Below are 57,671 nucleotides of genomic sequence, written 5' to 3'. Positions count from 1 at the left end.
CCACATTGTCTGTTGAAACCATCCAGTTCAAACTCACACTGGATGAAGTTTTATCTATCACCTGTAAGTTTTTGGGGGCACTTGGTGCAGTTAAATCACTCGGTATCTTTGTTGCTACTGTCACCTCATTACTTGGATTCGATAGATTTCCACCTGTATCTCTTGCTTTCACACTGAACGTATAAGCTGTGCTATGTTTAAGTCCATCAATTGTGGTGGATGTACCCGATACATTCACTGTTTTTTCACCATATGAAAGAATATAATCTACTACACCTACATCGTCTGTTGAAGCATCCCAAGCTAGTGAAATGCTGTTTTCTGTCATACCCGTTGAATGTAAGTTACCCGGTACTGTTGGCGGGATTGTATCTTCCAAATCACTTGCCAATTTATTTAGCAATACTTTATTACGATCTCCACTAAACTCCCAGAACATCGCACCGCCTAAACCTTTAGACTTGATGAATGCTGTTTTGTAACCAAAAGATTCCTCATCGTCATAACTGATGAAGTTTCCGTTTGATGGATTAAATAAGAATGGAACTTTGGATATATCATTCCAATAACGTATGTAGCCATTTTTGTCGATGTAGTTATTTTGAAGATCCGTAAAATCCCAAACACCATTCTCCCATGTTCCATCGTTAGCAGGCGAACAATTTTGATATTGTCCGTTATTGTTTGTTTCGCAACCGCTCCAACCACGACCATAAAATGGTGTACCTAAAACTAGTTTTTTTGAGGGTACACCTGCATCAAGATGTCCTTGAACTGCTGTTTCAATATAAAATGATTCCGCATCAGGAACACCTGCTTCAACTGCGGCAGGATCTTGGTACAACGGTGAGTTGTGAGCACTGATCGTTTGCCATCCACCATTAAAATCATAGGTCATGATGTTAATCCAATCCACAATTTCAGCTATTTTATCTAACTCTGTATTTTGAGCAAAAACAGGGTTTGCCCCTGAAGCAATGGTAAGTAGATAATCTTTTCCATCCTGTGCTCCAGCTTCATCCAGCTTTTCACGAACTTTTTGCAGCAATAATGTATAGTTTTCTTTATCCTCTGGACGTCTACTGTTTCCTTCCAAACCTCCGCTAACAGGATACTCCCAATCAAGATCAACACCGTCAAATTGATATTTCCTCAAAAAATCGACTGCAGAATTCGCAAAATTCTCTCTAGTTTCTACACTGGCAGCCGCATCAGAGAAACGGTTGGACCAAGTCCAACCACCTACAGAGATAAGTGTTTTTAAGTGTGGATTTGCTTCTTTCAGTAATATCAACTGTTTAAAGTTTCCTTTGATTTGTTCATCAAATGTATCTCCAGGATTGCTTTTTTGTAAATCAATCCAAGGATCTCCAACTACAATAGATCCGTTAGGAACATCAATAACTCCATTTTCATCCTGACAAGTCCATGTTTGTGTATTGGGACCCGTTGGATCTGGATTTCCATGGATGCCATCCCAACAAATATCGGCAAATGCAAAGTTAATATGTGTTACTTTAGAAACGTCCATATCCCAAACTTGATAGTTTCTTCCATACGCACCCCAAGAAGGGTAGTAACCTACAATTTTGTAACCTTCAGGTGCAGCAGCTTCAGTTTCTTCAAAACCAAATGTTGAAAATTGAAAATATGATAATAACATAGACAAGATTAATAGAATAATGAGAGTTTTTTTATATGATTGCGCTTTCAAAATCATTACTAATGTCCTCCTTAGTTTTATTAAAACTAATAGATTTTTAAGATCACCACCTCCAAAGAGAAATGTTTATCCTTGTATCTCGTAGCTACACAAACACTCACTCATTTTCACCACATTTTTTGAATGAGAAATGATAAACCACTTGATAGAGTACACAATATGATCAATTTTCAAATTTAATAAGGCTATATTTGTTAGAGAAAAGTAAGAATATTAGGAAGGTTGAATAGTTGCAGTAAAAGATTAAATTTTGCAGAAAGCAATGTGAATGATTAAAAATTTTTAGAGAAAACAAGAGGGGATAGAATTTCATTTTTGAATTTAAGGGAATACAAGGATATATATATATTTTCTTTAATAATTCAAAATTTTGTAAGGGGGAATATTTGACTATTGGGGATAAGTTTATATACTAACATAAACAGCCCGTTGATTTCGACATTTAAAAAAGCCCCTTTTATTTAAAGGAGCCTCCTCATTTTATAATTAAACTCAAAGTACATGATTTTCAAAAAACCTACCCATTCTCTCAACCGCTTCTATCAACACTTTTTCATCATGCACTAAAGCTAATCTAACATAACCTTCCCCTTGATTTCCGAAAGCATCTCCTGGGATAACTACCAATCCTTGCGAAAACAACATTTCCCTAGAAAATTGCCGAGAAGTCCAACCATGGGGGATCTTAGCCCATATAAACATAGATGCTCTTGGCTTTTTGATATGCCACCCGATGTCGGAAAGGCCTTCAATCATTCGATTTCTACGTTTTTCATATACAAGGGAAACGGATTGATTATGATTCATATCTTCTTCTAATGCTGTAATTGCAGCTTTTTGAATAGGTATAAACACACCGTAATCAATATTAGATTTTATCATCTTTAATGCACTTACCACGTCAGCATGACCTACTAAATAACCAATTCGACAGCCAGCCATATTAAATGCTTTAGACATGGAATGAAATTCGACAGCAATTTCTTTAGCACCTTTGACTTCAAGTACACTTGGTGGTTTAAATCCATCAAATGCCATTTCTGAATAAGCTAAATCATGGACTGCGAGTATTTCATGCTTTTTTGACCAATTCACCCATTTTTCAAAAAACACTAGATCCGTTACTGCAGCTAAAGGATTACTAGGATAGTTTAATATCATAAACTTAGCTTGTTTTAAAATAGAATCTGGTATTTTTTCTAACTGAGGTAAAAAGTCATTTTCCTCTCGGAGAGGAACCAAATATGGTTTGACCCCTGCAAGTTCTAAACTAGCACTGTATATTGGATATCCCGGATCGGGGACTAATACGATATCACCAGGATTACAAATTGCCATTGCTAAATGAGCTAAACCATCCTGAGATCCCATTAATGTAAGTATTTCTGATTTAGCATCTAACACCACATTAAATCGATAGTGATACCACTTCGCTACTGCTTCACGAAATTCTAAACTTCCTTCAGACATGGGGTACCCGTAATCATTTGGATTGTCTATTGCTTCATGGAGTTTCCGAATCACTTTGGCAGACGGGGGAAGATCAGGACTTCCTATTCCTAAATCGATTACATCTATCCCAGATTTTATAACTTGTTCTTTCCATTCTGCGAGCTCAGTAAAAATAGCTGAACCCAAATTGTTTAATCGATTGGATCCCGATATTTTCATTCTATTAAACCTCACTTTTTGGAGTGTCTTATATATGTCCACCCTGTAATGATGTCATATACAACATGTAACCTAAAAATATAGCTAATGCTCCATAAACTAAACCAAATCTCCATCTAGTTTCAAAAGGAACATTATAATAATCGTCAGGTTCGTATTGTTCAAATTCAATCAAACAATGGATGCTTAAAACCCTCCCTGATTCCTTTTGTACATTTTCAATTTGACTCACTTCTACATTATTAATGATCCCTTGAGACGGAAGATCTATAGACTGATTTAAACCGATCTCACTCCATACTATCGAAACTTTTTGTTGCCCATCTAATGTAGAGAATGTACGAAAGGCAATCTCTTGTTGGAGGATGGATAATAAATGATCTAACCGTTCAGTACCAGCTGGAATAATAAAGCCTTTATCTAATAGAAGTTCTACCGGAACATCAATTTTAGCACCAACCTCTGCACTTCTGCCTTTCCCTTTTCTTTTCACGTACTTTTGAAATAACTCCCAAGCAAATAAAGCCCATATGATAAAAAATAAAGGACTTTGTAAAAAGAAGATAATAACAACTAAACCACCGATTAATCCAACCAACCATAACCATCTAGTTACCGCTGTAGCAATCCTTCCACCATCCAAAGGATGAATTGGCAATAAGTTCACTAAGTTTAATAAAAATCCAACGTAAGCAATGACTAAAAGTAGTTGTCCCCATTCCCCATTCATATTAGATCCTAATAAAAACACTGCAAAAGCTCCTGCTGTCCCTAAAATAGGTCCACCCATTGCAATATAAGCTTCTGTTACTGCATCTCTTGGATTTCTTTTCATTGCAATTAATGCCCCTAGAAAAGGTATAAATAAAGGTGCGGAAACAGGCAATCCCTTTTGTTTAGCTGCTGCTACATGACCTAACTCATGAATCAATAACATGATGACAAGTCCAATTGCAAATTCAAGTGGAAATATAAGTGCATAAGCACCTATAGAAATAAACATTGAGATTAAAGGTCCTGCAAATTTTACTGATTTTAAAACTAACAAGATATTTTTCCCTGCACCTAGCAAAAAAACACCTATTGCACCCAACAACCACATTGGATTTCGTTTGTTTTGTTTGTTACTTCCATTCTGATTTTGAGCCTCCAACACCTCAACACCTGCCTTTCAATAAAGTAAACATTATTCTTTCAATAGGGGGGTGTATTACTTACTCCACACTTCTTCAAATGTTTCTTCTTTAAATCCTACCGTTACTTTATCACCATCTGTAACAATTGGTCTTTTAAGTAATTTTCCATTAGAAGCAAGCAAATTAATTTTTTCTTCTACAGACATAGATGGAAGTTTATCTTTCAATTTCAATTCTTTGTACACTAAACCTGAAGTATTAAAGAACTTTTTAATATCTAAATCACTTTTTTGTATAAGTTCAGTAATTTCTAATGCTGAAGGGGGTTCCTCCACAATCGGAATTAATTTCACGTCTATATTTTTTTCATTGAACCATTTGATTGCTTTTCGACAAGTTCCACACCTTGAATATTCATAAACTGTTAAAGACATCGTATGCTCTCCTTTGTATAGCGTTCTATATTTATAGTACGTGTTCACAACCTCTATAGGTTATTCATAAATTGTCAGTCAAAAAAAAAAGAAAGTCAAGTAAAAGTAAACCCTTCTATAAAAACCTAGTATTTTAAAGCTGTCATTCTGTGATGAGTATCTGGAAAAATATTATCTATGTTAGCATTACTGAAACTGCCAAAGGATTGCTAAAAGCCCTTCCCCACTAATCTAAATAGTAAAAAGTTGTGAGCAGTTAGATTCCTTCTTCAAAACCTGTAATATTAATAAAATTTAATTTTTTTTTTGAGAATATCTAAACCATAAAACTATTTACAGACGTGGAAAAAAGAGGCTAACCGTAAGTAAATCTACGGTTAGCCTCTTAACCAGCTCATAATTATTTTATGCAATTACTCGTTATATCTTTTATTACTAAATTATTTTATATCTATCTGAAATGAATCATTTTCACACGTTTTGTTACATGACATCAGCATCACTTCTCCATACCCAATTACTTATATACACTGTAGCATCAGGCACATAAAAATCATGATAAGCATTCTGTATAATTATTCTAACTTTATCTCGATATGCAGGATTAGTAGGATGATACCAACCCTCTGGCTGTAATATAGAATTTAAAGTTACTGCTTCCCATTCTTCATTCCGGGTTGACCCATCCGCATTCACTTGTCGACGCTGAAGATAAACATAATAACCTCTGTCATCAAAACCATCAGGGAAACTCCAAGTTACTCGACCACTTACCCAGTATCCCAAATTAACAGCAGACGGAAGTGGTCCTTGTACTACACTTTTTTTCCATTTTACTCTTAATGAAGATGTAATATCATTAAAGGAATTATCTATAAGAGTACGGTCGCTATGATTTAATATTAAACTCAGTCCCCCAAAATCGTAGTGTTGTTTTAAATCGACTGTAAAATCACCAATAATAAGGACGGAACTTAACGTATCATTTGGAATTCCAGGTGAATGATTTATATGATCGTATGATCCTGGTACTGCTCTTTTCTCAAGTCCTTTATAGTTTACAGCATCGAATAAATAGACTCCCTCTCCTCTTGCTTTTAGAGAAGATACCGTATTATTACCTATGCTCGTATCTTCCATGTACGGAACACTAGAAGTGATCACTTGTGGAGTACCGCCGTATCCACTGTTTGGATAAAGCACAACGCCATAATCACCCACTATTCGAATGGAAGAAAATTGATTGTCAAATTTAATGGGTAACTCCCAATGATCGTGATTATATCCATTAGTTGCTGTTATTGCCATAACTTCACCTGTATAATGTGGACCTTTGTATAGATAAACTCCTTCTGCTGAAACATCGTTCACTTGTAAAGACTGTATTGGGTTGATCGAATTATTAGTAAGGTTGGGATCACTTCGATTTAGAAGTTCTGTGCCAATGATGCTATTGAAATTTTCATTTTCATATAACTCTACCTCATAATCACCTACAATTCGAATGGATTTGGGGACGGAACCACTACCAAATGGACCACCAACTTCTGTTAAATTTTCATAGTATCCATTGTATCCAGATTCTACTCGCACTTCAGTTCCTCTATATCTGATATCATCGTATAAATAGACCCCATCTGGTATTTCAGTTACTACTATTGAGGAGGTGGTATTATTGCCAACCACGTTATCCGTTAGGTTGCCATCCCCTACCCTAATTAAAGAACTGGCACCTCCTTGATTAAGGTCTTCAAATAAAACCGCCTCATATCCCCCACCGATCACTTTAATAGAAGAGAGCGTATTTTCTGGAAAACCTAGCTCTTCAATATTATTGTATATTCCTGGTTCTGCCACTCTCACCCAATCTCCTTCACGACTCTGTTCTGAGAATAAATAGACTCCATCTTGTCTGTGTACTTTCAAAGAGGAGACCGCATTGTTGCTAATGATATTATTTCTCATATCTACATCACTTGAGGTAAATGTTTCAAATCTACCCGTATAGTTTAATCCCTCGTATAAAGTAACTTTATAATCATCACCAACAATGAATAAGGAAGAAAGGACATCATCAGGCATACCCAAAGTACTTATATCCGGGTAATTACCAAAAGGTACAACGACGTGTGTATCCTTATAATTGATCGTCTCAAATAGATGAACACCTTCTCCTCTTACTTTCATAGAAGACGCGTTATTTGTACCGACGCCATTATCACTGAGGTTTGGATCGTTAGTGGTAAATGAAGTTGCAGCACCTCCGTAATTGCTGTCTGGGTAGAGTATTACTCCTATATCTTTACCAGCTGCACCCTCGTTAACATAAATGGAAGACGTGGTATTATCAGGTATTATACTTGAGTAATCCCCAACACCATGTAATGTCCAATTTCCAGTATAATCGTTATCTTCGAACAAAAGTATTCCTTCTTCTAGAAGATCATAATCTTCTAGAACTGTATAATCGAGACTTGCTTGATATACTGCACTCTCTAAAAGCCATTCGTGCAAAAATAACATATCACTTTTTGAATAATTTAATCTATTTTTGATCGCTATATTTTCCGTATCATCATCGATCAAGCTTAATTGGTGTAGTTCATCAGTTAGATCTGACATCATCGATGTCAGATTGGTAGAAAGGCTACCAATCTGGCTAAAGCTGATTTTTAAGGCTATTGAAAGATTTTCAAATTGTGATTTCACCATTGCAATCTCAGCCGCCTCTTTTTGAGCATCTTTTAAGGTGGAGTATGCCTCTTCAATTTCATCCTCTTTAGATACGATGTCAAGCGTCATTTGGTATATAGCCAATTCTAACGCAGCGTCAGCGATACCAGAAACAATGTCAGGAAATTCAGGTGAGAATCTAAGCATTCTTGGACCTAAAGGACCTCTTTCTCTTACACGTAAAGCACTACTACTTATTTCTTCTAAAGCTTCTTTTGCCTCTTTAAGTTTCTGAACTAATTCAAGATATTCCTCATGAGCATAAGGTGGGTGGGGAATCATATCATCTACTGCAGCTTGTGCTTCTCGAACTGCTAATTGTGCCTCAGCACGCTCTGCATTAACAGCTAAACCTACACCTGTACCTATTCCAAATATGGCCATAGCTTCACTCACTCCATTGATGATGAGTGCATCTCTGAAATTCTCATGCAGGTCACTTAATTCTCCATTAAGAGCATCGATACTATCAAAACTTGCTTGGATATCTGGATCTCCTAGACCTGCTATAGCCTCATCAAGATCCGAACTAAATACAGAAACATAAGATTGAACTGGGGATCCCCACGTATTGATAATTTCATTAAATGAATCTACATGGGTCTGAATATCACTTATTCTTGTGTTCAGGTCATTTATAAATGTCGTGACTCTATCTCGAACCCCAGGAGCATCAATTACTAAGTCACTCATAAGGGGATCAACATTACTTGTATAAAGATTGGTAAAGTCGAGGATATCTGCTTCTATTTGAGTAAATTCTGGGTCATGGAGAGTAATCCATTCTTGGGCATAATCTTTGGCTAATTGCTGTTTTACACTTAACACTGGATATAGACTTGAATCTATCAACGGTTGTTCCTGTAAAATGAGAGCACTTTGTTTCACTTGATTCCTAGAAGTAACTAATGCCTCCATTACTCTCTCAAAATCACTCAAGAAATGTATGATGGGTTCTTTATGCTCTACCCTGATAGATTCAACTGCTAAGGCAATATTATCTACGTAATCAGTATATACCACGGATGTACCTGTTTGACCTGGAGAATCATATAAGGTCACTTCATAGTTACCCACGATATTTAAGGATTGTATAGTAAAACCTAGCGGTAAATGCAAATCAGGATGGCTTATAAGATCAGTTAAATTCATATTTGTAATTTCACCTGTAATGGGTACTTTGACCCAATCCCCCGTCAAATATGGATCATTATATACATAGACTCCACTGATTAAATCAGGATGGTCATGACTCACCGATTGCTCTGGAATCGTATACACAGTAGAAGTTAAAGCAAATATATCCTCCCAGTCTGCCCTTGCTTCATTTAATAGTGTCTGAAGAGCGGATACATCGTCAAGTTCAAGATCAGCACTGACTAAATCAAGTTTCACTTGTTCTAGCATATCCCTTATGAATTCCCATTCGTAACTAATCCCTTCAAGGTCACTAATGACTGCTGTAGCGTCTGATGCTAAATACCTAATTTGAGATAATATTGTGTTTACTGTCTTTATTTCTTGGTTCAGTGCGTCTTCATCTCTAATCAGATTCGCTAGCAAACTAGTTTGATGATCCCTAGCTGCTATAAGTTGATCCAAAGCTAAACTAAGGTCAACCATATTAACTGCTGCTACAGCAACCGCGACCAATGTAAAAGGATCAATAATTGCTAAGACAGAGCCGGTTATGATAATGACACCATCAGCCGCGAGCTCGACCCCCGTAACAATAATTTCATCATTTAGTCTGCTTAATTCCCCTTGTGTTTCACCAATTTGTTGTAAATCAGTTTGAAGTACACTAGCGTCTGCGACAACCACCGAATCTAGACTATCCAAAGTCGTTAATATCTCACTATCGAATGTTAAGAGTCGCCCTACATAATCGTCCATATTGGTTCTCATTATTGTCAATTCATTCATATATTGAGTGATGGACGTAATAAGGTTTTGAATACGGTCATTGATCATAACCTCATCCGGATCAGGTAGGCTTAGTTCAGCTATTATGGCATCATATTCAGTCTGAAAATCAGTATTGTAGTTAATAATATGATCCTTATTAGTTACAAGCTCTGGTCTGACTAAAGTCGTGTACTCGCTTGTAAAACTTTTTGCGTCGGTAATATTGTTTTCAATACGAGTAGCCAGTACAGCATTTTGTGATCGGATATTAGTAGTATCAGGCATGTCTTGATTTTCTATTGCATTAGCGTACATATCCATTTTCCATAACTTTGCAATTTTTGTTTGTGTAAATTCATCTAGATTATTAGTTCCAACGTCTAACAAGTCCATTTTAACATCTTCCTCAACTCTTACTGTATCCACAGTATATGAACTAATAACATCACTTATATCAGGATCGTCAGCGTAGAATTCGACTGGGTCTAATCCTACTCCGGATAAGGTCACTTTATTGTGCCCTATAATTTTGAGTGAAGAAGGTTGAAGACTCAAGTTAGTAGCTATCATATTTTCGGAAACGATATATGAGTCCCCAGAGTAATTAGTTCCATCGTATAGATGTACCCCCTTACTTATTACTTTTACTGCTACCACAGGTTCTGAACCTATATCATCACTAAGATGAGGATCGTCGGCGTAGAATTCGACTGGCTCTAATCCTTCTCTGTATAAGGTGACCTGATAATTCCCTTCAATTCTAAGTGAAGAAGGTTGAAGATTTAAGCCATGTGTTGTTCCACTTGAAAAGTGGTTTGGAGTTCCACCATAACTAGTTTCATCATATAAATAGGCACCATTAGTTGGTGGTGTTGGCTCTGGTGGTGGTTTTACAAATGTTGCTTCTGTCAAATTTGTTGGAAACGTCGTGAAAATAAGAGTGAAAATCAAAAAGCAAAGCCAAACTTTCTTTTTCATGTATTTCAGCTCCTTATTTTTTTGGTATTGTTTCATCGTTTTACGATTAACTTCTTAGTTTTTACCTGCTATTTTATCTTTTTTTCAAGGTTTACTTCATGTTTGTCGTGAGTGATATAGACAATCATAAAATTTTTTCTGGATCATGATTGCTCTTACTTGTCAGGTTCTTGGAGACAACTTATCTTCTTTTTTTAATATAGTGTTACTTCACAAAGTTGTCTCATGATTGCAATAACTAGTCGTTATATCAACCAAAAAGAGAGAAAGCGCTTTCAAAGAATCTTAATAATGCTGTATTTACTGGTGTTTTACCTTAAATATTCTGATGTCATTATCTAAATCCTCTAAGTGTACATTCTATGATTCTAGTTACAATGTATCTAATGCATTTAAACTAAAACCTCTCATTTTAATCCCCCCTTTAAAACATCTTACAACTTAAATGTGGCATAAATATGACATTACAATAAGTAATGGTAAAAAAATCTGATGAATTAAATAGATATTAAAAAAGACAGATCCCCAATGAAGGAGAAATCTGCCTAGAATATTATTAAATTGATGTGGCATGAATATGGCATAAAACTGTGTAACTTTAATTCACATTTTTCGGGAGTATCACCTCAATTTTTGTCCCTACACCAACCTTACTACTCACCTTTATGTCACCTTGATGAATTTCTATAATTTTTTTAACCATGGACAATCCAATCCCATAACTATTGCCTGATTTAAAGTGAGAATGGTTAACTCGATAAAATCTTTCAAAAATATAAAGTAAATCCTCATTTTTTATCCCTATACCCGTGTCTTGAATTGTAATTTGAAAGAAAGAGTCTTTTTCTATTCCTTCAACGATTAATTTTCCTCTTTCAACATTATACTTAATAGCATTCGTAAGCAGGTTTATCCATATATTATTCAGTAAATCTTTATCTGCTTTTATATAAATGGGAGGGAGATTGGTTTTAATTTCAAGTTTTTTTTCTTCCCACAAAGGTTGCAGGGAAATGATCTGATCTCTAATTTGATCATCTAAGCGATAATTTTGTAAGGAAAAGGTGTACTTTTCGGATTCTAAAAGTGAGAGATTCAATAATTGCTTTGTAAGGTTAGATAATCTGCTTGCTTCTTTTTCAATGACGGAGAGGTATTTTTTTGCTTCTTCGTATGTAACCATGTCATCTTTAATAGCTATCGCCATGCCTTTGATGGAGCTGAGTGGAGATTTAAATTCGTGGGAGACGTTTGCAATGAAATCTTTTCGCATCTTTTCAAGCCTTTCTAACTCTATGGCCATGAGATTAAAATTGTTTGTTAACTTACCTAGTTCATCTTTTCTAGTTGAATGGATTCTGTATTGAAAGTTAGCCTTGGCAAGTTTATCAGTCGCTGATATGACTTGGGATATAGGATGAACTAAATATTTTGTTGTTATCATAATCAAAAAACTCCCTGTAACCAACTCTAAAATTATAAGTGTTAGTAAGAATTTTTCAACTTTTAATTGCGACGATTTAGAAGGCTTTGTAAATAGTGCATATTTTGTCCCATTCAATTCATGAGGGAGACCAATTAGTGGCCTATGCAATAAGAATCGCGATGGCGGTTTTGTATAAACTTCTCCCTTCAGTACATGTGAAATGATTTCTTCTTTTATTTCATATCCGTAACCTTCATAAATATACTCCATCTGTTCATTAAGAACAATAAATTCAATAAGTTTGTTTTTTTTAGAAAATTTATTTAAATTTGTTATTAACTCATTTTCATTATCAGATACTTTAATTATATTTAGTCCGATAGTCATAAATGTTTTATCTTTATTTTCAATATCTTTCGCAGATTGATAAAAATTCAATGTAAGAAAAATAGAGATGATCAAGGATACAAAAACAATAAGTATATATACGACCACATTTTTAACATATAAAGAATGCCTCATTGTATTTTCTCCAATTTATAACCCAGACCATGAACCGTTTGTAAATGTATTTTATGTTCAAAATCACTTAAATTACTTCTTAGCCTTTTTATGTGGGTGTCAATCACTCGTTCGTTTCCTGTATAGTCAACGCCCCAAAAAAGTTCAATTAGTTGAGATCTTGAAAAAATTTTTCCAGGAAATTTAGCCATTACATATAGTAATTGAAACTGTTTTACAGGAAGTAATATTGAAGTAGTGTCTGAAGAAACTGAATAGTTGTTAGCATCAATTAGAATGCCATCAAAATTGATAATATCGATTGAAAGCAAATAATATCTTTTTAAAATACATTTCACTCTCATTACTAGTTCTATGGGATGAAAAGGTTTTGTCAAATAATCATCAGTTCCTACTTTAAAGCCTTTTATCCGATCATCAATTTCAGATTTAGCAGTCACCATAAGCACAGGTATTTCATAAAATTGTTTAATTTCTTGACATAACACCCAACCATTCAAATTTGGCATCATAATATCTATTACTGCACAATGAAAAGATTCTTTTTCTAAAAGCTCCATGGCTTCTTTGCCGTCTTTACATTCAAAAGTTAGAAATCCTTCCTTCTCTAAATACAAACGGATTATTTCTCTAATATTCTCTTCATCGTCAACAATTAATATTTTCAAGTCCATGCAAATGCACCTCCACCAAAAATATTAGATTTCAAAAAGATCTTTTTTATATTAAATGAATGCGCTTTCAAAAATAACAACACGAACGGTGAAAGTGAAATTATCTACTCACAACAACAGTTAGTTATAACTATATAATAATTAGTTTACATCACTTGATATTATAAATTCAATAGGAAAATAAAGGATATAACAGTGTGATTGTTAACAACAAAAACTTACAAAAAAAACAGTCCGTTATTTCCCTCTTATAACGGACTGTTACCATGGGGATATACATCCATTCAATCTTTGATGGAATTGACATAGTTTATTCCCTAACACTACTCCTCTCTTAATTGTTTACTTGTTTTCATTTCCATTAAGGATGTAATGAGTGCACTAATCATACACATGGCATAACCAGTGCCAGCCACAAACCCTAAGTATATATAATCTTGACCGAATGTTATTCCAAGTGCAATGAATAAAATGGATATAAACAATAACCCGTTTGTAAATATACGCCATTTTCTTCCGACGCGATGTTCCTTTTTACCAGACTTGTACTTTTTCATACGGTATTTTTTCCTTTTAGAAATAATAAATAATAGGATCAGGATAGGTATTTGTACAACAATAGCAATAACAAATGTACTAATATTAAAAGAAAACATTTCTGTAATATTTTCAAAAGATACAACAGTTGTAGCGAACACAAACCAACCAATAGAGAAGGAATATACACTATGATCACCTCGCTTGGAAAAGCTGCTTAAACCAATAAGTAAAGAAATAAACATAACAACCATACTGATCATATAAGAAAACGTATATACACTTTCCACAATAACTTCCATCCGTTCCAGAAAGTCTGTAATTTCGATTTGTCCAGCTAACAAATAAAATGGAAACGTTAATTTACTTGCTACTGATGGACCTAATACTACGATTTCTAACACTGTAATTAATGTAAGCATAACAAAGGAAAGAATGCCACCAAAACGAATAGCTGAATGAATTTGTCTTGGTACGGAAAGAGCATGTAAAAATGCACCTAAGATAAACACTTCAGAGAACCCTCCGAAAAATAAAAAATTTGATTTTATTAAAGGCATTACTCCATCTGATAAAATTGGTGTTAAACGAGAGAAATCGATTTTATTTGAGAGTAAGATAGGTAAAGTCATAGTTATAATCAAAGTCATAGGAAATAGAATATCATTCACTCTGAGGATTACCTCAAAACTCGTTCTCCCATAGTATATTAATACTAAAACGACTATTAAAAGAATAATGATTCGAGGAGTAAGTTCAAGTAATGTGGAATCAATAAAAGCAGATTGAAAAGCCATATGGCGAATTAACATTAACCAAATATATATGATGATAATTCCATTAATGATACCTCCTCCTACATTACCCAATACTTCAAAGGATATATGAAATATATTTTTACCAGGGAATGCTTTTGCTAACTCGTAAAATATAAATGTGATGAACAATACGTAAATTAAAGGGAGTATGTATGTGAACCCAGCGTCTTGATGTGTAATAGAAAAAGTGGCTCGCGGATGACTGCTAGTAGATATGATAGCTGCCACGATCCACGCTAATTGTCTCATATTAATAATTTGTTGCTGATTCATTATTCTCCCTCCTTTTAATTTAGTCTATCCAAGACGAAATCCACGGTGAAACGATATAGGTAAAAAAATCAGTTGGAACCGGAATCTCAACATTAAAATATTGAGTCACAAATATACTCATAATCGTTACATGAATGCCAATAAAAATGTATCTTTCAATTTTTTTAAGCTGTTTATAAATCTTTATCTCGAAAATAGTAGTGATCATATAAGAAATTGTAATCAGTAGTAATACATTTGAAAAACTGTTCATTAATACTCTTCCTTTTGAGTAATATTTTCAGTAACATGCCCTGTTTCTACAATATTCGCTTGAACATTTATGGAAAATGCTAATTTAGAAAGCTCTTCATTCCACTGTCCACTATATATCTCTTTCCATTCTCTAGGATATTTCCTTTTCAATTTTAAACCCAGTTCTACTGAATCTGCTTTGTTTTTTTGGATGATGTCAATGGATTTTTGAATAGCAACTTTAATATTATTTTCCAGATTTCGGTTTAACCTGTTTATATTTTTAGTCTTTGTGGTATCTGTTCCTGAATAGTCTTCAATTAAACTCGCATTGCACAAAACATCTACTTTATAGTGGACGATCTCATTTTTAATTATTGGTTCGATATTCGTTGTCCCATTTTTTATAGAAAAAGATACATAATCATCATCGGTTATTTTAAGTTTCACGCTATAAGGTGAAATCTTATTTTTAAGCCATATTAATCCATGTGCTGCTTCCCCTTCAAATTTACCTACCATTTTATCATCACGGAATTGAGCATAACCTAATATCTGAATTTCTTCTGATTCAGAAAATTTTATTTTCTTTGCCCCCATATAGGGTAAAACAAGGTCACTACCAACTGAACTTATTGCTTGTGCTGCTTCTAGGATATTTAATGAGAAGATATCATTCACTTCATCTAAACGATCTAAAGTCTCTCCAGAATAACTCTCAAACATTGGTTTTGTATTTAATAGGTTGTAAGCCTTACCTTTTGTCACTATCAGCGTTGCTGATAATTGGTTTCTAGGTCTTCGGGTGGGTCCATCCATTACCTCTCTAATTCCTTTTTTATTGGCTAATTCTTCACTGATTAACAAGACGCGACGGTGTGCAAAAGTGAGTTTTTGTGACAATCTACTTTGTATTTTGGAATTAGTTTCTCTAAGTAAACGACCTGTGTCAGACTCGATATACGATGTGTCACTAGAACTTTGACTTGCATTTGGTTCTCCTATGAATTTTGGAACTGCTATTTGTATAGATGTTCGGTACATATTGTTCTCTTCTAGATCAATTGCTGCTCCTAGTACAATGGCAAGGTCATTAAGATCAGTTACATCCCAACACCCTATAAGGAAAAAAAGCTGAGATAAAATAAAAAAAATGAGCGTTATTTTTTTCAGTTTATGGTGTTTCTTTGTTTTATTCATTCTTTTTTTTGATTCCGCCTTGTTTTTTAATAATTTCAGTTAGTTGATCTCCCACTCTTTTTTCATCTTGTACCGTTAAATATTGTGGACGATTTTTCATAAATGGCCACGGTGAAGCAATATAAGTATCTTTTAAGTCTTTAAAAGATAAAGGAGCTACAGGAGAAAGGTAAGGTACACCTAATGAACGTAATTTAGCTAAATGACCGAGTAAAACTAATATACATAAATAAATTCCAAAGAAACCAAATAATGCTGCAGCAAACATAAATGGAAAACGTAGAATTCGTATAGTGATGCTAGCATTATACGCGGGAATCATAAAGGAGGCAATTCCTGTTAAAGAAACAACGATTACCATAGGGGCTGAAACAATCCCAGCGCTAACAGCAGCTTCACCTACAACAAGTGCACCTATAATACTGATAGCCTGACCAATGGTTTTAGGTAAACGTACACTTGCTTCTCTCAAAGCTTCAAAAGTAATTTCCATGATCAATGCTTCAATGACTGAAGGAAATGGGATAGCTTCATGTGCAGCTACAACACTAAGTAATAAACTCGTAGGAATAACATCTTGATGAAATGTTGTTAGTGCAATATAAAAAGCAGGTGTTGTTAATGCAAAGAATAGAAATACATACCTTAACCAACGTACTAAAGTGGACATAATAAATGGTTCATAATAATCTTCACTCGCTTGCATAAAGTTCATAAAAACTGCAGGAGCGATAATCACATTTGGAGATCCATCAATTATACAGGCAATTTTACCTTCTAATAACGCACCTGCAACAGTGTCTGGACGTTCAGTTGACTTAAATTGAGGGAAAGGAGAGTATGTGTGATCTTTAATCATTTCCTCGATGTAATTGCTATCTAATATTCCATCAATATCAATCAAATTTAATCTTCGATCCATTTCTATAACTAAATTGGGATCAATAATATCATCTAAATAAACTAGTACTAGATCAGTGTTCGTGCGACGACCAATTTGATATTTCTTTACTTTTAAGTGAGGATTTTTAATTTTTCTAGTAATCATGGATGTATTAATTCGTAAATCTTCAATAAAACCTTCACGTGGTCCGCGTATAGTAGCTTCATTTACGGGTTCACTGATAGATCTAATATCCGCATCACTAATTCCAATAGTTATTCCAGTTTTTTGGTTTTCAATTAAAATTCCCATGTCTCCGCTCAAAATCTGTAGTAAAAAATCCCCCATATTATCACTTTCATGAGTTGGAGAGAATGGTATTACTGATGTTTTCATCTCTTTTATACTGGAGGTATCAGAATTCATCATCGACGACATCGTTTTATATACTAATTCAGGGTTTGAAATACCAGAAATCATGACAACAAGTCCTCTAATATTGTTATTGATTTGGAATTCTTCCAAGGTTATATCTGAACGATCATTTAATATGGTCTTTAATTTTTTTTTATTTTCATCAAGTGAAATAGAGAAGGGTTCATTTTGTAATTCACTCATAAATGTATAGTTTAAGTACGTTTTATTCTGATTTTGTTTATTTTTTGAAAAAGTCATAATAACCTCCAGTGAACTTACCAAAAAGGAACAGAGTAAGAAGTATTTTCTCCAAATGTCAACATATTATGTATTATTTGGATAACTAATTAACTATAATTATTTTGAATGAAGAAATGAAATTTCCCCAATCTCTTTTCTCCTAATAGAAATTAAATAATGTATCAAAGTATTTAATACCTCATCTTTAATTTTATAAGTTTTGTTTGTAACTTTTTAGCGATTTGGATTTTTTCTTGTCCTATAAGAAAAATTTATAATTTAATAGGCAGGATTTTAGCAAACATTGTTGAATTATGTTAGTGAACACTATTTCAAATTTTTTACAACAAAGGTGATTTTATGGGGATCGAACCATACTACTTAACAGAATCTAAAAATAAATGTAAGGAACAGGGAATGGATCCAAAAACAATGCCAAAAAGCACAAAAAAATTATCAAATGATCAATTAAAGCAAAAAAAAGCTACCTATGAAGAAATCCTTTCCATTATGGGTTTTTATGTAATGAAAATCATTGGTCCATTAAAAGAGAATTACATGTTGATTGTGATCACTGATGATGAGGGATATATTTTAGATATGTTCGGTGATGTATCTTTTAAATCTATCATTAATAACATAGGGATAACTAACGGAGTACGCTTATGTGATCAAGAAATGGGTACGAATTCAGTTGATATTGCTTTAAACAAAAAACATCCAGTTCAAATTATAGGATCTGGTCATTTCCATCATGCACTACATCAAACAGCTTGTTATTCAGTACCTTTCTACTTTTCAGAATCTCATTTTTTATCTGGCACGATTTCCATTATGACATCCATAGATCGACATAATCCTTATTTAGTTCCCTTATTATCTTCTATTGTTGACTCTATCGAAAGAGAATTATTGTTAAAAAAGAAAAATGATCAATTAAATCTATTTCATAACATCACGATAAATACAATTAGAGATGGAGTCATTATTACAAATAAGTATGGTAGAATCACTGAAATCAACCCTTTTGTTGAAGATTTATTCAATCGCAGCAAAGAGGATCTATTAGAAAACTCAATATTTGACTTAGATCCATTTGGAAAATTTTTATATGATGTATTGGAAAATCAAACCATTGTACAGGATCACAAAATTTATTTCGATGCTCAAGATAATAAAACTAAGATATGTCTTTTAGATGCACTACCAATATATGATGATAACAATGAACTGATAGGTTCATTTGCAAATATACGAGATATTACAGAAAAATATAACTTAGAGAAACAAGTGATTTTATCAGAGAAATTCTCAGCGATAGGTAAGTTAGCTGCTGGGTTAGCTCACGAAATAAGAAATCCCTTAACATCTATTATGGGATTTACACACTTATTAAAGCAAAAGTATACAGAGGACGAGGCAGATGAGAAGTACATTAACATCATTTCGGATGAGCTGACTTCACTAAATGAAATGGTATCTCAGTTTGTACTTATGGCAAAACCTTCTAGTCCTGAATTTCGTCTAGTAGATATTCAATCGGTAATTCAAGATACAGTCAAAATCATGCGAAGTCAGGCCATTTTAAAAAACATTGCTATAGAAGAAAAGTTACTTAATCATGAAGTAAACCTACTAATTGACAGCGCGCAGATTAAACAAGTTTTTATTAATCTTATTCAAAATGCAATTGAAGCGATGGATCGAAATGGAACGATTCAGATTATCGTCAAACAAAAAAAAGACTTTGTAATCATAGATGTAGTAGATGAAGGAAAAGGAATTTCAGAAAAAGAGATGAATCAGATACTAAACCCTTTCTTTTCTACAAAAGACAGTGGATTAGGTCTTGGATTATCGATATCCTATCGTATTTTGAACAATCATAATGCAAAAATTGATGTTTCTTCTAAACTTGGGTCTGGAACTACCTTTACACTTATATTCCCTGATGTTAAATAAAGGAGGTCTTTGTTGTGAAATTCGCAACTTCGTTTTTAATAGAAAATCTCCGAAAAACAGGAATCACCCACCTATTTGGGATACCAGGTAAAGCGATTGTTCCTATTATATTGGAAGCAGAGGATCAAGGAATTCGTTTTGTATTATGCAGACATGAATCAGGAGCAGGCTTTGCTGCTGCTGGATATGCTCTAAGAAAAAATACGATTGGAGTAGCTATAGGGACAAGCGGACCTGGTGCTACAAATTTACTTACATCAGCAGCACAAGCTAAAACCTATCATGCACCCGTTCTTTTTATAACAGGACACCCTTGCATGAGAGACACTGGAAAAGCGCAGGGGCAAGATTCAACTTTTTTTGGAACAGATGTAACTAAAATGTTTGAACCTGTTACGCTATTTAGTGCACGTGTTGAAAGAGCAGATTTATTACAAACCTATTTAACACATGCTATATCCACTTCTCTTGAAGGGGCAAAGGGACCCGTTCATTTATCTATTCCGCTGGATGTTTTAAATGAAAAAATGATTCCTTTTGAATTACCTGAAGTAGAGCAAACTTCCTATGTATCTTCACATATTGATGAAGTCATACCACTAATTCAAGTCAGCAAACGACCCGTTATATTATTAGGAAAAGGTGTTCATTTAAGTCATGCTTATGAAGAAATCAAACTATTAATAGAAATCTTTCAAATTCCAGTGATGACAACTCCAGGTGGGAAAGGTGCTTTCCCAACAAATCACCCTTTAAGTTTAGGTGGATTTGGTTTAGGCGGTAGTACTGAATCAGATATTTATATGTTATCTGGAATAGATCTACTCATAGTGATTGGAAGTAAGTTATCAGATATGTCTCTTGCAGGATTTACCCCAGAGATGTTACCAAAAAAAGTGATCCATTTTGATTACGATGGTATGTTTATTGGAAGAACCATTCATACTCCTACCTTATGTATTCGAGGTGATATCAAAACAAATTTAAATTACATATTAAGAAACATACCTTTACTTAATGAATTTCATGCAAAAACTACCACATCCTTGAAGTCAATGTCTACAGCATTGTTCCCTGTTCAGGAAGCTGCCGCCACTCTTGAACAAGAAAATGTAATAAGTAAAAATATCATCGTCTCAGAAAAAAGTCAACCTCAAAATTCATTTATGACATCAAAGGCTGCAATTAAAGAGCTACAAAAATATATCCCAAAAAAAACTGTATTCTTTTCTGACGATGGTAGCCATAGTTTTTATGCTATTAAACATCTTGAATTTAATGAGGGAAGTCCTTTTTATTTTGATGACATATTCGGCGCAATGGGGCATTCCATTAGTTACGCCATTGGTGCTAAACTGGCAGGAGTCGATGAAAGTATTGTCTGTATCACAGGTGACGGCTGTTTCATGATGCATGGAACTGAAATTTCTGTAGCTGTTAATGAGAATGTAAATGTAACCTATATCGTTTTTAATAATGGGTGTTTAGACATGGTGAATAAAGGTATGTTTCATCATTTAGGGAGAACGGATGGTACTGTATTTAAAACACCTGTTCACGTCAAACAATTAGCTGAATCGTTGGGAGCAAAAGCTTTCAGATGCGTCAATCTACAAGAAATTAAAACAGCCATCAAAGCGGCTATTGAATATTCATCCTGTTCAGTAGTAGAACTTATTGTTGATCCTAACGAAATTCCTCCAACATTAAAACGAGGATAAATAACACCCCAAAAAGTGACGTTATACTTTATATCATATAAACATAATTCTATCATAAGAGGTGAAGATACATATGTCATTTGATAAAGGAATATCTAATATAAAGGAAATAGCAGGGACAGATGGTATTCATGCGGTTGAAGCAATACAAGACTTACATCCTGATATTCATAAATACGTCGTTCAATTTGGTTTTGGAGAAATCTACTCTCGTAGTGAGCTAGATAGAAAACAACAGGAAATGATCACAATTACCTGTCTTATTACTTTAGGTGATACAGCTGATCAGCTGAGATTCCATTTCAAAGCAGCATTAAATATAGGGATTACTCCGCAAGAAATATTCGGGATTGTCATTCATTGCATTCCATATGTTGGCTTTCCAAGAGTTTTAAATGCTCTGCAAATTGCAAAAGAGGTCATTGATGAAGCAAGTAAATTATAAAGGATTGTAGTTTTTGATTAAGTTCCTTTTTTACAAATGAAATCACCATGAATGAAGCGAGCTCTATTTTAGGTTAAGGTATTATTAACCACAACCTCGTCCGAAAGATTGTATTTTACAACTAGGTACAGCACTTGTATCATTTCCAGCAGGATCAAATATAAAGACAATTCCTTCTCCAACATCGATAATTGATCCCTCTTCACAAAATGGACCAGCTATAATTGCTATGGATGCCCCTATCTTAGATTTTGCTAAGTTTGTTGTTGATTCCTCAGTACATGAACATTCTCCACCGCTTTTTTGAATGGGTTTTAATTTGAAATCAAATGTTCCATCTATCTGAACAGCACAAATATTACTAATTGGAAATTCGATAATGTCACTACCAGATATATCAAGAGCAGCGATAAAATTATCGACATCAGTTAAAGTGCCTGTTAAACCCTCAAAAATGTAAAATATTGTAACATCAGTCCTCCCCGCCAACTGTTTTAAGACACACTGCATCGGACAGACGCAGCAGTCACAGATGGATTCATCGAAAGGTCCCATTTAGGATCACTCTTATCCTGTCTAAATAAATCAAGAACGATAGAAATATAGGTTGGTTTCACCTATGTTTTACCTATGATTCTGGGGTGTTTTTGATATGAAAATCCAATGAGGCACAAGTTTTTCGGTGAGACTGGAAAACCGCCACCCTACTCCCTCGACAACTTTTCTAACGAATGGTTTGGAATCTTTGATGGCTTTTTCTCTGATGATTTTAGCATCATTTTCCTAAATAAATAGAAATGTAAAAGGCGGTTTCACCCCCGATCCTTGCATATAGCAACACTTAGGATGGAGTAAACGCCTATGGTAAATAAATATTTAACTCAGCTAATTCATAGTCCGTAAGATAACAACCTTTCAGTTGCGAACAATAATTCTATATGCGCATATTGATGTACTTCAGATGTACAATGATTTCGATAATAATGGGACCAGAATTTTCATATGATCTATCTAATGAGAGTCTGAGATCTGCATTATCTGCTAAATTGATTATCATTTTTTATGTCATTGCTGTTTTTATCACAAGTATTTTTTCTATTTTATTAATAAATTCGAAATTAGCGCCCATAGTACTATATTATTTAGACTAATTAGTCTGATAAAATATGATTTAAATTAGTAAAGGGAATTGTCTGTATTGAAAGGAGGTGATTCTTAATGAATCAAGTATTAGCTCTTCAACAATTGGAAGCAAAAAAAAGTAGTGAAAAAAATATGATGCCAAATGGTACAAATACCGTCACCATACCACATGTAAAAGTAAAAAAATAGATTTATTCTATCGTCATATGAAAGAGAAAAAGTATTAAAAAACGGTCATTATGACCGTTTTTTACATGAATTAAAATTTGATCCAAAGATTATGAAAATCAGCCAACCCAAAAGGTCCAAATTTGTACCCTTGAAGTGAACTTGAATAAGCCGACTCTTCTTTTAAATGGAACAAAAAAAGAAAGAGATTTTCCTTACGAAACCAATCTTCGAATTCGTTCCATATGGTAAAACGTTTACTTTTTGATTTTTCACTAACAAATCGATCTATAAACATATCCATTTGCTGATTCTCTTGTAAAGTGAACAATTGACGATGGAAGCTGTTATTACCAAATGGTTCTATTAAATTAATTTCTGAATCACCATAAAACGAAACGTCTATCAAGATAAGATCAGCTTGACGGAAAAATTCCTTTTGAAGGGTCTTTTTTAGATCAAGAGGTTGGAGTTTCAGAGATACGCCAATCTGATTACATCGGGACTGAATCCAAAGTGCGTTCTTCCTCCACTGATTAGGAGGGATGAGCATCGTTAATGTTTCACCAGAATATCCACTTTCTTTAAGAGCTTCCTGAGCTTCTGATAGTGTATAGGTAGGGAATCTTTTTTTACTATGGTTAGTTATAAAACTGTCTGTAGCATAAACATCCTCTATATTTAATTCATCAATCATCATGTTTCGATCAATAGCAAAGTAAATTGCACGTCGAAATGCCGGGTGTTGTTGTGGACCTGGTTTTTTTGTTTGAAAAATAAGTATTTGTGTACGGATGATATGCTGCGTAATTGGTTTATCTCGAACCTCCATTGAATCTACATTTTCAGGCATCATCTTATAAAGAAATCTACTTTGCAGTTCCTCAGGCAAACAAAAAACCTCTACACGATCCAGCCAAGCTCTTCTATTAAAATAATGATCAAAAGCTTCCATGATCAATTTTTCTTTAGAAAATGATTGCACCAAAAAAGGTCCAGTTCCAATAATTTGTTGTTGCATATCCACATCATATGGAACGATGGAAGCGTGATGTGAGCATAAAATATTTGGAAAAAAAGGAAAAGGTCGATTGAAACTAAAAATCACGGTATCATCTCCTGATGATTCAACTTTTTTCAAATAGCGACCCAACCAATAGAAGAAACTTGTTTTAGAATCAAGAAGACGTTGAAATGTATACCTCACATCTTCTGCTATTAAGAACCTCCCATGATGAAAACGAACACCTTTACGCAAATAAAAAGTCCATTCCTTATCATTTGGAGTATCCCAGCCAAGAGCAAGATGAGGATTTATCTGTTTTGTATTGAAATCAATACGAAGCAAAGTATCATAAATCTGACCTACAAAATGGTATTCAAATGCTGTAAAGACTCGCGCTGGATCCAACGAAATGAGATCTCTATGAATGGGGAGACGTAAGATGTGCTTGGCTTCTTTCTCCCCCTCGGTTTGTAAACCAAACCATTCTTTAAGATACTCCCCTAAAATACTGTGAATTTGTTTAGGAATGGACAACGAGTGGAGAAATTCCATCCCACCTTTGAAATCTTGTACTAAATGTGCCGATGCAAACATCTTGATCCCATCCATCAGAGAAAGTTGAAAATTGATATTGGATCTGTGACCTCGCCCACGTCCTGGATTCCACTGTATCCAACCTTGTTCTTTTAATTGATTGAGTACCCCCCTTGCATTTGCCCGACTACAACTAAGAATATCCATAATTTCACTCATCGTCGTTTCGATTTTAACACCATTTTTTTGATTTTTATGAGCTGTAAATAAAATAAGATAATGTTCAATTAACTTCATTTTTTAATCCCCTTAAAAATGAAAATAATTTTTTGAACTACGGTTGAGAAAAGAAGAATGGCTTCGTTCCTAATATTAGGTGCTGCGTTAATATCTCGATCATGAGTTGATGTTTATAGTTTCAAATGCCTTATCACACTCTTCATATCTTCTGGCAGCGATGCAGTAAATTCTACATACTTCCTGGTATTTGGATGGTAAAATGCTAGTTTTGCAGCATGTAAAGCTTGTCGATCCATTTTAGGTCCATTATTTTCTTCCCCATACATTTTATCCCCAACTAAAGGACAGCCTAGATGTTTCATATGCACTCTAATCTGGTGGGTACGCCCCGTTTCCAACCATAACCGAACTAGGGAAGCTGATTGATACTCTTCTTCCACCTTATAATGAGTGATAGCTGAATAACCTTCATCAGTTACTATACGAAGATGTTGCTGTTCAGGATCTCTATCGATAGGAGCATTAACTGTACCTTCTAAGTCAGGTAAATGACCACTCACGATGGCAGTATACTCTTTTTTCACCTGATTATTAATCATCTGTTCAGAGATTTGTTGGTGTACATATGGATTTTTAGCTATAGCAAGCACACCTGATGTTTCCTCATCCAATCTGTGAATGGGTCTGAAGCGATAATTTTCACCCTTTTGTATCCAGTGATAAACAACCCCGTTTGCCAATGTATTTGCATAATGACCACGGGTTGGGTGTACAACGATTCCTGCTTGTTTGTTTACAATCAACAAAAATTCATCCTCGTACAGTATGTTTAAAGGAATATCTTGTGGTTCAATATATTGGGATGTTTCCTGCTCCATATGGATTTCTATGAGATCCCCAGAGAATACTTTGATGTTTATAAATTCCCTTTTCCCATTTACCATCACACCTTTTTCAGTAAGTTTGATGTTTGACAATAATCTGCGGGAAATGTTCAGTTTTTCTCTTAGCACACTTTTTAAAATCCAGCCATTCTCTTCAGGTTGAACGATATATGAAATGGGTTTATAATAATTCATTTTCTCTTACGAAAAACTTCTGCACTGCGAATGTATTCTACATCGGATAGACCTTCACGAACGTTAGCTGTTCTTGCAATCGTAAAAAACAAATCTGAAAGTCGATTTAAATATTTTCGTACTTCGGGATTCATTTCTTGTTCTTTTGCTAACGATACTACACGACGTTCTGCTCTACGACATACGGTACGGCATATATGCAGTGCTGAAGAAACCTGACTTCCACCTGGTAAAATAAATCTTTTAATATCCTGAGTTTCCTCATCATACAGATCAATCCACTTCTCCAACTGTTCCACCATCTCTTTTTTTACCTTAAACTCACGAATTCCAGGTTTGTAAATGGCTAAATCAGAAGCACAATCAAACAATTCATGCTGTATTTGCAACACATGTGGTATCATATCTGGATATTTCTCTTCCTTCATTAAACTAATGGCACTTCCCACAAAACAGTTTAACTCATCCACTGTTCCATAAGCTTCTACTCTAATATCATCCTTGTCTACTCTACCGCCAATAACTCCTGTTTTCCCTTCATCACCTGTTCTTGTATAAATGTTCATTTGATCCCCTCCTCAATAATTTGATATACCTTTTCCAGATTTAAATGAAGTCTTACATGCTCTGCAAGTCGATCAAAAGCTTCTTCCCGTTTATTTTTATAAGAAATCGTTCCTTTCAATTCAACCCAGCCTTTATGAATTCTTATATTGTTTAACCAATTTCTACGAAAAACATCATTATCTAAAATACCATGAATGTAAGTACCAATCACCTTACCATTGTCAGATACAACACCATCGTTATGAAATGAATGCTCCCGATATCCAGTTAAACGAATTTGGAAAGCATGTTGAACAGGTGTTAAAAATAGTGTGGTCCCCATATGGATTTCATATCCTTCAATTTTTATAGGATCTGAATGTTTAAAATGGAGCTGATCGTGTAAATTTGATGAATATATCAATGTACTGCCTTCTACTCTTTCCGTTCGTTTATCTTGAATGAAAGTAGTTTCAGTGGGGAATAAACCCATGCCATTCATTTCTGAAACATCTGATTCAAAGTGATAGGGATCTAACAATTTTTCTCCCATCATTTGATACCCAGCACATATGCCGAATAGAAAACCACCTTGTTTTACATATTCTATCAGTTTTGTCTCTATTCCTGTCTCACGTAAAAATTGTAAATCCTGCACTGTATTTTTACTGCCCGGAATAATCACTACATCAGGGGTACCTAAGTCATCTATATCTTTAATATACCTTAAATGGACATCTGGTTCTTCAAGTAATGGATCAAAATCTGTAAAATTAGAGATTCTAGGTAATTTGACAACCACAACATCAAGTTGGTTTTCTAACTTTTGGGTAGGCTTTATTTTCACATCCAATGAAGCCCCATCTTCATCCTCAAGACCTAAATGGTGAAGATATGGAATAACGCCTAATACAGGTTTTTCAGTCCTATTTTCTAACCAATCTATTCCTGGTTGCAAAAGTGAAACATCTCCACGGAATTTATTAATGATAAATCCACTCACTCTATTTCTTTCCTCAGGTGTTAAGATCTCCAATGTACCCACTATCGATGCAAAAACTCCACCACGGTCAATGTCTGCTACAAGAATAACTGGAGCATCTGCCCATTTAGCCAGTCTCATATTTACGATATCTCGATCCTTTAAATTCACTTCAGCCGGACTACCTGCCCCTTCAATCGTAATCAAATCATATTTTTCACGTAATCTGAGCAAAGAATCTTTCACGATACCTTCAGCTGTATGTAAGTATTGTTCTCGATAACTTCTAGCATCTAAATCCTTATAAGGTTTGCCATGAACAACAACCTGTGACACCATGTCCTGTTTTGGTTTTAACAAAATCGGATTCATATCCGTTGTAGCTATTGTATGACATGCGTCAGCCTGCATTCCTTGTGCACGTCCGATTTCTTTCCCATCCAGGGTGACGTAAGAATTTAGAGACATATTTTGTGATTTATAAGGAGCAACCTTGTTCCCATCTTGATAAAAAATCCGACATAAGGCAGCTGTGATTATACTTTTCCCTACATCTGACGCTGTTCCCTGAAGCATGATCGTACTAGCTAGTTTTTTCATAACAACACCTGCTTGATCTCAGATATAAATCTCTCATTTTGTTCTCGTAAACGAATGGCGATTCTACAAAAAGTAGAATCTAGCCCTTTAAATAAAGAAGCGTCCCGAACTAAGACCCCTCTTTGAGCTAATTTTTCTTGTAACTGTTTCACATTATTTAAAGGAGGAAGTTGTATTAACAAGTAATTCGTATCACTTGGATACACTTTTATACCTAAACCAGATAATTGATTAGTAAACCATAATTTCTCTTGTATAAGCCAGCTTTTTGTTTTTTCTATGTAGGGATGATCTTGCAAAACAGAAATACCGATAGATTGTGCTAATGCATTCACACTCCACTGAACTTGTAAGGATTTGATTTTCTCGATCCTCTTTGGATGTGCAATCATGAACCCTAAACGTATTCCTGGAATCGCAAAAAATTTGGTCATGGAGCGAATGACAAAGAGATTTTCACTTTGATAAGCTTGTTTAATTAAACTGACTTGTTTTTCTTCTGGTACAAAATCAATAAAAGCCTCATCTAATACAATCGGGTGATTCGTATTCAATAAAAGTTGTAAAACAGACTGAGAAATTAATCTCCCTGTTGGATTGTTTGGATGCCCTAAAAAAAAAAGGTCACAATGACTTACTGCATATTGAATATCAGATTCCTGCAATTCAAAATGATTTTCTTCTTTTAAATAAATATCATACGTGTTCCTATTTATCTTTGATATGGCTTGCTCATACTCTGAAAAACATGGTCTTGCTAAAGCTGTTACTTTTGGATCGATGGCACGTATCGTTAAATCTATCAGTTCAGCCGCTCCGTTTCCTACTAATATACTTTCAACAGGGACATGATAGTATTCTGCGATGATTTGACGAAGTTTTCTTACTGCAGGATCAGGATAATGAACAAGTTCCTTCCACGTTTCTATTAAAATGTTTTCTACACAACTCGGACTCCCCCAAGGATTCATGTTAGAACTGAAATCCAGAAATTGTTCTTTAGCATATCCGTAAGTTTCTGCTGCTGTAATTAAATCCCCACCATGTCCGTATCGTTCTAACATCATTTTTTTCCTTTCTCTGTAGCAGATTTTTTCAATTTTCTTCTGTTACATTAGTTTTTCTCCGTAAATTACTAGACTCATTAATAATACAAGTTCAACTAATTCATTGATCGCCCCATATGTATCTCCTGTTAGTCCCCCCAACTTTTGATACAACATATGTGATATAACCCACATCGTGATTGTTGAGATTAGAATCAATAAAACCATCAAAATGAATCCTTCTATCCATGAACCATGTACTGATATAAAGTTATACATAATAAAAGATATAACCAGTGCGTTGATCATCGCTAAAACAGCATAAACATAAGGAATAAGGCTCACATCAGTCCCAAAACCTTTTTCTTGTCTTGCATATGGGTATAACTTTGCAGCCCAAACTATCACTAAACGGCTCCAAATCGGGATGAATACGATATAGCTAAATAAAATCGACTGATGTTCGCTTTCTAATAAAGAAAAAACGAGTGTCATTTTGAAAATAAGATAACATACACATACAATCACACCCATAGCCCCAACACGACTATCTTTCATAATCTCCAGCATTTTATTCTTTGAACGATAGCTTAATATGCCATCCGCTGTATCCATTAAGCCATCCATATGCAATCCCCCAGAGCTGATCATCCAAAAAATACAAATCAATACTGCTGATGGTGCAGAAGGTAATACACTAGGAACAAAATAAGATAACAACCACAAAAACAACCCAATAATCCAACCAGCAATGGGGTAAAACACAACACTTCTTTGAATGATTTTAGATTCATAAGGGACTTTTATAGGTACCGGGAATCTAGTTAAAAATTGTAAAGCACAAATAAAAGCTTGAAGCCAGCTTAAAAATAGTTGATAAATAGTCCGCACAAGATCCCCCCTGCACATAATACACTCACACCGTTAAGAATAAGTATCGAATGTAATATATCATCACGATCCAATTGACGTAAAGCTACCCCCATTCTTGCTCGTTCACTGGTCACTCCTCCGTACACATTCCTACCTCCTAATTGAACACCCAGTGCTCCTGCTACAGCAGATTCGGGTATACCACTGTTAGGACTTGGATGCTGATGTGCAAACTGTTGAATTGTTTTCCATGCCCTTAAACCATTGAAATTTTTGTTTAAAAAGGATACTACTACTATAAGTAAACCCGTAAATCTAGCGGGTATCCAATTTAAAACATCGTCAAATCGAGCTGAAGCCCAGCCATAATGTTCATACTTATCGTTTTTGTAACCTACCATTGAATCTAGTGTGTTAGTTGCACGATATAACATAGCTAGGGGGGCAGCACCCATTAGAGCATAAAATAATGGGGAAATCACTGCATCCACGATATTTTCAGAGACAGTTTCAACCGTAGCTCTTGTGATTTCTGCTTCAGATAAGTTTGCTGTATCTCTACCTACGATGTACCCTACATATTTTCTTGCATCTGATAGATCCCCATGTTTTAAAGGAGTATATACTAACAGTGCCGCTTCCTTTAATCCTTTTATCGCAATGGTTGCAGCGATCAGCCAAACATTTGCAATATAACCTAACCAGGGGTGGATAAACTGAAATCCGAAGATGATTATCGATGTTAGGATAACAGACAGTGATAATACTATAACAATCAACCAAACACCTCGAAGTTTGCTTTGCACGTACCAACGATTTTCGATTGTTTTAATCACTTTCCCTATTAAAATCACAGGATGAGGGAGCCACTTTGGATCACCGATGATCCAATCAACCATCATTGCAGCAGCTAACATCCATAGAATTTCTTCTATTGAATAAAACAACACTCTCTTCGTACTCCTTTTGGAATATCAATATAAAAACTGTTTACTTTTCAACTCAACTGGAATCCCAACTGTAACTAAAAAAACTTGATCACAAATCTCTGCAATTTTTTGATTCATCACTCCAGCAAGATCTCTATACAATCGACCTAAAGGATATTCAGGGACAATCCCGTCTCCAACTTCATTTGTAACTAAAATAACAGTACCCTGAAATTGCTTTAATGATGAAATTAACATCTCAATTTTTCCGATTACTTTCTGTTGCACATTCAATTTGGACTCTTCAAAACATAACAACCAATTAGATAACCAAAGAGTTAAACAATCAACAAGTACAAGTTTTTGATCACTTTTGCTCATAGATTTAAAGCAATCATCTAAATCAAAAGGCTCCTCTATGGTTTTCCATGAAAAATCAGTTTGTTCTCTTCTAGTTTTATGTAATTCAACTCTATCTCTCATCTCTTCGTCATAGATTTGAGAGGTTGCTATATACGTTCCATGATCTCCAAAACTAGCTGAATATTTTTCTGCAAAAGAGCTCTTACCACTTCTTGCTCCGCCAGTAACTAGTATAATCATGAATTGGACATTTCTTCGTTTGCACCAGATACTCCAGCACTTTGAAAGGTTGCCATTTCAGACATAATATTTAATGCGGCATCCACTAACTGAAAACATAGAGCAGCACCCGTTCCTTCTCCTAGTCTCATATCCAAATGTAACATCGGCGTCAAACCCATCTCTTGCATCATGAACTGATGACCTTGCTCCTGAGATAAGTGTGAAGGAATCATATACTGAACTGATGTAGAACATAGTTTATAAGCAATTAATGCAGCAGATGAAGAAATAAATCCATCAATAATGACGGGAACGCGAGATTTTGCTGCTCCTAGAATTACACCTACCATGCCAGCGATTTCTAATCCACCAACTTTTGTAAGTACATCAAGTGCATCCTTTTGATCAGGTCGGTTGATTTGAAGTGCTTGCTTAACAACACTTTGTTTATGTTTCCATTGCTCATCGTTAATTCCTGTTCCTCTTCCTACTGCTTGTTCGATATCAATTTCTGTTAAAGCAGCTAGTATAGCAGCGCTCGCGGTCGTATTTCCGATTCCCATTTCTCCAGTTGCTATTAATCTGTAACCCTTATCTACTAAATCCTCCACTACCTGGACACCAACTAATATAGCTTGTACAGCTTCTTCTTTACTCATTGCAGACTGCTTTACCATATTATTCGTACTCGGTTTAACCTTTTTACTAATAAGGTTAGGATGCTGTAGTGTTTCTTTTACACCAATATCAACACAAAAAACTTCTGCTCCCGCTTGTCGTGCCAAAACATTAATCGCTGCACCACCATTTAAAAAATTGTGAACCATTTGAGGAGTAACCTCTTGAGGAAATGCACTAATTCCTTCTTCACATACACCATGATCTCCCGCCATCACTACAACTGCTTTTTTACTTAAATCTGGTATTAATTGTTCTGTGATACCCGATAGTTGTTTGGCCAAGTCTTCGAGTCTCCCTAAACTTCCAGGAGGTTTAGTAAGTTGATTTAGATGGGTTAATGTTTTTAAGATCTCTTCTTCATTTAATGGTTTAATTTCTTGGATGATTTGATTAAGTTCTTGCATTATACTCACCTCTTATATTAAATTTATGATAAATAATTACTATAGAAATTGGGACTATTTTAGCCTTCACTAAAATGTGCCAATTGAGACTTTAATAATAATTGTGGCACTTCTAATTCTGGGTGTGAAAATATGATCGGTTCTGTGCCATAAACTTGTGAAATTAACTCGGATTTTAAAACTTCTGTCGGAGTGCCTACTTTAACAATCTTTCCTTCGTGTAAAAGCAGTAATCGATCACAATACATCGCCGCTAGGTTCAAATCATGTAACACTGAAATAACAGTTAATTGATTCTGCAACTGCCAGTTGCGTATATAATCCATCATCTGTACCTGATGACCGATATCCAAATAGGTAGTCGGTTCATCCAACATTAAAATTTGAGGCTGTTGTGCCATTACTTTCCCTAAGGCTACTCGTTGTCTTTCACCACCACTAAGTTGTTCTAAAGTACGGTTTTTTAGAGGTTCGATTTCAAGCTTTTCCATAATATCTGTAATTAGTTGTTCAGTATCTTGTTTTTCTGTTCCCATCCAGTTTTGGTAAGGATATCTCCCCATCTCTACGACTTCACGAACTGAAAAACCCACCAAAGGTAATGCCTCTTGCTGAAGTACTCCTATCCATTTGGCTAGATGTTTTCTTGAATAAGTATACATCTTATTTCCATTTATTTGAATGGTTCCTTTATTCGATTTTTCAATCCCTGAACATAACTTAAGTAAGGTAGATTTTCCACTTCCATTTGGTCCAATAATGCCAAAACTCTCTCCCTTTTCAACTCGAAAAGATATATCTTTAATGATATTCCTATTATCATATGTTTTACTTACATGTTGTATTTGGATCATAAATCTCTACCTCTTCTTCAATAATTTTATGTCGTTGCAGAAGGGTTGTCTCTATCCTTAAGAAGGATTGGTGATTTTCTTATTTTTAGATAGTAGATATGCAAAAAATGGCGCTCCAATAAAAGCGGTAATTACACCTAATGGAATTTCTTGAGGATTTAATAACATTCTTGCAATGGTGTCTGCCCACAATACATATATTGCTCCGAATAGTCCAGATAATGGTAAAATCAATCGATAATCTGAACCAACTAATAAACGAATTAAATGAGGCACAATTAAACCTACAAACCCTATTACACCTGCTACCGAAACAGCTGCAGCAGAGATTAAGGTTGAAAAAATAAGCACGATCCACTTTGAACGATTTACATTCACACCAAGATGTGCTGCTTGTCTTTCACCTAAGGCAAATAAATTTAACACTCGCCCATACCCTAATAGAATGATTAATCCTATGAATAAATATGGAAATAATATAATGGAAAAATCCCAACCTCGTAAAGCCAAACTACCCATCAACCAAAATAAAATACGATTAATTACATCATCGGATAAAGTGATCATAAAAGATACGATTGAGCCTAAAAATGCCTGAACAACAACTCCTGATAAAATCACTGTTTCTACTCGAAACTTACCTTGTATACCTGCTAATTTAAATACAAACAATAAACTTAACATTCCTGATAGGAAAGCAACAATAGGTACTGTCCATTGACCTAACCATAAAAATTGAATACCAAATAAGATTAAAAATGAAGCTCCTACAGAAGCGCCTGTAGCTACTCCTAAAGTAAAAGGATCAGCTAGTGGATTCCTTAATACTCCTTGAAAGCCAGCACCTGCTAAAGATAAACAAGCTCCAACTAGAATACCGAGTATAATACGAGGAAAACGAACTTGTAAAATTATCTTTTCTGAAGAAATTGGCCAATCCACAGAGATATGTTGTCCTACAAAAGGAAGCTGGTGTAACAAAATACGCCAAACTTGTAACAATGGTATATGTGCTGAACCCATAGATAAACTCACTACGATGGAAAGAAGAAGAAGCAGTAAACCTGCTCCTCCCCATATCATTAATTTATGCTTCATTTATTTCACCAATTCTGGATAAATTCCTTTAGCAATTTCTAATAAACCTTGTGTAATTCGAGGGCCTGGACGACTAATTAAATCGTCATTCATCCCTACTAAACTATCATCTCTAATTGCTGTGATTTCGCTCCATCCACTTCGTTCTGTAATCACAGGTTTCAAATCCATATACTTCGTCGTATAGATGATGACATCGGGATTTTCTTCGATAATCTTTTCTTCACTAATTTGTAACCAACCTGCTTGATCTGCTGCTACGTTAATCCCACCAGATAACTCGATTAATTCATTCATAAACTCGCCACTACCCACTGTCCAGCCTTCTGAAAACTCAAGATATATTTTCTTTTTATCTGCTTCAGAAATCCCTGATACAGCTTCTACTACTTGTTGTTTTTCATCAGCCATTTGTGTGACTACAGTTTCAGCTGCATCATTTGCATCTGTAATTAAACCTAGTAATTGAATGTCCTCTATCACTTCATCAATCGAATTAGGTTCAATTGTAAACACTTGAATATCAAGTTCAGCCAAGCCTATGATAATCGCTTCGTTTAAAGAAAGTCCCCCGATCACAAGATCTGGCTCAGCAGCTAAAATTGCTTCTGTATTGCCATCTAGAATCCCACCTATTTTCGGTTTTGTTGTGGCTTCTTCTGGGAAATCGTCATATTCAGTAACACCTACAATATTCTCATCTAATCCAAGTGCAAATAAGATTTCCGTTATACTCGGTGCAAGGGATACGATACGTTCAGGTTTTTGTTCAATTGTGACTTCATTACCTGAAGCATCTGTCACCGTTAATGGATATATCGTTTGACCATTTTCTATATTCTCAGCAGCTGTTTCTTCGGTTTCTTCTTGAGTTGTATCATTACTTTCTGCTACATCCTGTGTGCCTTGATCTTGATTTTCGCTTACCTCACTCGGATTGTTACCACATGCAGCTAAGCTGAATGCAAGTACAAACACAAGTAAAATCATTAAAATTTTCTTCATTTTCTCCACCCTTTTTTATGTATGTATATATATAAAAGCCCTTTATCCGTGTAGAATAAAGGGCATACTAAACCTTTCGATTTGCAGCTTCCTTTTCCTCGAAGGATCATCGCTCTTAAAATATAGGCAGGTCTCCTGACTTATGAGTTCTGACTTCCTCCCCTTCCCATTCAATAGAACAGTGGCATACTGAGGTCGTCCTCATTTACAGTGGCGGGACCGTGTCGGATTCACACCGAGCTTCCCTTTTAACCTAAAAAATAATTTCATAGGCACCTATCATTTCAATATTAAATTGTATATATAATAACCATTTCAATCTCTTAAATCATTATATGTTAATTTGAGTGACTTGTACAATGCTTTTTAAGATTTGAAACTGTACACAGTAAAAAAAGCGCATCGATTGAATATCGACACGCCTGTCTGGATAGTTTTTTTATATTTATATAAAAGATGGGGATCATTATCACCCTCCCCCTCCTCCTGAACCACAACATGCTACACTACCAGGTTTGTAATCTGTAAATTCATATGAATTGATACTGCTCAATTGAAAAATGACTAAAGTAATAAATAAGACCTTTAAAATTTTCTTCACCTTGTAAGACCTCCATATCTAGCTTTTGTTAATTATTTCTTGTAACTCTTAATCCTCATGCTAAATTTGTGACTTTTGTGTTTATATTTATAATTTCCCCTGCAACTGATATAATTGTATAAGTAATTACTGCAACTAAAAAGGATGAAAATTCCCATGATTTTCATCCCTTTTATTAACTTATATATGATAAATACTTTAATTTCTATGAGGGGAAACAATAATGAAACTAATCGAACATTACCTTATTTTAAATGCAGCTTATGCAACTCAAAAAAGTGATGTCGAAATTGAAACTACGCTGAGTGAAATCATAAGTATCCTCGGCTGTAGTCAGCCAAATGCAAAAGGGGTATTAAATCGATTAAAAAAACAAGGATGGATAAGGTGGAAACCAGGACGTGGTCGAGGGTACAGATCCCGTATTAACTTTCAACTTTCTCTGTTTGATGGCATTAAGATGTATGTATCAGAACAGCTAGCACAAGATCATTTCAAAGAAGGAATGGAGTTCCTCCATTCTTTATCCATTCCTACACAAATTCATAGTTTCTTAGGGCAATATCTAGAAGAGTGGTTTGGTTTTCAAACGGAAGGGGATAAGGAAATAAAACACATCTTACGTATACCCATGTACAGAAACCTCATCTCTTTAGACCCGGCCCAAGTCTCTACAGCATTCGAATACCATTTTGCAGGTCAAATTTACGATACATTGCTTCGCATTGATTCAACTACAAAACAAATTTACCCACACCTCGTTCTCGGTTGGGATACCCCAAACGAAAAGGAGTGGGTTTTTTACCTGCGTAAAGGAATTCGGTTTCACCACGGTAGACTATTAACATCAGAAGATGTGATTTATACTTTCCAACGTGTCCTTGATTCGACTGCCAGCGTCTTCTATTGGCTGGGGCGCTATTTGAACAAGGTAGAATCATCAGGAGATCATACTGTCATTTTTCATTTCAAACAACCTTTCCCTTTTTTCCCAAACATCTTGAGTTCTAACAAAGCCTCCATCGTTCCATATGATGTTGATATCAAACAACAAGTAGTGGGTACAGGACCTTTTTTTGTTCGTTCATTCTCTAAAGAAAAATTAATATTAGAAGCTTTTGATCATTATTTTAAGGAACGAGCTTGGTTGGATCGAGTAGAGATTTTTCGTTTTCCAGAGGAACTACAAGGCAGATTTTCTTACAAGATGACCACTAAAAATGTAGATTCTTTGGAGTTGCAAGAAAAAACAGTTAATCAGCATGTAACGATTACACAATTAATTATTTTTCAAACAAAAAAACCAGGTCCACAACAACACCCGGCATTTCGACGAGCCATTCGCCTTGCTCTTGATCGAAACACGATGATTAATGAAACAAACTTGAAGGAAGTTCACCCTTCAGACAGCTTTTTACATACTCATAGCAAAAAGAGAATTTTTCCTTCTTATACACTATCAGAAGCACGGGAAGATCTCAAAGAAAGTGGATATTCTGGTGAAACCCTGACGATGCTTATTCCTTCTCTTCAGTGGAGAGAGAACGCACTTTGGATTCAGTCCCGTTGTAATCAAATTGGGGTATCTTTAGAACTCCTGCCTCTTGATCTAAAAAAGACACTCCAAAAGGAGTTTTTCCAACAAGCGCATCTTATCATGATAAATGTAATCTTAGTTGGTGATTCGGAAATTAATTTGATTGAACCATTTGGTAATAACAGCTTATATCGTCAAATGTTCACTCTAGAAGAGAATCAACAAATGGATATGTATATGGATCGGTTTATTAGTGGGAAAACGACAAATGAACGTATTTCTATCTGGAATGAAATGGAAGATTGGTTCCGCCAAGAAAATCTCATTCTTTTCCAGTTTCACTTCAAAGAAGAGACTGCTTACTCAAGTAACCTTCAAGGGTATAAATTTGGAAGTTTAGGAATGTATGACTTTCATAATCTTTGGATTAAGGATAAATAATAACTGTAAGAAGAGTAACCCCATTGATGATTTATCCATGAGGTTACTACAAACAAATATACTACATAATTAGTTTATTTTTTAGAACTAATTTTAATTACAGTATCTCCTCCGTCAACTATTGGGTAGGTTTCATCAGGTACCCTATAAATTTCACTGTCTTTTTTGGTTTCTAATTGTTGAAGAGCTAATATTTGATTCAAAAAAATCACCTCCTTTCAATACAGAGTTACTTCTCTCAGTGTTGCAATATGAAGGGAATAACCTTGAAATATTTGGTAGTGGTAACCAGGTAAATCCATAAGAATTGACTTCGCTGAGGGCAAGCATCATCCCTGACGCTCCTGAAAAAATGTCTCCAGATAATCTGTAATTGAAGTCTCCAGGAACAAAGAGCTTATTCTCATCTCCAAGTAAATAAAGATTCATTGTCTCTAATGTGTTAGTTAAATAGGCTTTGTCATCTTGTAAATCTAATTCCTTATCCACAGCATTAACACCTATAATAAGTCCTGCTAATCCGCGAAATAGCCCTGGACTGTAAATACACCTTTGAGTAGCATACATTCCTATTCCTCGGAGCTCATCATTCCACTTATTATTTTTTAGTAGATGGCGCAGCTCAATCATGGCTAAACCGACTCCTGAACTTCCTCCAGCAAGTTGAGGCACTAAATGTGAGTCATCTTTTAATTGATACAATCCTGTGTCTTCGAAGACGTAGTGATTTGTATCCTTTTCAATAGCACGCATGGATAAGGTTAACCAGTTTTCATCCCCAGTGTTCCAATGCAATGCGCTAAAAAACAATGATACTCCCGACCATCCTTCGATAAGTCCAAATGGAATAGCATCAAGCTCATTTGGCTTAATAGAAACATCACGTTCAAGAAGTGTTTGCAAACGATAACCAATAGCTACTGCTTTTTCAAAAAGAGTCTCAAAACCACTTAAGGTCGATGCAGATAATAACGAAAGTCCAATACCAGCCAACCCGGTTCTAAGAGATATATCTTCAGACTCTAGTTGAATTTGAATTGAATCATATATAGCCTTAGACTCATCTCTCATTCCTATTTCATGCAGAACCCCAGCAATCCCAGCTTTTCCAGAAAAAAGTCCATCGTCTAGCTGATTAATATATTTAAGGTCGCTAAATCTTACAGCCCATTCTCTAGCTTTCTTTGGTAATGTACCGGTTCGAACTAGAGCCATTACTACCCCAAATCCACCGGTCAAGACATTGAGCAGTCCGCTAGATGATTCAAATTGACGAGTATCCCCAGGTAAAAGCCTAATTCCTTCTCTGAGATCATTCACAATCCCGTTTCTCAGTTTTGAAATTACCTGTGGCAAATCATCTTTATCGTAATATCTCACTGGTGAAGATAGGATGCTAACCATTGGTTTAACAGATCGTTTTCTACATTCAGCTTCAACATCTTCTATGATCATGATCGCTTCTTCACCAAATTGTTTCAATATCCATTGGTCGTGTTTTTTTAGTATACATTCGGACATATCTTGAACTGGTCCAATAGGAACAAACACATATCTAGCTATACGTAAAAGTGCAAACCAATCGATCTGTTCTCTTGTTGAATCTTCTGCACCAGTAAAACCAGGAGTCATCAAACCTGAATGTTTAGTATCAGCTAAGTCATCACTTGCAGCTTCAAAGTCAATAAGTTTTACACGATTTGAATGTGTAATCATTACGTTAGATGGTTGCAAATCCCCTATACCAATACCTCGTGAATGAATATCTTCTACAGCTTTCTTTAGCTGTTTTATAATAGGAATTACACTTTCAAGATACTCTATTGGATCTTGACTTCTAGAGAAGGGATAAAATGATGCCACCCACTCTTTCAATGAATTTCCAGGGATATACTCTTCAACAAGAAATATATGCTCCCATTCTTGGAATATCCCTCGATACTGCACAACATTTACTATACCTTTTAGGTGTTCAAGGATTGCAGCTTCATGTTTTAAACGTTTAATTGCATCCCTCCCAATACCATCGAGACCCGCTCCTGGTCGCCCTTCTTTCAAAACTACTTGTTTTCCAGAATCGATGTGGTCAGCTAAATAAACACCTCCACCATTGCTAAAGTGTAAAGCTGACTTGATATCGTAACTATTAAGTTGTGAGTCTTCGGAGGACTGCATTTTTTCTTGATCCTTCGTCATATCTTGAATTGCTTTTGGCTCATCTACAAAATCAGGAATTACATAGGATATACCTCTAGAATCAGGAATATATTCACCAGATGGAGTTTTAATGGCTAAAATAGTAGATGCACCATCCTTAATGTGCATTTCTTCAAAAGCTCCATAGCGAAAATAAACATTTCCATCTAACCATCTCTTATCACTTAATACATAGGGTCCATTAGGAATATCTTTTAGTAATTTGTGTAGATGATCTAAAAGGAATAGAAATTGTGATTCATCTATGGGGTAAATTGTGATGAATTTACCCGAACTTCCTCTGTCACCGTACTTTGAGTTTTTCAAAAATAACTCACTTAAGCTCGATACATATTTGAAAGAAACAGATTGATCGAAAAGGAATGTAGAAACAATATCTAGCGTCTGTTGGGCTTCACTTGAAGATGCACTAATATGAATCTTCCAACCTTGAATAGGTAATCTATTGTTTGATGGGAAGCAATATGTCCAATGACTATTAAACCTAGTTTCCCAAAATTCAGGATGAGAAGGAACGTTAAACTTTGATTCGTCCTCTACCTTTTCTTCTGGAGATTTGTAATATTTTTCTTTTGGAAAAACATATTTAATATACCTCATATCCATTTTTTCTACCTCCCATGGGTATTAAACAGCGTAGATATGTATAGTGTTATACCTGCTAAACAAATCAAATTGTCGTATCAAATCTTATTGTTTAATATACTAACCCTTATTTTGACAAAGTTAATACCCCCCCTAAATTATACTAATTTTAAGCTATTTTGTATATTATCATCGAAGCTATTATTCTCTAAAATAGCAAAATCCCTTCATCGTTTACTACATCGATTCATATCTCTGTCCTCTCTTGTAAAAACATCTGATAGTTGGTATAATAAAAAGTGAAATCGATTTCAGTATATTCGGGAGGACCTACATATGACGAAGACAAAACAATCGAATCGAAAGATCATAACAGTGGTATTAGTTGCTGCTATTGTTATCATTGCAATATTTGCTATTCGAAACTTATCGACCTCAAATATCAATGCAGAAGTATATTTTAGTTCAGAGTCTACAAATACAGCTCCTAAGGATGCAAATTGGTATATAGATCCTGCATTTGCAATGGAAGGTGTTCAGCACCAATTGAGCAAACAGGAAGATATCCCTTTAACAAAACCTAGTAATGAAGATGTAACTACGATTAACGTTGATCCTAATGTTGAGTACCAAACCATGTTAGGGATAGGGACGTCATTAGAAGAGTCAACGATTTATAATTTATCTTTAATGTCTCCTGAAAAACGTGATGAATTGCTTCGCAAGCTCATTGACCCAGTGAATGGTGCAGGCATGAGTACATTCAGAATTACATTTGGAACTTCAGATTTTACTGGACAAGCGTTTTATACTTACGAGGATATCCCAGGTGAATTCTCTATCCAAAAAGATATTGATAACAATATTGTAGCAACCGTTCAAGAAGCGATAGCTATAGGGGAGGAAACAGGAAATCCGATTAAAATCTATGCAAGTTCTTGGTCTGCCCCTGCATGGATGAAAAACAACAACAGTTTAATTGGTGGATTTTTAAAATTAGAGCACATCAATGATTTAGCTGAATACTATCGTAATGCCGTTCAAGAATATGAAAAGCTAGGCATTCCGATTTATGCGATGACAATTCAAAACGAACCGTTATATGCAGCACCAGATTATCCAAGTATGAGGCTTTTACCAGAAGATGAACGTGATATCATCCTTGCACTCTATAATGAATTTGAAACACATGGCATTACTACAAAATTATGGACTTTTGATCATAATTTCGGACAAGCGTGGACTTATATTCCTAAAATTTTAGATGACCCTGAAACATATGTAGCCGTTGATAGTGTGGCTTTTCATGATTATAGCGGTGAACCAACAATTATGTCCCAGGTGCATGATAAATATCCAGATAAAAATGTATTAGTCACAGAACGTACTGTATGGGGTACTGAAGGAGCTGATCGTATAGCCCAATACATTAGAAACTGGGCAACTTCTTATAATGCGTGGGTAACTATGCTTGATCAAAACATATCACCTGAACAATGGTCTGGAACACCTGATCCAACGATGTTTATCCAAGATCCTAACCATCGAGATACATATTGGATTACACCTGAATATAACTTTATTGCTCAATTTACGAAGTTCTTACAAGAAGGAGCTAAGCGCATTGAGAGCGATTATGGATCATCTGATACTGTAACGAATGTATCTTTCTTAAATCCAGATGGAACGATCGTTTCCGTAGTCATCAATCAAACAGAAAAAGATCAAACCTTTAAAATTATATCAGAAGAAAATGAAATTTTTACAACTATATCTGCTAAAACGGTTGGGACTTTTATTTGGTCTCAGGCAGAGTAGTGATTGTTTTTTAACTAGCAATAACGTTTAGAGCGGGTGGATAATGGACTCACCTATATAATGAGCTCCTCCTATTAAAGTGGGGCTCTTTTAAAAAAACTTCTTACTACTAAATCATTGAATAAATAATATTTTATTAGTATAATCATAAAATGAAAACGATACCATCATAACTGAAAGGAGGAAATTAGAAGTAACATTTCACTTATAATAGTACGTTAAGGTACCACTACTCATAATACTTCACTAAAATAAGGAGGATTTATACATGTTAACAAACCTGCAATCCGTAAAAAAAATCATTATTTTATCCCTCATCTTTGTACTTACATTCACTACTCTTCATTTCTCACTGTCTACAAACTATAATGTAAGCGCTGCCGATTCTGCAGCTGAAGTCTATTTTAGTTCAGAATCTAACAATACGGCTCCCAAAAGTGGAAGTTGGTATACCGATCCAACATTCGCTATGTCTGGCGTTGAATATCAGTTAAGTAAACAAGCAGATGTTCCTTTAACTGATCCTAGTGGAGCTAATGTAACTACAATTCAAGTGAACCCAAATATTGAATATCAAACCATATTAGGATTAGGCACATCTTTGGAAGAATCCACGATATATAACTTATCTCTAATGTCACCACAAAAACGTGATGAAGTGCTTCGCAAACTTATTGACCCTGTAAATGGCGCTGGAATGAATGTATTTAGAATTACATTCGGGGCTTCAGATTTTACAGGACGTGAATTTTATTCGTATGAAGATATCCCAGGTCAGTTTTCTATTCAAAAAGATATCGATTATAATATTGTATCTACTGTTCAACAAGCCATTGCTATAGGGAACGAGACTGGAAATCCGATTAAAATATTTGCTAGCTCTTGGTCTGCTCCAGCATGGATGAAAACAAACAATAGTTTAATAGGTGGTTATCTAAAATGGGAGCATCACAATGATTTAGCAGAATATTATCGTAAAGCGATTCAAGCCTATGAAAATTTGGGCATTCCAATTTATGCGATGACGATTCAAAACGAACCGCTTTATGCTGCGCCGGATTACCCTAGTATGCAGCTGACACCTGAAAATGAACGTGAGATCGTAATTGCATTAAAAAATGAATTTGATACACATAGTATTGCGACTAAGCTATGGTCTTTTGATCACAACTTTGAACAAGTTTGGGATTACATCCCTGAAATACTAAACAATCCTCAAGCAAATGAAGCAGTAGATGGTGTTGCATTCCATGATTATGACGGAGAACCAACACGAATGAGTGAAGTTCACAATAATTACTCAAATAAAAATGTGTTAGTAACCGAACGTACCGTATGGGGAACGAGTGGTGCAGACCGTATTGCACAATACTTTAGAAACTGGGCTATTTCTTATAATGCTTGGGTGACCATGCTTGATCAAAACATCGCACCTGAACAATGGTCAGGAACGCCAGATCCGACAATGGTTATACAAAGCCCAATCGACAGAGATACTTATTGGATAACACCAGAATATAACTTTATTGCTCAATTCTCCAAATTTGTTGAAGAAGGAGCAAAACGTATCGATAGCAATTATGGATCAGCTGCTACAGTGACTAATGTCTCCTTTTTAAATCCGGACAACACAATTGTATCCGTTGTCATTAATCAAACCAACTCTGAGCAAACCTTCAAAATTTTATCTGGAGGAAAAGAGATCCTCTCAATCCTTCCTGCAAAAACCGTGGGGACTTATCAATGGATGAAAATTGAGTCTGACGGAAACACAGGATCTGAAGCACCCATAGGATCCATCATTGCAATCAAGGCCATGGCAAATAATAAATATGTCACTGCTGGAGATGCTGGAAACAGTGCATTAATCGCTAATCGTGATGCTGCACAAGGATGGGAACAGTTTGAAGTTGTTGATGGAGGTGATGGTTTTATAGCTCTGAAGTCTTTAGCAAACGGAAAATATGTCACTGCTGAAAATGGTGGTGAAAGCAATCTTATCGCCAATCGCGATTCTATACAAGGGTGGGAGCAATTTAAATGGATTGATAATGGAGACAATACATTTTCTCTTCAAGCAAACGCAAATGGGTTATATGTTACTGCTGAAGATGGTGGAGATAGTCCATTAATTTCAAACCGTCCTTTGATTGATGGTTGGGAAAAATTCCAATATATTATTCAATAATTTTTATATTGTTCTATTCATGTATAGACGACCCTTTGTGGTCGTCTTTTTTGTAATCAGTGGAGTGTTTTTCATCTCCACTGAATGGAAAGTGTTTTATTTATCGGGGATTATTACTTCCTAGCCTTTTAAGATTTGGTTTCCAAATTTTTAATTTCAATGGAACCATTTGCTCATATGACTTCGTAAGTGTTTCCCTTACTTCTAATGGCACTCCATCTTTTTTAAGCTGTTCATGAAATACTTCTATAGCAATTCTTTTATTTCTTTTTAACTTCATCATCAAAATATTCCATTAAATGGTCCTTATCATAAAGAAAGCCGCTTCTCTATTAGAGAAACGCGCCATTTTGTTGAGTAGATTAATCATCACTATTCATTCCAACCTTTTTTTAACATTTACAATTCGTATTGTCTCTTATGACATTATTCTTCCCTACATCGACAACATCCTTTACTGAATTACCTATCACACAATTATCCTGAACTGTATTACTATCTCCATTTACTACTATACCAACATTGCTAGATGTCACAAAGTTATGTGCCACCTGATTATTATCTCCTAAAATATCAATACCACTATTCCTTTGTCTTTGAACAGAATTTTGCACAATTTTGTTTCTACTATTTTGAATGACTACTCCAGAATCGCACTGTATAATGAAATTCTTCTTAAATATATTATCTCTCGAATTAACTGGGATCCATAGAATTCCACTTGATGACCTGCCAATAGTATTGTTTTCAATTATATTCTTAAACGCACTACCTTCAGCTTGAATACCAGCGTCTGAATTATCAGTTACAATATTATTTTTTATTACATTTGAAGTGCCACTCATTTGAATTCCAAAAATACGATTATCAAAAATGGAACAATCTTCTAGCACATTATCGTCTCCCATTAAAAAAATGCCGTAAAGACTATTAAAACTAGAGAGTATATTGATAAGAAAATTTTTATTACCCCTAATAAACACACCGTAAACAAAATCTCTCAATGAGAAATCTTGAAGAGTAATTTCTGAAGATTCAACAATATCAATACCAGCACCTATTCCTGATCCTCTTATCGTTACTAACTCTCGTTCAAACGATTGAATCGTGATGTTTTTTTTATTTTCAATCTTAACATTTTCAAAATAAGTTCCCTCTTTGATTAAAATCTTATCACCTGGCTTAGCACCATCAACTGCCGATTGAATGTTTGGAAACTTTCGAGTTGGAACAATTAATACAGATCCCCTATGCTCTCCATCTCTACATTGTAATTTAGTACTTATTGAGCGAGAAGTTCGTCCTTCTACGCGACTCACCTTTTTCCCAGATTGTTTTTTTCTCATATACTCATATCCCCCCTTTCTAGTTTCATACAATATTCTATGAAAGAAGGAATGAACATGATATAGGTAAAGAAACTAATTTCTATAAAGATATTAGATTCATTTCCTAGCAAATTTTCATACCTAGATGGTATTCCTCAACCCAGTCTATCTACAAAACTCATCAATTACTTGAGCTTTGATCTCATCCAAAGGAAACAGGTAGGGATAGGTTGAGTACATTAACATAATTCCTTGAAGAGTGGATGAAAAGTGAACAGATTTCATTTTAGCGTTAGTAACACCCAGTTTTTCAAACATCTCATTTTGAACTTCAAATTGTTTATCAAACTCAGCCTGTAATAGATTGGAATATTTAGCCAACACCTTATCATGTTTAGGCTGTGTAAGTAGATTAAGGTAAAATCGAAAAACCTTCGGCTTCCTACTGACGTTTTCCAAAGAGCCCTCTATGATATACGAAATTTGTTCAACTGGGCTCTCTTTTGTTGTAGCAGTCTCCATGACCTCTAGTAGTTCTTCAATCCGTTCCTCGACCATTGCTGCCAAAAGACTTTCTTTACCCTTGTAGTAGTGATAGAGAAGCCCTTTGGAGATTTTCGCTTTATTAGCAATTTCATCGATGGAAGTAGAATGATATCCGTTTTGAATGAAAAGTTCCATAGCAACTTTTAAAATTTTCTCGCTGGTTTCACGTCTAATTTGATCATTTGTTTCCGGTGTGCGAGGCATTATTCTATTACCCTTTTGTGTAAAAATAAATCAATGTGATTGACGATTTTTTCAGGATGAGTCAGTGTCACCATATGATCTGCACCTTCAACAATGATAAAACTAATTGATTGTACTTGTTTGAAGTGTTCAGAGATTCGAGAAAGATCCTCCCATTCCTTATCCCCTTGAATAAAAAGAGTATCTGCCTTAATCTCATGTAATCTTTCAATCGCTGGTGGTTCAGGCCAGATAATCTCAAAATTCTCCCATTCTGTAAATACTTTTTTCATATAGTGTCTCGTCATTTCGTAGAGAAAACCTTGTTGTGGGCTTGACATGGTAATACTGTAATTTGGACCGCTTAACGACATCTCAACAAGTTTCTCAACATCTGGTGCGACAGAATTTACTTTCTGCATCCATTCTGTGAATTCACTTGAATATTTGAATCCTGTTAAAGAAGGAGCAATTAATACAAGTTTTTTTACTTTAGCAGGAAATGTAAGAGTGAAATCAGTTGCAATTTGTCCCCCCATTGAATGACCAACAAGAGTGACCTCTTCAATCCCTAAGTGATCGATGAGCCTTCGTAAATCATCAACAAAATCAGATGGTTTAACTGATGCTGGCGATTTTCCGGCACCTCGACCATCAAAAATGACAACCTGGTTTGTCTCTGCCAAATGAGGTACGATGTACACCCATTCCCGCATATCTACTCCTGGGCTATGAATCATAACGATTGGTTCACCCGTACCATGCACTTCATAATTCAAATCCATATCTTTTCCCCCTTATTTGGTCTACAGCTTATCAATAATCTAACATCGGATCAGGTCATGTTATTATTAATCAAAGTATTACTGAATTGTTATCTCAAATATAATTGTTGACTGAATGTCCAGTCAATAGAAAAGTGAAATAAGTTTTAATTTCCTTACCCTTACAACAAAATAATAAAAATGTTTTGGTCAAACTAAAATAGATTAATCAATCATGAAATACGAAAAACTATTGAGTCTGCTACAGGTTGATAACCTATTTTCACATAAATGCTATTTGAAGTCGGGTTCTCTAAGTCTGTATATAGGCTACAAAATGAATATCCTTCGTTAAGAAGAAGCTGGCTTAATTCGGCAACACAGCTCGTAGCAAATCCCTTCCTTGAGTAATGTGGCGGAGTGTATACAAAATTGACGACAGTTCCATTTTTTGTCGGTCTGGATTTGTTGGCAATTGAAACTACTTCTTCATTAACTTCCCACACGTATAAAGTCTCTTTTGTGATGAATTCTTCTACTCTCTTATTTGCATCTTCTAATGTAAGTTCAGTACCGGTCACTTCCGAGAAATGTTGCAGCCATGTAGCCAATAACATTTGTTCTCCACTTTTGGCTAAACGGAGCTTGCCTTCACTTCGCTTTATTGGCTTAACTTCAGTAAGCTCGTATATTTTTTGATACATGTCCACCTTCGAACTTAGATTAAACAATTCACAGTATTTCTTCGTAAATCGCTCAGCAAGTGAAGTTGGACCTATAATCTTAGGGATTGAAATACCTTTCCTATGAAGATCATTTACAGCTATAGCAATTGCTTCTTGAAAATATTCTTCATTTCCGCAAAGGATTAATGGATGAGGTGGTGTTCTTAGCATGACAAAGATAGGTTTCCCTTTCTCCTCAATATAAGTGAGCAACGGTTTTTTTTCATATTTTCGAGTATTGTTAATAATTGAATATAATATTCCTAGTGCCAAGTTATTAACTACTTCGTTTTTTTCAAGATAAGGAGCTACTTTGTTAAAGTAGTCATTTGGATCATTAGAATAGTGAAGTTTCATTCCTATTCCTCCTCTTCATGTCATTCTAGAAATGGTTTAACCTATTTTATCATTAACTTTTGACACTTGCATTTTTATTTGCTATAGAAGATACATGTTTTTCAAGTAGAATGTAAAAGACAATCAAGTTTTATTCGTAAAATTTTAGCTAAATTAGTTGATGCAAAATGGGTTGAAGTTATAGAAGGAAAATCTGGTGGTTACACATTAAGAAGCGCGCCAGATTGCTGAAGATTGATATATTAGATAAATATTTGAAAAATTCAAGAGAAAACTTCAATTAAGTACCCATTTGTCAAGTAGATTCAACTTTTAGGTATTATGTCGCATCTTTTAATAAACATCGTGACTGTATTTCAAATTTATAATTTTACCTGAATTGTGACATTTCAGTGATAAACTATTCCTTCTTATTCTAATTAAAAAAATTTACTATATAATATTGTTTAGAAACTTTTAAGGAGTGCATATCTATGAAAATAAATCGTTTACTTGTAGCTCTCACAACAACTCTTCTATTAACAGCTTGTGGTGAAGATGTGGCACAAACACAAAAACAACAAGAAATGGATTCACAGTCTATTAAAGATCTAGTTTATGACTACAGTGCAGGTAACATTGAGGTCGAGACTGCATCCATCACATCTGAATATCTGATTGTAAAGAATACTAATCAGGAAGAACGTACGTATGATTTACCAGAAGACGAATTCTTCATTTCAATTGCACCGTATATAGACAAGACACACCCATGCACTACCCATAACTTGACTAGCTGTCAAGGTGAACTGGCAAATGAGACATTTGATGTTGTAATAGAAGATTCAACAGGGAATGTTATCGTTGAGGAAAGTATAGTATCTGGGAAGAACGGCTTTCTTGATATGTGGTTACCACGAGACAAAGAATACCAAGTAAGAATAAAGTACGATGGCAAAATTGCAGAAAGCAACCTCTCTACTTTTAAAACAGATGGGACATGTGTGACAACAATGCAATTATTGTAAAGAGGAATATCTATGAGAATTTTTCTTTACAAGTCCTCCTTATATCCGCTAATTATGAAAGAATGTAAGTTAACATTTTTTTCTACTTTATTAAACAAGATAACCCTTACCATAAAGAAAAGCACTTCTCCTATTAGAGAAATGAGACATATTGCTTTGTTTCATTTTTCTATAGTTCATGTACTGCTATATCCAAAATCATCTAAGAAATTGAAGAGACAGCAATGCTCCAAACTATTAATATAAAAGATGTTGTTAACCAGAATGTGTTAGCGGTAGTTGGTTGATCTATCTTAACTTTTTTTATTATTTCTACAAGATTAAGACAAAATATAGTTGCTAAAATGGGCATGAAATATATACTAATGAACTCAGATATTATCATTATAATCATAGATAAAAACTTTCACCTCCACAAAATCTTTACATTAGCTACCGTGCTAATATTATCTAGTAATTTCTAACTTTCATCAATGTTTCAATTCCAGATAGCCAATCTAAAAGGCGCTCTTCTTTAAGAAGGGAGCATATATAACATGAAACATTTTTAGTTTTTATTAAATTATTGACAACTATTGGCTGGTTTTGCAGAAGATGAAAGTAAAAGGGTATTCCACATTCTTTTAACCTCTACTAATACCTGACCATTAAATTCCATTCTGTATACATCTGGTTTGGTTGTGTGTAGTAAAAAATTCAAATCGTACTGATTATCATAATACCCCATCATTAAAGTCATTACAGCTCCATGAGTACCTAATACTACTTTCCGTCCTTGATAATTCTTTAATAATTCTTTCAAAACCGTTACAGCTCGGTTCTGACAAACTGTATTAGACTCTCCTCCCGTTAGAGCAAAGTTTGGATCAGAAAACGATTTCTTCAACAAAGGGAGTAATTCCTTATCGCATATTCTGTTGTCTTCATTAGAAAAAATTCTTTCTTTAAGATCTTCAAATATTAAAATTTCTTGTCCTGAACATCGAGCTAACTCCTTGATGGTTAGGATCGCCCTTTGGTATGGACTTGAAACGAAAACATCAATCCCCTCTCCTTTCAATAATTCAGTTATTCGATAAACATCTGATTTCCCTTTATCAGTTAACCCTCTTTTTCTTTCATTTCCTTCAGTCTTCGGTGATTCCCCATGTCTCACCATGTAAATAAAAGTTTTCATAATAGCCTCCTTGAAAGCTGGTGAATTTTCAACATATTGTGTTTGGGATTCCTTAAGCTGCCCATCAGCTTAGGAACCTTCATTAAATGATAAAGTATCTTACTTCTTAACTAGATAGGATTAAAATAATAAGTATTAATCACCATTTTTATGTATATTTCTTATTATTAAAGTACCTTAATTGTAGTTGGTAGTATAATTTGTTTTGTATTCGATCATACTTTTTAAAATACTCTCTTTGTATGTCTATTAATTGATAGCCAACAAATTCTAAGGATTTACTAGAATTAATATTCCCTTCCCAAACGTCTGCATATAAAATATCTACTTTTAATTCATTAAACACATAATCATAAATCAACTTGCGAGATTCTTTCATAAATCCCTTACGCCAATAGCAGGAATGTAACCTTTGTGAGTCACCTGCTACTAACTTTTCTTCATTATATTGAGGATGACTAATTCGCATCATTCCAATTACCTTATTACTCTTTTTTTCTTCAATCATCCAAATCATAAAATGTTTAGGATATAGATCATACAAATATTGTTTCACCTCATCATATGATGTTGGAACTGAATTACCTACCCATTCATGCATAATTTCGTCTTGTTCGACTTCAAACCAAGCTATATGATCAGTGTTATAGTTAAGTGGTCTTAGTTTAACTAATTCTCCGATTAGTGTGGGAACCTTTACACTCACTAATTTTCTCCCCTAACATAGTTATATACTAATGCTACCTATTGCGCAGTTAATGCAATGTGTATAGAGTTTTTAAACAATATCTCATCAAATAAAATAAGGGGTAGTATAAAATCCTAATTATTTCAAAATAATTGCATAAATTTAGCTCAAAATTCTATTAAAAATGGTTGCATATTTTCATTCAAACAATATTCTATTCTTTGTCTGAAGTTTTTCCAAGTTACCATCTCTAAAGCTTCCTCAATAGGAAAAAAACCTACTTCCAAGCTTTCAGAGGAAGTTGTCAGTTCTCCTCCAATTGGTTTAGCTAAAAACATTGTGTTACAAATAGAACCGCTTACATTTTGAAATACCCCACAAAATTTTAATACATCAATATCTATTCCAGTTTCTTCTTTAGTCTCCCTTATTGCAGCTCTTTTCAATGACTCTCCTTCTTCAACTTGTCCCCCAGGCATTTCCCATCCCCTCCATGGACCTTTAGTTAATAAAATCTCCCTTTGATCATTAAGTACAATAGTCGCTGCTGAAATAATATGTTTTGGTGGTAAAAAAACATTTTGTGCATTATGTTCATTGGTTATCATTAGATTTCTCCCTCTCTAATTTCTATTTGTACTTCTTCTCAACAACCCTGTCATTTACTATAGTAATAATTATTTCAAGTGTAATTTTAAAATAAAGTTGCACTGAAATAGAACACTGTTAAAAAAAAATAATATCAAAACTAGTATGATATTATTTTTAATCCCATGGTTTAATAAGGTTTTGAGTTGGAAATAATCAAAATTTTTATAAAAACATGTCATCTTCTGTACAGAAAATCTTATGTTTTGATCAATCTTTTTTTAAAATATGATTTTTCATAAACGATAGCTTGTATGTTTACTAGATTATTTTGATCAAATTTTATTTTCAAAACTACATTACAGACATTCTATATGATAGTAGACTCATAGATCAAAGTAGAGAATAATAGATTAATTCCTATAAAATAGAAAATATCCCCAAATAATCCCCACTCTTTATTTCTTGCTAATTTGTACACCATAAATGTAAGAGTAAAAATGACTAAAGTCGTCACTATACCACTACCAAAAAAGGACAGACCTAGAGGTGTTTTTAAATTCATCGAATCATTCAAAACAAATTGATTTAGAATTATCTGTCCAATTAAATAGATTAATATAGAAGTAACTTCCAACCATTTCACTTCATCCCGATCAAAAATCCTTTTATTCACAATATATACCACGAATAGGTATCCCAGAGGTGGTCCAATCCATATTCCAATGATAAATATTGTAAAACCACTAGTAAATAACCCTGTTATTGTTGTTGATACTGCAAAAAGCCAATCTTTCTTTGTCGTTTTCATACTATTGTTAATAGCCTCTTCATTCATAGATGCTCCATAAAGAGTGTATTCTCCCCCAGTAAACTCAATCCATATGAGAGATTCATCATTTAACCATTGTGCTTTTTTAGACAGATATCGAGATGTACTTCTTCTTTGAGCTAACCATTGATCATCCTCATTATATGCCTCATAAATGTTAGCATTCTCGCGTTGTTTACCAGATTTCCCTTTAGCAGAAAAAATAATTGTCGGAACGCCCTCTTTATTGGTAATAACTAGGTTTTGGGCATCATCAATCTTTCGATTAGATCCTTCTTCATAAATAGTTAGTTTCGTTGTATTTGTTTCTGTTGAAGCGTTATCTACATTTGCAATTGTATGATAAGTATGATACGTTCTCAAACCTGCTTCAATTGCTGTAGTACCAATTAGAATGTCAATCTCTCTGTTATGTATTGCAAACGAAGTACTAGTAATATCATCACGGTCACTAATCGTAATAGGTGATAAATTGCTCACTTCAAACTTGTCGTTTTTATTTAGTAAAAAAGTAACACCTAAATGAATGTTATCTTCTCTCGTAAGTATTAGTACAGAATTTGTTTTGTCATCAATAAGTACATCATAAATAGGATGCGCTGTTTCGAAAAGCTGTTTGTTCTCTAATGTAGTAGGGTTTAATACATGTAACTCTTGCTCTTGCCAAAAAACAACTTGATCTTGATTAGCAACAAGCCCTTCAACATTATGCTCTAACTCGGTAATTGAGTCTCCGTCATATTTTTGAATTGTATTATTTTTGATAAAGATGAGTTCATTTCTAACTGCCCACATATTAGAGCTTGATGGAACAATAACAGGCAACTTTACATGTGACTGCACCTCAAGACTTTCATCTACGACTAGATGAGACACGTCTTTGTTTGTAGGAGAATAAATGTGATATAAATCTCCATCTTCGAGTATAAACGGTTTACTAATATAGTCCTCTTGTACTGGCAGTGTCAACGAACGGCTCCACCCTTCGCTAGGGATAGACGTTTCATCTTGAAGATCTAAATATAATAATAAACCAATTATGAATAGTGTGAAAATAAACGGCAGAAAAAAAGCTTTTCTTTTCCTCATACAATATCACATCCTCTTTGAGATTTATTAAGATTGTTATTTTTTTTTAGATACGATAAAAACGCTTAACAAAAATATTGCTTCGACATCCTCAAAGCACTCTCCCTTCTATCTCCCCAATAGTCTAGGTACGTGATTAACAGGTAAAAGTTTCAATTATCTTTAAAGATTAGGGATACGGCAACGATTCGTTCTTTTTGGGGCAACTTAAAAAATCCACCAACATTTTAATACTTAGCCTCCAAATAATCTCAATTTTTGTTTCTGAAATAGGGGTAAAATTACATCTATTTATTTTTCGGAAAAAGTCTGCTCTATGTTCTATTATAAATACAAGTGATATAGTTAAGCAGGCTGATTATGGGTCTTATTGATCAAAGCATCTGTGTATTGCGTATTTTAATCTTATTACATATTGACAAAAACAAATGCGGATTTTTTATAACGAAGGTATCTATATTAGTCTTTCGTCCAATCCAATCGATATCTTACCGCATAAAATAACATGAACGTAATCTCGAATGGAGGTGAATTTATGGGACAGTTTGACAGAACGATCTGTGATTGTTGTGTTTGTCCAATGCAGTGTGTGATGCAACAATTAGTAGGTCAAACGGATGTCCAAATTATTACACCTGTTAGTAATGAATTTAATATTACAATCCTTTCTGTTGATAATTTTATAGCAGATACTTCTGCAGGGTTTTATGCCATATGTAATGTCACTGCAGTCAGAAGTGATACTTTAGGCATTGATACTACTTTAAAGCCAGTGCGACTGGATGTTAAAGGAGAGTGCAGTTGTTGTGAGGATCCAGCTACAAACGAGTTCATTAAATTAATTAATCAAGAAGTTGGTATTGAATTTATATCATTTGGGAGTGGTATTTCACAAGGAACTGTTCTTAACGTTGGTGAAGGTATCGTTATTAGTGATGATGGAGGAGGAGGAGGAAGTATAGCTATATCAACTTGTCAAGTTACAAAAATTGATTCAGATTGATCCTTTTCTTTGGATATTAACTACTTGGTGTTTATAAAAAAGATTGATTATTTTCTACTCATGTTATTCCATAATCGCGCCAGATTGTTGAAGATCTATTTTATTTTGCACTAACAAGTAGTGTCTAGGTCGTAAAATCAATATCCATTTCAAGTTCTGCCACCGAAGCTAATTGTTTAATAGCACTCAATATTTTAAAGAGAAATTCAGAGTCAAGCTTAAAACCTCCAGATAATGTATTAATTAACTTTAGATTAGAATTATACTTATTATTTGCGATTGAATAGTAAATTACTAAATCTCCCTTGTTATTATAGTTCTCAAAAGTAATATTAAAATCTTCAGGTGTCATTGCTTCTAAACATACTTTCCCATGCCTTGTTTTATTAAATTTCTCTAACTTTCCAATAAAAGAATGCAATTCATCCAGAGTAAACCAGACATTGATACTCCAACCTTTAAAGTTGTTATCTAAAACTTCAATTGTACAAGACAAACTTGGTAATCGCTGATGTAAATATTCTTCAAGAGTAAACATTATATGTGAAGTCTTATCATCAGAATAAATTATGAAGTCATAGTCAGTTATAGGGTCAAACATTTTACTCACCTCAATAGCTCAATAATCTTATTTTGTATTATTTTAACAAATCCTCTCAAAAGTAGTATTAGTGAATCACGCTATTTTGTTGATGAACAATTCATATATAATTGATAAAAATTGAATTTATTGTAAGTATCTTGGCTGTGAACCGAACAATTTATCTGCAACCAATTTACCGTCTTCATCAAACCCCCTTACAGTCCAAGTTTGCTTAGAGTAACCATTCGTTAAGAAAAAGACATAGTTTCCTTCAACTTCTCTTAATAAGTAACTATCGGAATATTGTTCCGAATATTGTTGAACAATATCCAATGATATACTTTCATTTAAAGGATCTTCTGGTTCAAGATGATTTCCTAAAGAAATATATTTAATACTGGAACCGGAAGGGATTTTTACTGCAACCGTAAAATCTCCATTTTTTTCCCCATATCCTGCTACACTAAATGGCATACGGTCCTCAATCTCATAAAAATCTGTTCCTCCATTATAATAATAGATTGGACCAAATTTCTTTACTTCTGCTATACCAAAGTAATTACTATTTTTATGCTCAAATAAAATCGCCTTACCGTTTTTAATGTTATAAGTTAGTACATTCTCTACATTACCGGGTATAGTTCCTGTAGCGTAAAAATTCACACCAAATAGTTTCATTCCTCCATAAAGCAAAATCAATAAAAGAAATACAAAAAAGAAATTAATAACTTTAAACACAAATATACCTGATAGTTTAACACAAATTTACCAACAAATAGAGATAAGTACATTTCCCTCATATTACGTGCTTGTTCCACATAATAAAAAGCCTAAATCTCAATTGTAGATTTAAGTCTTACTCATTAAATCAATCGTTTCTTTTTGTTTTGCTGACTTTGTTACTAATATAAATAGTCGATATACAATTAACCCCATTATTGTACCCAGAGTATTTAAAATAAGGTCATCAACATCAAATGATCGTATTGATATAAATAACTGTACTACTTCAACTGTAAACGAAATGAAGAGTCCGATAAGCATGACTTTCCACAGCTTATTTACTTTATACCTAAGTGGAATAGCAAAACCTAAAGGCATAAATAAAAGGATATTACCACCTATATTTCTTAAAGGAACCATATAATAAAAATGTGTAAGAGAACCGTAAATACTTGCAAAAGGAATCAGGTTCATAAGTTGAAAAGCATTTCCCTTTTCATATGGGTAAACATAAAAAGGAAAAGGGAATATAGTTAAGCAATAAATAAATATTATTGAAAAATAAAATAGAGCTTTAATAAATTCAGTTTTAATAGAAAACGGCTTTTTAAATGCGAAAACTATAGTTCTGTAAACTATCCAAGGTATGGCAAACAATATTAGTGATTCATACTCAATCATTTTTCATCTCTCTATCATCTTGTAATTTATGTTTTTATATTACCATAAGATCTTCAACAATCTGGCCCATTTATGCAATATGAAAGTCAAAAAAACTCATGAATCACATTCTAGTTCATGAGTTTTGATCAATCTTTTTGACAATCTTTTCTTTGTTATTTCGATATAATCAGAATTCAACTCAATACCTACAAAAGATTCAAGAAGCTAATCGTAACAGTGCCGATTAGCGCTTGCATGCAGAAGATCAACGTCCCATTGTATCTCGTCCTGAACCTAAAAACAAACTGACAAAAGAGAAG

At 34.5% G+C, this 57,671-nt stretch carries 47 protein-coding genes and 1 riboswitch (1 of these 48 cut by a window edge); of the genes, 9 read left to right on the top strand and 38 right to left on the bottom strand.

The annotated features are described in order from the left end of the window. From EPK97_RS21935 to EPK97_RS13750, 11 genes are all read right to left on the bottom strand, one after another. Positions 1 to 1,720, bottom strand: the 5' portion of a protein-coding gene (locus EPK97_RS21935) for a glycosyl hydrolase family 18 protein (protein WP_240903822.1). The gene continues 6,032 nt to the left of window position 1, outside the view; 1,720 of the gene's 7,752 nt are visible here — the first part of the coding sequence; the start codon lies at positions 1,718 to 1,720; its stop codon lies off the left edge, out of view. A gap of 495 nt (positions 1,721 to 2,215) precedes the next feature. After that, positions 2,216 to 3,394, bottom strand: a complete 1,179-nt coding sequence (locus EPK97_RS13795) for an aminotransferase class I/II-fold pyridoxal phosphate-dependent enzyme (RefSeq protein WP_162037205.1) — start codon at positions 3,392 to 3,394, stop codon at positions 2,216 to 2,218. 28 nt (positions 3,395 to 3,422) lie between these two features. Continuing rightward, entirely contained in the window at positions 3,423 to 4,547 is a 1,125-nt protein-coding gene (locus tag EPK97_RS13790) for a site-2 protease family protein (RefSeq protein ID WP_240903821.1), read from the bottom strand. Positions 4,548 to 4,604: 57 nt separating this feature from the next. Then, a complete protein-coding gene (locus tag EPK97_RS13785) occupies positions 4,605 to 4,964 on the bottom strand; it encodes an arsenate reductase family protein (protein WP_162037204.1) in 360 nt (119 codons plus the stop codon). A 483-nt stretch (positions 4,965 to 5,447) separates the two neighbouring features. Then, entirely contained in the window at positions 5,448 to 10,583 is a 5,136-nt protein-coding gene (locus tag EPK97_RS13780; protein ID WP_162037203.1) for an HBL/NHE enterotoxin family protein, read from the bottom strand. A gap of 598 nt (positions 10,584 to 11,181) precedes the next feature. After that, positions 11,182 to 12,531 (bottom strand): HAMP domain-containing sensor histidine kinase, encoded by a 1,350-nt coding sequence (locus EPK97_RS13775; protein ID WP_162037202.1) that lies wholly within the window; start codon positions 12,529 to 12,531, stop codon positions 11,182 to 11,184. Then, the gene (locus EPK97_RS13770; protein ID WP_162037201.1) at positions 12,528 to 13,205 is read right to left on the bottom strand and encodes a response regulator transcription factor; all 678 of its coding nucleotides are present in this window, start codon (positions 13,203 to 13,205) and stop codon (positions 12,528 to 12,530) included. Before EPK97_RS13770 ends, EPK97_RS13775 begins: the two co-directional genes overlap by 4 nt. 323 nt (positions 13,206 to 13,528) lie before the next feature. Continuing rightward, positions 13,529 to 14,833, bottom strand: a complete 1,305-nt coding sequence (locus tag EPK97_RS13765) for a GerAB/ArcD/ProY family transporter (protein ID WP_162037200.1) — start codon at positions 14,831 to 14,833, stop codon at positions 13,529 to 13,531. A 19-nt stretch (positions 14,834 to 14,852) separates the two neighbouring features. Next, complete coding sequence (locus tag EPK97_RS13760) at positions 14,853 to 15,086, bottom strand: hypothetical protein (RefSeq protein WP_162037199.1); 234 nt, start codon at positions 15,084 to 15,086, stop codon at positions 14,853 to 14,855. Continuing rightward, positions 15,086 to 16,267 (bottom strand): Ger(x)C family spore germination protein, encoded by a 1,182-nt coding sequence (locus EPK97_RS13755; protein WP_162037198.1) that lies wholly within the window; start codon positions 16,265 to 16,267, stop codon positions 15,086 to 15,088. Before EPK97_RS13755 ends, EPK97_RS13760 begins: the two co-directional genes overlap by 1 nt. Then, positions 16,260 to 17,825 (bottom strand): spore germination protein, encoded by a 1,566-nt coding sequence (locus EPK97_RS13750; RefSeq protein ID WP_162037197.1) that lies wholly within the window; start codon positions 17,823 to 17,825, stop codon positions 16,260 to 16,262. The genes EPK97_RS13755 and EPK97_RS13750 overlap by 8 nt, the downstream gene beginning before the upstream one ends. Positions 17,826 to 18,167: 342 nt before the next feature. Here EPK97_RS13750 and EPK97_RS13745 point away from each other — a divergent pair, with 342 nt between their 5' ends. From EPK97_RS13745 to EPK97_RS13735, 3 genes are all read left to right on the top strand, one after another. Beyond that, positions 18,168 to 19,769 carry an ATP-binding protein gene (locus tag EPK97_RS13745; protein WP_162037196.1) on the top strand — a complete coding sequence of 534 codons (1,602 nt, stop codon included), beginning with the start codon at positions 18,168 to 18,170 and terminating at the stop codon, positions 19,767 to 19,769. 14 nt (positions 19,770 to 19,783) lie between these two features. Continuing rightward, a complete protein-coding gene (locus EPK97_RS13740; RefSeq protein WP_162037195.1) occupies positions 19,784 to 21,490 on the top strand; it encodes a thiamine pyrophosphate-dependent enzyme in 1,707 nt (568 codons plus the stop codon). A 73-nt stretch (positions 21,491 to 21,563) separates the two neighbouring features. Then, a complete protein-coding gene (locus EPK97_RS13735) occupies positions 21,564 to 21,935 on the top strand; it encodes a carboxymuconolactone decarboxylase family protein (RefSeq protein ID WP_162037194.1) in 372 nt (123 codons plus the stop codon). Positions 21,936 to 22,019: 84 nt separating this feature from the next. Here the strand turns inward: EPK97_RS13735 and EPK97_RS13730 are convergent, their stop codons facing one another. After that, on the bottom strand, positions 22,020 to 22,490 hold the full coding sequence (locus tag EPK97_RS13730; protein WP_162037193.1) for a hypothetical protein: 471 nt from the start codon (positions 22,488 to 22,490) through the stop codon (positions 22,020 to 22,022). A gap of 663 nt (positions 22,491 to 23,153) precedes the next feature. On the opposite strand from EPK97_RS13730, the gene EPK97_RS21540 reads away from it, so the two are divergent. Next, the gene (locus tag EPK97_RS21540) at positions 23,154 to 23,267 is read left to right on the top strand and encodes a class III lanthipeptide (RefSeq protein WP_205690265.1); all 114 of its coding nucleotides are present in this window, start codon (positions 23,154 to 23,156) and stop codon (positions 23,265 to 23,267) included. Between the two features lie 70 nt (positions 23,268 to 23,337). Here the strand turns inward: EPK97_RS21540 and EPK97_RS13725 are convergent, their stop codons facing one another. The 13 genes from EPK97_RS13725 to EPK97_RS22245 all read right to left on the bottom strand — a co-directional run bounded on the left by EPK97_RS13725 (position 23,338) and on the right by EPK97_RS22245 (position 36,309). Beyond that, positions 23,338 to 25,083 (bottom strand): ABC transporter substrate-binding protein, encoded by a 1,746-nt coding sequence (locus EPK97_RS13725; RefSeq protein WP_162037192.1) that lies wholly within the window; start codon positions 25,081 to 25,083, stop codon positions 23,338 to 23,340. 113 nt (positions 25,084 to 25,196) lie between these two features. Continuing rightward, positions 25,197 to 26,105, bottom strand: a complete 909-nt coding sequence (locus EPK97_RS13720; protein WP_162037191.1) for an RluA family pseudouridine synthase — start codon at positions 26,103 to 26,105, stop codon at positions 25,197 to 25,199. Continuing rightward, positions 26,102 to 26,671 (bottom strand): cob(I)yrinic acid a,c-diamide adenosyltransferase, encoded by a 570-nt coding sequence (locus EPK97_RS13715; RefSeq protein ID WP_162037190.1) that lies wholly within the window; start codon positions 26,669 to 26,671, stop codon positions 26,102 to 26,104. The genes EPK97_RS13720 and EPK97_RS13715 overlap by 4 nt, the downstream gene beginning before the upstream one ends. Next, positions 26,668 to 28,233 (bottom strand): cobyric acid synthase, encoded by a 1,566-nt coding sequence (locus EPK97_RS21930; protein ID WP_162037189.1) that lies wholly within the window; start codon positions 28,231 to 28,233, stop codon positions 26,668 to 26,670. The genes EPK97_RS13715 and EPK97_RS21930 overlap by 4 nt, the downstream gene beginning before the upstream one ends. Continuing rightward, entirely contained in the window at positions 28,230 to 29,300 is a 1,071-nt protein-coding gene (gene cobD / locus EPK97_RS21925; RefSeq protein WP_162037188.1) for a threonine-phosphate decarboxylase CobD, read from the bottom strand. Before cobD ends, EPK97_RS21930 begins: the two co-directional genes overlap by 4 nt. A 42-nt stretch (positions 29,301 to 29,342) precedes the next feature. Continuing rightward, complete coding sequence (gene cobS, locus EPK97_RS13700) at positions 29,343 to 30,170, bottom strand: adenosylcobinamide-GDP ribazoletransferase (RefSeq protein WP_162037187.1); 828 nt, start codon at positions 30,168 to 30,170, stop codon at positions 29,343 to 29,345. Continuing rightward, entirely contained in the window at positions 30,143 to 31,102 is a 960-nt protein-coding gene (gene cbiB, locus EPK97_RS13695; protein ID WP_162037186.1) for an adenosylcobinamide-phosphate synthase CbiB, read from the bottom strand. The genes cobS and cbiB overlap by 28 nt, the downstream gene beginning before the upstream one ends. 24 nt (positions 31,103 to 31,126) lie before the next feature. Continuing rightward, positions 31,127 to 31,684, bottom strand: a complete 558-nt coding sequence (cobU, locus tag EPK97_RS13690; RefSeq protein WP_162037185.1) for a bifunctional adenosylcobinamide kinase/adenosylcobinamide-phosphate guanylyltransferase — start codon at positions 31,682 to 31,684, stop codon at positions 31,127 to 31,129. Further along, positions 31,681 to 32,751 (bottom strand): nicotinate-nucleotide--dimethylbenzimidazole phosphoribosyltransferase, encoded by a 1,071-nt coding sequence (cobT, locus tag EPK97_RS13685; protein WP_162037184.1) that lies wholly within the window; start codon positions 32,749 to 32,751, stop codon positions 31,681 to 31,683. Before cobT ends, cobU begins: the two co-directional genes overlap by 4 nt. A gap of 59 nt (positions 32,752 to 32,810) precedes the next feature. Then, complete coding sequence (locus tag EPK97_RS13680) at positions 32,811 to 33,605, bottom strand: heme ABC transporter ATP-binding protein (protein ID WP_162037183.1); 795 nt, start codon at positions 33,603 to 33,605, stop codon at positions 32,811 to 32,813. 57 nt (positions 33,606 to 33,662) lie between these two features. Further along, on the bottom strand, positions 33,663 to 34,703 hold the full coding sequence (locus tag EPK97_RS13675) for a FecCD family ABC transporter permease (RefSeq protein WP_162037182.1): 1,041 nt from the start codon (positions 34,701 to 34,703) through the stop codon (positions 33,663 to 33,665). Then, entirely contained in the window at positions 34,704 to 35,708 is a 1,005-nt protein-coding gene (locus tag EPK97_RS13670) for an ABC transporter substrate-binding protein (RefSeq protein ID WP_162037181.1), read from the bottom strand. Positions 35,709 to 35,816: 108 nt separating this feature from the next. After that, positions 35,817 to 36,003: riboswitch (cobalamin riboswitch) on the bottom strand. 174 nt (positions 36,004 to 36,177) lie between these two features. Beyond that, a complete protein-coding gene (locus tag EPK97_RS22245) occupies positions 36,178 to 36,309 on the bottom strand; it encodes a hypothetical protein (RefSeq protein WP_276609505.1) in 132 nt (43 codons plus the stop codon). 223 nt (positions 36,310 to 36,532) lie between these two features. On the opposite strand from EPK97_RS22245, the gene EPK97_RS13665 reads away from it, so the two are divergent. Continuing rightward, positions 36,533 to 38,287, top strand: coding sequence for an ABC transporter substrate-binding protein (locus EPK97_RS13665; protein WP_162037180.1), 1,755 nt, complete (start codon positions 36,533 to 36,535; stop codon positions 38,285 to 38,287). 153 nt (positions 38,288 to 38,440) lie between these two features. On the opposite strand, the gene lanKC is transcribed toward EPK97_RS13665, so the two are convergent. Beyond that, complete coding sequence (gene lanKC, locus EPK97_RS13660) at positions 38,441 to 41,110, bottom strand: class III lanthionine synthetase LanKC (RefSeq protein ID WP_162037179.1); 2,670 nt, start codon at positions 41,108 to 41,110, stop codon at positions 38,441 to 38,443. 315 nt (positions 41,111 to 41,425) lie between these two features. On the opposite strand from lanKC, the gene EPK97_RS13655 reads away from it, so the two are divergent. After that, the gene (locus tag EPK97_RS13655) at positions 41,426 to 42,907 is read left to right on the top strand and encodes a glycoside hydrolase family 30 protein (protein ID WP_162037178.1); all 1,482 of its coding nucleotides are present in this window, start codon (positions 41,426 to 41,428) and stop codon (positions 42,905 to 42,907) included. Between the two features lie 268 nt (positions 42,908 to 43,175). Next, positions 43,176 to 45,095: a glycoside hydrolase family 30 beta sandwich domain-containing protein gene (locus tag EPK97_RS13650; RefSeq protein WP_162037177.1), complete on the top strand. Its 1,920-nt coding sequence runs from the start codon at positions 43,176 to 43,178 to the stop codon at positions 45,093 to 45,095. Positions 45,096 to 45,195: 100 nt separating this feature from the next. Here EPK97_RS13650 and EPK97_RS13645 read toward each other — a convergent pair whose 3' ends face one another. From EPK97_RS13645 to EPK97_RS13625, 5 genes are all read right to left on the bottom strand, one after another. Next, the gene (locus EPK97_RS13645; protein WP_162037176.1) at positions 45,196 to 45,375 is read right to left on the bottom strand and encodes a hypothetical protein; all 180 of its coding nucleotides are present in this window, start codon (positions 45,373 to 45,375) and stop codon (positions 45,196 to 45,198) included. Positions 45,376 to 45,487: 112 nt separating this feature from the next. Then, entirely contained in the window at positions 45,488 to 46,441 is a 954-nt protein-coding gene (locus EPK97_RS13640) for a right-handed parallel beta-helix repeat-containing protein (protein ID WP_162037175.1), read from the bottom strand. 147 nt (positions 46,442 to 46,588) lie between these two features. Beyond that, complete coding sequence (locus EPK97_RS13635) at positions 46,589 to 47,173, bottom strand: TetR/AcrR family transcriptional regulator (protein ID WP_162037174.1); 585 nt, start codon at positions 47,171 to 47,173, stop codon at positions 46,589 to 46,591. Continuing rightward, a complete protein-coding gene (locus tag EPK97_RS13630; RefSeq protein ID WP_162037173.1) occupies positions 47,173 to 47,937 on the bottom strand; it encodes an alpha/beta fold hydrolase in 765 nt (254 codons plus the stop codon). Before EPK97_RS13630 ends, EPK97_RS13635 begins: the two co-directional genes overlap by 1 nt. A gap of 212 nt (positions 47,938 to 48,149) precedes the next feature. Next, on the bottom strand, positions 48,150 to 48,998 hold the full coding sequence (locus EPK97_RS13625) for a GNAT family N-acetyltransferase (protein ID WP_162037172.1): 849 nt from the start codon (positions 48,996 to 48,998) through the stop codon (positions 48,150 to 48,152). A 473-nt stretch (positions 48,999 to 49,471) separates the two neighbouring features. Between EPK97_RS13625 and EPK97_RS13615 the strand changes: the two genes are divergently transcribed. Beyond that, positions 49,472 to 50,005 carry a CueP family metal-binding protein gene (locus EPK97_RS13615; protein WP_162037171.1) on the top strand — a complete coding sequence of 178 codons (534 nt, stop codon included), beginning with the start codon at positions 49,472 to 49,474 and terminating at the stop codon, positions 50,003 to 50,005. 562 nt (positions 50,006 to 50,567) lie between these two features. On the opposite strand, the gene EPK97_RS13610 is transcribed toward EPK97_RS13615, so the two are convergent. From EPK97_RS13610 to EPK97_RS13595, 4 genes are all read right to left on the bottom strand, one after another. After that, positions 50,568 to 51,182: a histidine phosphatase family protein gene (locus EPK97_RS13610; protein WP_162037170.1), complete on the bottom strand. Its 615-nt coding sequence runs from the start codon at positions 51,180 to 51,182 to the stop codon at positions 50,568 to 50,570. 148 nt (positions 51,183 to 51,330) lie between these two features. Beyond that, a complete protein-coding gene (locus EPK97_RS13605; RefSeq protein ID WP_162037169.1) occupies positions 51,331 to 51,888 on the bottom strand; it encodes a GNAT family N-acetyltransferase in 558 nt (185 codons plus the stop codon). A 149-nt stretch (positions 51,889 to 52,037) separates the two neighbouring features. After that, positions 52,038 to 52,478, bottom strand: coding sequence for an NUDIX hydrolase (locus EPK97_RS13600; RefSeq protein WP_162037168.1), 441 nt, complete (start codon positions 52,476 to 52,478; stop codon positions 52,038 to 52,040). A 350-nt stretch (positions 52,479 to 52,828) separates the two neighbouring features. Further along, positions 52,829 to 54,379: a hypothetical protein gene (locus EPK97_RS13595; protein WP_162037167.1), complete on the bottom strand. Its 1,551-nt coding sequence runs from the start codon at positions 54,377 to 54,379 to the stop codon at positions 52,829 to 52,831. 535 nt (positions 54,380 to 54,914) lie between these two features. Between EPK97_RS13595 and EPK97_RS13590 the strand changes: the two genes are divergently transcribed. Further along, positions 54,915 to 55,382, top strand: coding sequence for a hypothetical protein (locus EPK97_RS13590; protein WP_162037166.1), 468 nt, complete (start codon positions 54,915 to 54,917; stop codon positions 55,380 to 55,382). Between the two features lie 124 nt (positions 55,383 to 55,506). Here EPK97_RS13590 and EPK97_RS13585 read toward each other — a convergent pair whose 3' ends face one another. The 3 genes from EPK97_RS13585 to EPK97_RS13575 all read right to left on the bottom strand — a co-directional run bounded on the left by EPK97_RS13585 (position 55,507) and on the right by EPK97_RS13575 (position 57,369). Beyond that, positions 55,507 to 55,983, bottom strand: a complete 477-nt coding sequence (locus EPK97_RS13585) for a WapI family immunity protein (protein WP_162037165.1) — start codon at positions 55,981 to 55,983, stop codon at positions 55,507 to 55,509. Between the two features lie 126 nt (positions 55,984 to 56,109). Then, positions 56,110 to 56,643: a hypothetical protein gene (locus EPK97_RS13580; RefSeq protein ID WP_162037164.1), complete on the bottom strand. Its 534-nt coding sequence runs from the start codon at positions 56,641 to 56,643 to the stop codon at positions 56,110 to 56,112. Between the two features lie 171 nt (positions 56,644 to 56,814). Continuing rightward, positions 56,815 to 57,369, bottom strand: coding sequence for a VanZ family protein (locus EPK97_RS13575; protein ID WP_162037163.1), 555 nt, complete (start codon positions 57,367 to 57,369; stop codon positions 56,815 to 56,817). Between the last annotated feature and the right edge of the window lie 302 nt (positions 57,370 to 57,671).

The sequence above is a fragment of the Chengkuizengella sediminis genome, from assembly GCF_010078385.1.
Classification (GTDB): domain Bacteria; phylum Bacillota; class Bacilli; order Paenibacillales; family KCTC-33759; genus Chengkuizengella; species Chengkuizengella sediminis.
This window is presented reverse-complemented; position numbering and strand designations above follow the sequence as displayed.

Coding starts and splice junctions, on each gene's coding strand:
- EPK97_RS13795 (WP_162037205.1), bottom strand. CDS start 3,394: ATGAAAATATCGGGATCCAATCGATTAAACAATTTGGGTTCAGCTATT.
- EPK97_RS13785 (WP_162037204.1), bottom strand. CDS start 4,964: ATGTCTTTAACAGTTTATGAATATTCAAGGTGTGGAACTTGTCGAAAA.
- EPK97_RS13780 (WP_162037203.1), bottom strand. CDS start 10,583: ATGAAAAAGAAAGTTTGGCTTTGCTTTTTGATTTTCACTCTTATTTTC.
- EPK97_RS13775 (WP_162037202.1), bottom strand. CDS start 12,531: ATGAGGCATTCTTTATATGTTAAAAATGTGGTCGTATATATACTTATT.
- EPK97_RS13770 (WP_162037201.1), bottom strand. CDS start 13,205: ATGGACTTGAAAATATTAATTGTTGACGATGAAGAGAATATTAGAGAA.
- EPK97_RS13765 (WP_162037200.1), bottom strand. CDS start 14,833: ATGAATCAGCAACAAATTATTAATATGAGACAATTAGCGTGGATCGTG.
- EPK97_RS13760 (WP_162037199.1), bottom strand. CDS start 15,086: ATGAACAGTTTTTCAAATGTATTACTACTGATTACAATTTCTTATATG.
- EPK97_RS13755 (WP_162037198.1), bottom strand. CDS start 16,267: ATGAATAAAACAAAGAAACACCATAAACTGAAAAAAATAACGCTCATT.
- EPK97_RS13750 (WP_162037197.1), bottom strand. CDS start 17,825: ATGACTTTTTCAAAAAATAAACAAAATCAGAATAAAACGTACTTAAAC.
- EPK97_RS13745 (WP_162037196.1), top strand. CDS start 18,168: ATGGGGATCGAACCATACTACTTAACAGAATCTAAAAATAAATGTAAG.
- EPK97_RS13735 (WP_162037194.1), top strand. CDS start 21,564: ATGTCATTTGATAAAGGAATATCTAATATAAAGGAAATAGCAGGGACA.
- EPK97_RS13730 (WP_162037193.1), bottom strand. CDS start 22,490: ATGGGACCTTTCGATGAATCCATCTGTGACTGCTGCGTCTGTCCGATG.
- EPK97_RS21540 (WP_205690265.1), top strand. CDS start 23,154: ATGAATCAAGTATTAGCTCTTCAACAATTGGAAGCAAAAAAAAGTAGT.
- EPK97_RS13725 (WP_162037192.1), bottom strand. CDS start 25,083: ATGAAGTTAATTGAACATTATCTTATTTTATTTACAGCTCATAAAAAT.
- EPK97_RS13720 (WP_162037191.1), bottom strand. CDS start 26,105: ATGAATTATTATAAACCCATTTCATATATCGTTCAACCTGAAGAGAAT.
- EPK97_RS13715 (WP_162037190.1), bottom strand. CDS start 26,671: ATGAACATTTATACAAGAACAGGTGATGAAGGGAAAACAGGAGTTATT.
- EPK97_RS21930 (WP_162037189.1), bottom strand. CDS start 28,233: ATGAAAAAACTAGCTAGTACGATCATGCTTCAGGGAACAGCGTCAGAT.
- cobD (WP_162037188.1), bottom strand. CDS start 29,300: ATGATGTTAGAACGATACGGACATGGTGGGGATTTAATTACAGCAGCA.
- cobU (WP_162037185.1), bottom strand. CDS start 31,684: ATGATTATACTAGTTACTGGCGGAGCAAGAAGTGGTAAGAGCTCTTTT.
- cobT (WP_162037184.1), bottom strand. CDS start 32,751: ATGCAAGAACTTAATCAAATCATCCAAGAAATTAAACCATTAAATGAA.
- EPK97_RS13680 (WP_162037183.1), bottom strand. CDS start 33,605: ATGATCCAAATACAACATGTAAGTAAAACATATGATAATAGGAATATC.
- EPK97_RS13675 (WP_162037182.1), bottom strand. CDS start 34,703: ATGAAGCATAAATTAATGATATGGGGAGGAGCAGGTTTACTGCTTCTT.
- EPK97_RS13670 (WP_162037181.1), bottom strand. CDS start 35,708: ATGAAGAAAATTTTAATGATTTTACTTGTGTTTGTACTTGCATTCAGC.
- EPK97_RS13665 (WP_162037180.1), top strand. CDS start 36,533: ATGAAACTAATCGAACATTACCTTATTTTAAATGCAGCTTATGCAACT.
- lanKC (WP_162037179.1), bottom strand. CDS start 41,110: ATGGATATGAGGTATATTAAATATGTTTTTCCAAAAGAAAAATATTAC.
- EPK97_RS13655 (WP_162037178.1), top strand. CDS start 41,426: ATGACGAAGACAAAACAATCGAATCGAAAGATCATAACAGTGGTATTA.
- EPK97_RS13650 (WP_162037177.1), top strand. CDS start 43,176: ATGTTAACAAACCTGCAATCCGTAAAAAAAATCATTATTTTATCCCTC.
- EPK97_RS13645 (WP_162037176.1), bottom strand. CDS start 45,375: ATGAAGTTAAAAAGAAATAAAAGAATTGCTATAGAAGTATTTCATGAA.
- EPK97_RS13640 (WP_162037175.1), bottom strand. CDS start 46,441: ATGAGAAAAAAACAATCTGGGAAAAAGGTGAGTCGCGTAGAAGGACGA.
- EPK97_RS13635 (WP_162037174.1), bottom strand. CDS start 47,173: ATGCCTCGCACACCGGAAACAAATGATCAAATTAGACGTGAAACCAGC.
- EPK97_RS13630 (WP_162037173.1), bottom strand. CDS start 47,937: ATGGATTTGAATTATGAAGTGCATGGTACGGGTGAACCAATCGTTATG.
- EPK97_RS13625 (WP_162037172.1), bottom strand. CDS start 48,998: ATGAAACTTCACTATTCTAATGATCCAAATGACTACTTTAACAAAGTA.
- EPK97_RS13615 (WP_162037171.1), top strand. CDS start 49,472: ATGAAAATAAATCGTTTACTTGTAGCTCTCACAACAACTCTTCTATTA.
- EPK97_RS13610 (WP_162037170.1), bottom strand. CDS start 51,182: ATGAAAACTTTTATTTACATGGTGAGACATGGGGAATCACCGAAGACT.
- EPK97_RS13600 (WP_162037168.1), bottom strand. CDS start 52,478: ATGATAACCAATGAACATAATGCACAAAATGTTTTTTTACCACCAAAA.
- EPK97_RS13595 (WP_162037167.1), bottom strand. CDS start 54,379: ATGAGGAAAAGAAAAGCTTTTTTTCTGCCGTTTATTTTCACACTATTC.
- EPK97_RS13590 (WP_162037166.1), top strand. CDS start 54,915: ATGGGACAGTTTGACAGAACGATCTGTGATTGTTGTGTTTGTCCAATG.
- EPK97_RS13585 (WP_162037165.1), bottom strand. CDS start 55,983: ATGTTTGACCCTATAACTGACTATGACTTCATAATTTATTCTGATGAT.
- EPK97_RS13580 (WP_162037164.1), bottom strand. CDS start 56,643: ATGAAACTATTTGGTGTGAATTTTTACGCTACAGGAACTATACCCGGT.
- EPK97_RS13575 (WP_162037163.1), bottom strand. CDS start 57,369: ATGATTGAGTATGAATCACTAATATTGTTTGCCATACCTTGGATAGTT.